Source organism: Streptomyces sp. AB3(2024) (assembly GCF_041862025.1).
In the GTDB taxonomy this organism is placed as follows: Bacteria; Actinomycetota; Actinomycetes; order Streptomycetales; family Streptomycetaceae; genus Streptomyces.
The window spans coordinates 1-54,960 of the sequence record NZ_JBGWAB010000042.1; the positions used below are offsets into that span (position 1 = coordinate 1).

At 74.0% G+C, this 54,960-nt stretch carries 52 protein-coding genes and 3 pseudogenes; 37 read left to right on the forward strand and 18 right to left on the reverse strand.

Annotated features, from left to right (window positions below):
- Positions 1-196 precede the first annotated feature (196 nt).
- Complete coding sequence (locus ACEPPI_RS18380; protein ID WP_373916299.1) at positions 197-919, reverse strand: hypothetical protein; 723 nt, start codon at positions 917-919, stop codon at positions 197-199.
- Positions 920-1,058: 139 nt separating this feature from the next.
- On the opposite strand from ACEPPI_RS18380, the gene ACEPPI_RS18385 reads away from it, so the two are divergent.
- Positions 1,059-1,844: an SDR family NAD(P)-dependent oxidoreductase gene (locus tag ACEPPI_RS18385; RefSeq protein WP_373916300.1), complete on the forward strand. Its 786-nt coding sequence runs from the start codon at positions 1,059-1,061 to the stop codon at positions 1,842-1,844.
- A 9-nt stretch (positions 1,845-1,853) separates the two neighbouring features.
- On the opposite strand, the gene ACEPPI_RS18390 is transcribed toward ACEPPI_RS18385, so the two are convergent.
- The gene (locus tag ACEPPI_RS18390; protein ID WP_373916301.1) at positions 1,854-2,456 is read right to left on the reverse strand and encodes a sigma-70 family RNA polymerase sigma factor; all 603 of its coding nucleotides are present in this window, start codon (positions 2,454-2,456) and stop codon (positions 1,854-1,856) included.
- 103 nt (positions 2,457-2,559) lie between these two features.
- On the opposite strand from ACEPPI_RS18390, the gene ACEPPI_RS18395 reads away from it, so the two are divergent.
- Together ACEPPI_RS18395 and ACEPPI_RS18400 are read left to right on the forward strand one after the other, a co-directional pair.
- Complete coding sequence (locus ACEPPI_RS18395; protein ID WP_373916302.1) at positions 2,560-3,516, forward strand: alpha/beta fold hydrolase; 957 nt, start codon at positions 2,560-2,562, stop codon at positions 3,514-3,516.
- 66 nt (positions 3,517-3,582) lie between these two features.
- A complete protein-coding gene (locus ACEPPI_RS18400) occupies positions 3,583-4,467 on the forward strand; it encodes a hypothetical protein (protein ID WP_373916303.1) in 885 nt (294 codons plus the stop codon).
- Positions 4,468-4,504: 37 nt separating this feature from the next.
- On the opposite strand, the gene ACEPPI_RS18405 is transcribed toward ACEPPI_RS18400, so the two are convergent.
- Positions 4,505-5,176, reverse strand: coding sequence for a TetR/AcrR family transcriptional regulator (locus ACEPPI_RS18405; RefSeq protein WP_373916304.1), 672 nt, complete (start codon positions 5,174-5,176; stop codon positions 4,505-4,507).
- A gap of 179 nt (positions 5,177-5,355) precedes the next feature.
- Between ACEPPI_RS18405 and ACEPPI_RS18410 the strand changes: the two genes are divergently transcribed.
- The 8 genes from ACEPPI_RS18410 to ACEPPI_RS18445 all read left to right on the forward strand — a co-directional run bounded on the left by ACEPPI_RS18410 (position 5,356) and on the right by ACEPPI_RS18445 (position 13,188).
- Entirely contained in the window at positions 5,356-6,342 is a 987-nt protein-coding gene (locus tag ACEPPI_RS18410) for an aldo/keto reductase (RefSeq protein ID WP_373916305.1), read from the forward strand.
- Positions 6,343-6,536: 194 nt separating this feature from the next.
- Positions 6,537-6,944, forward strand: a complete 408-nt coding sequence (locus tag ACEPPI_RS18415; protein WP_373916306.1) for a MazG-like family protein — start codon at positions 6,537-6,539, stop codon at positions 6,942-6,944.
- Positions 6,941-7,744 carry a PIG-L deacetylase family protein gene (locus tag ACEPPI_RS18420; RefSeq protein ID WP_373916307.1) on the forward strand — a complete coding sequence of 268 codons (804 nt, stop codon included), beginning with the start codon at positions 6,941-6,943 and terminating at the stop codon, positions 7,742-7,744. Before ACEPPI_RS18415 ends, ACEPPI_RS18420 begins: the two co-directional genes overlap by 4 nt.
- A gap of 71 nt (positions 7,745-7,815) precedes the next feature.
- Positions 7,816-8,388, forward strand: a complete 573-nt coding sequence (locus ACEPPI_RS18425) for a hypothetical protein (protein WP_373916308.1) — start codon at positions 7,816-7,818, stop codon at positions 8,386-8,388.
- Positions 8,385-10,445: an NAD-dependent DNA ligase LigA gene (gene ligA / locus ACEPPI_RS18430; protein WP_373916309.1), complete on the forward strand. Its 2,061-nt coding sequence runs from the start codon at positions 8,385-8,387 to the stop codon at positions 10,443-10,445. The genes ACEPPI_RS18425 and ligA overlap by 4 nt, the downstream gene beginning before the upstream one ends.
- 117 nt (positions 10,446-10,562) lie before the next feature.
- The gene (locus ACEPPI_RS18435; RefSeq protein ID WP_373916310.1) at positions 10,563-11,429 is read left to right on the forward strand and encodes a DMT family transporter; all 867 of its coding nucleotides are present in this window, start codon (positions 10,563-10,565) and stop codon (positions 11,427-11,429) included.
- 57 nt (positions 11,430-11,486) lie between these two features.
- Positions 11,487-11,933 carry a hypothetical protein gene (locus tag ACEPPI_RS18440; protein ID WP_373916311.1) on the forward strand — a complete coding sequence of 149 codons (447 nt, stop codon included), beginning with the start codon at positions 11,487-11,489 and terminating at the stop codon, positions 11,931-11,933.
- Between the two features lie 34 nt (positions 11,934-11,967).
- Entirely contained in the window at positions 11,968-13,188 is a 1,221-nt protein-coding gene (locus ACEPPI_RS18445) for a serine hydrolase domain-containing protein (protein WP_373916312.1), read from the forward strand.
- Positions 13,189-13,406: 218 nt separating this feature from the next.
- Here the strand turns inward: ACEPPI_RS18445 and ACEPPI_RS18450 are convergent, their stop codons facing one another.
- The 3 genes from ACEPPI_RS18450 to ACEPPI_RS18460 all read right to left on the reverse strand — a co-directional run bounded on the left by ACEPPI_RS18450 (position 13,407) and on the right by ACEPPI_RS18460 (position 16,271).
- Positions 13,407-14,195: a CAP domain-containing protein gene (locus tag ACEPPI_RS18450; RefSeq protein ID WP_373916313.1), complete on the reverse strand. Its 789-nt coding sequence runs from the start codon at positions 14,193-14,195 to the stop codon at positions 13,407-13,409.
- Positions 14,196-14,660: 465 nt separating this feature from the next.
- Positions 14,661-15,650, reverse strand: coding sequence for a hypothetical protein (locus ACEPPI_RS18455; RefSeq protein ID WP_373916314.1), 990 nt, complete (start codon positions 15,648-15,650; stop codon positions 14,661-14,663).
- A gap of 45 nt (positions 15,651-15,695) precedes the next feature.
- On the reverse strand, positions 15,696-16,271 hold the full coding sequence (locus ACEPPI_RS18460; protein ID WP_373916315.1) for a PadR family transcriptional regulator: 576 nt from the start codon (positions 16,269-16,271) through the stop codon (positions 15,696-15,698).
- Between the two features lie 194 nt (positions 16,272-16,465).
- Here ACEPPI_RS18460 and ACEPPI_RS18465 point away from each other — a divergent pair, with 194 nt between their 5' ends.
- The 4 genes and pseudogenes from ACEPPI_RS18465 to ACEPPI_RS18480 all read left to right on the forward strand — a co-directional run bounded on the left by ACEPPI_RS18465 (position 16,466) and on the right by ACEPPI_RS18480 (position 20,970).
- Positions 16,466-17,275, forward strand: coding sequence for an FAD-dependent monooxygenase (locus ACEPPI_RS18465; protein WP_373916316.1), 810 nt, complete (start codon positions 16,466-16,468; stop codon positions 17,273-17,275).
- Positions 17,275-18,072, forward strand: coding sequence for an FAD-dependent monooxygenase (locus tag ACEPPI_RS18470; RefSeq protein ID WP_373916347.1), 798 nt, complete (start codon positions 17,275-17,277; stop codon positions 18,070-18,072). Before ACEPPI_RS18465 ends, ACEPPI_RS18470 begins: the two co-directional genes overlap by 1 nt.
- 860 nt (positions 18,073-18,932) lie before the next feature.
- Positions 18,933-20,207: pseudogene (locus ACEPPI_RS18475) on the forward strand (calcium-binding protein); the annotation flags it as partial.
- A gap of 70 nt (positions 20,208-20,277) precedes the next feature.
- On the forward strand, positions 20,278-20,970 hold the full coding sequence (locus ACEPPI_RS18480) for a calcium-binding protein (protein WP_373916317.1): 693 nt from the start codon (positions 20,278-20,280) through the stop codon (positions 20,968-20,970).
- An 81-nt stretch (positions 20,971-21,051) separates the two neighbouring features.
- Here ACEPPI_RS18480 and ACEPPI_RS18485 read toward each other — a convergent pair whose 3' ends face one another.
- Entirely contained in the window at positions 21,052-23,775 is a 2,724-nt protein-coding gene (locus ACEPPI_RS18485; protein ID WP_373916318.1) for an exo-beta-D-glucosaminidase, read from the reverse strand.
- 238 nt (positions 23,776-24,013) lie between these two features.
- Here ACEPPI_RS18485 and ACEPPI_RS18490 point away from each other — a divergent pair, with 238 nt between their 5' ends.
- Positions 24,014-25,252, forward strand: a complete 1,239-nt coding sequence (locus ACEPPI_RS18490) for an SLC13 family permease (protein ID WP_373916348.1) — start codon at positions 24,014-24,016, stop codon at positions 25,250-25,252.
- A gap of 92 nt (positions 25,253-25,344) precedes the next feature.
- Here the strand turns inward: ACEPPI_RS18490 and surE are convergent, their stop codons facing one another.
- Complete coding sequence (gene surE / locus ACEPPI_RS18495) at positions 25,345-26,157, reverse strand: 5'/3'-nucleotidase SurE (RefSeq protein WP_373916319.1); 813 nt, start codon at positions 26,155-26,157, stop codon at positions 25,345-25,347.
- A 126-nt stretch (positions 26,158-26,283) separates the two neighbouring features.
- Here surE and ACEPPI_RS18500 point away from each other — a divergent pair, with 126 nt between their 5' ends.
- On the forward strand, positions 26,284-27,291 hold the full coding sequence (locus tag ACEPPI_RS18500; protein ID WP_373916320.1) for a LacI family DNA-binding transcriptional regulator: 1,008 nt from the start codon (positions 26,284-26,286) through the stop codon (positions 27,289-27,291).
- A 311-nt stretch (positions 27,292-27,602) separates the two neighbouring features.
- Positions 27,603-28,130 carry a CAP domain-containing protein gene (locus ACEPPI_RS18505; RefSeq protein ID WP_373916321.1) on the forward strand — a complete coding sequence of 176 codons (528 nt, stop codon included), beginning with the start codon at positions 27,603-27,605 and terminating at the stop codon, positions 28,128-28,130.
- A 144-nt stretch (positions 28,131-28,274) separates the two neighbouring features.
- On the opposite strand, the gene ACEPPI_RS18510 is transcribed toward ACEPPI_RS18505, so the two are convergent.
- Complete coding sequence (locus tag ACEPPI_RS18510; RefSeq protein WP_373916322.1) at positions 28,275-29,246, reverse strand: alpha/beta hydrolase fold domain-containing protein; 972 nt, start codon at positions 29,244-29,246, stop codon at positions 28,275-28,277.
- A gap of 214 nt (positions 29,247-29,460) precedes the next feature.
- Here ACEPPI_RS18510 and ACEPPI_RS18515 point away from each other — a divergent pair, with 214 nt between their 5' ends.
- Entirely contained in the window at positions 29,461-29,901 is a 441-nt protein-coding gene (locus ACEPPI_RS18515) for an ATP-binding protein (protein WP_373916323.1), read from the forward strand.
- Positions 29,902-29,989: 88 nt separating this feature from the next.
- Here the strand turns inward: ACEPPI_RS18515 and ACEPPI_RS18520 are convergent, their stop codons facing one another.
- Complete coding sequence (locus ACEPPI_RS18520; protein WP_373916324.1) at positions 29,990-30,625, reverse strand: TetR family transcriptional regulator; 636 nt, start codon at positions 30,623-30,625, stop codon at positions 29,990-29,992.
- Between the two features lie 76 nt (positions 30,626-30,701).
- On the opposite strand from ACEPPI_RS18520, the gene ACEPPI_RS18525 reads away from it, so the two are divergent.
- The 6 genes and pseudogenes from ACEPPI_RS18525 (at position 30,702) to ACEPPI_RS18550 (ending at position 38,602) form a co-directional block, all read left to right on the forward strand.
- Positions 30,702-31,394: an NAD(P)-dependent oxidoreductase gene (locus tag ACEPPI_RS18525; RefSeq protein WP_373916349.1), complete on the forward strand. Its 693-nt coding sequence runs from the start codon at positions 30,702-30,704 to the stop codon at positions 31,392-31,394.
- Positions 31,391-31,795 carry a pyridoxamine 5'-phosphate oxidase family protein gene (locus tag ACEPPI_RS18530; protein WP_373916325.1) on the forward strand — a complete coding sequence of 135 codons (405 nt, stop codon included), beginning with the start codon at positions 31,391-31,393 and terminating at the stop codon, positions 31,793-31,795. Before ACEPPI_RS18525 ends, ACEPPI_RS18530 begins: the two co-directional genes overlap by 4 nt.
- Positions 31,796-31,822: 27 nt before the next feature.
- A pseudogene (locus ACEPPI_RS18535) lies at positions 31,823-32,758 on the forward strand (haloalkane dehalogenase); the annotation flags it as partial.
- A gap of 390 nt (positions 32,759-33,148) precedes the next feature.
- Positions 33,149-34,546 (forward strand): SWIM zinc finger family protein, encoded by a 1,398-nt coding sequence (locus ACEPPI_RS18540; RefSeq protein ID WP_373916326.1) that lies wholly within the window; start codon positions 33,149-33,151, stop codon positions 34,544-34,546.
- A 73-nt stretch (positions 34,547-34,619) separates the two neighbouring features.
- The gene (locus tag ACEPPI_RS18545; protein WP_373916327.1) at positions 34,620-37,280 is read left to right on the forward strand and encodes a DUF6493 family protein; all 2,661 of its coding nucleotides are present in this window, start codon (positions 34,620-34,622) and stop codon (positions 37,278-37,280) included.
- A gap of 65 nt (positions 37,281-37,345) precedes the next feature.
- Complete coding sequence (locus ACEPPI_RS18550) at positions 37,346-38,602, forward strand: SUKH-4 family immunity protein (protein WP_373916328.1); 1,257 nt, start codon at positions 37,346-37,348, stop codon at positions 38,600-38,602.
- A gap of 127 nt (positions 38,603-38,729) precedes the next feature.
- Here the strand turns inward: ACEPPI_RS18550 and ACEPPI_RS18555 are convergent, their stop codons facing one another.
- Positions 38,730-39,158, reverse strand: coding sequence for a VOC family protein (locus ACEPPI_RS18555; protein WP_373916329.1), 429 nt, complete (start codon positions 39,156-39,158; stop codon positions 38,730-38,732).
- Positions 39,159-39,450: 292 nt separating this feature from the next.
- Between ACEPPI_RS18555 and ACEPPI_RS18560 the strand changes: the two genes are divergently transcribed.
- Together ACEPPI_RS18560 and ACEPPI_RS18565 are read left to right on the forward strand one after the other, a co-directional pair.
- Entirely contained in the window at positions 39,451-39,990 is a 540-nt protein-coding gene (locus ACEPPI_RS18560; protein ID WP_373916330.1) for a DoxX family protein, read from the forward strand.
- A 138-nt stretch (positions 39,991-40,128) separates the two neighbouring features.
- Entirely contained in the window at positions 40,129-41,349 is a 1,221-nt protein-coding gene (locus tag ACEPPI_RS18565; RefSeq protein ID WP_373916331.1) for a cytochrome P450, read from the forward strand.
- Here the strand turns inward: ACEPPI_RS18565 and ACEPPI_RS18570 are convergent.
- Complete coding sequence (locus ACEPPI_RS18570; protein WP_373916332.1) at positions 41,333-41,818, reverse strand: DUF2809 domain-containing protein; 486 nt, start codon at positions 41,816-41,818, stop codon at positions 41,333-41,335. The genes ACEPPI_RS18565 and ACEPPI_RS18570 overlap by 17 nt on opposite strands.
- 169 nt (positions 41,819-41,987) lie before the next feature.
- Here ACEPPI_RS18570 and ACEPPI_RS18575 point away from each other — a divergent pair, with 169 nt between their 5' ends.
- Positions 41,988-42,479 carry a hypothetical protein gene (locus ACEPPI_RS18575; RefSeq protein WP_373916333.1) on the forward strand — a complete coding sequence of 164 codons (492 nt, stop codon included), beginning with the start codon at positions 41,988-41,990 and terminating at the stop codon, positions 42,477-42,479.
- Between the two features lie 47 nt (positions 42,480-42,526).
- Here ACEPPI_RS18575 and ACEPPI_RS18580 read toward each other — a convergent pair whose 3' ends face one another.
- Entirely contained in the window at positions 42,527-42,739 is a 213-nt protein-coding gene (locus tag ACEPPI_RS18580) for a hypothetical protein (RefSeq protein WP_373916334.1), read from the reverse strand.
- A 327-nt stretch (positions 42,740-43,066) separates the two neighbouring features.
- Here ACEPPI_RS18580 and ACEPPI_RS18585 point away from each other — a divergent pair, with 327 nt between their 5' ends.
- Entirely contained in the window at positions 43,067-43,339 is a 273-nt protein-coding gene (locus ACEPPI_RS18585) for a hypothetical protein (protein WP_373916335.1), read from the forward strand.
- 63 nt (positions 43,340-43,402) lie between these two features.
- Here the strand turns inward: ACEPPI_RS18585 and ACEPPI_RS18590 are convergent, their stop codons facing one another.
- The 4 genes from ACEPPI_RS18590 to ACEPPI_RS18605 all read right to left on the reverse strand — a co-directional run bounded on the left by ACEPPI_RS18590 (position 43,403) and on the right by ACEPPI_RS18605 (position 48,590).
- The gene (locus tag ACEPPI_RS18590; protein ID WP_373916336.1) at positions 43,403-45,019 is read right to left on the reverse strand and encodes an alpha/beta fold hydrolase; all 1,617 of its coding nucleotides are present in this window, start codon (positions 45,017-45,019) and stop codon (positions 43,403-43,405) included.
- A gap of 12 nt (positions 45,020-45,031) precedes the next feature.
- Positions 45,032-46,639, reverse strand: coding sequence for an alpha/beta fold hydrolase (locus ACEPPI_RS18595; RefSeq protein ID WP_373916337.1), 1,608 nt, complete (start codon positions 46,637-46,639; stop codon positions 45,032-45,034).
- Positions 46,640-46,795: 156 nt separating this feature from the next.
- Positions 46,796-48,010 carry a serine hydrolase domain-containing protein gene (locus tag ACEPPI_RS18600; RefSeq protein ID WP_373916338.1) on the reverse strand — a complete coding sequence of 405 codons (1,215 nt, stop codon included), beginning with the start codon at positions 48,008-48,010 and terminating at the stop codon, positions 46,796-46,798.
- A 55-nt stretch (positions 48,011-48,065) separates the two neighbouring features.
- Entirely contained in the window at positions 48,066-48,590 is a 525-nt protein-coding gene (locus ACEPPI_RS18605) for a YbaK/EbsC family protein (RefSeq protein WP_373916339.1), read from the reverse strand.
- Positions 48,591-48,708: 118 nt separating this feature from the next.
- Between ACEPPI_RS18605 and ACEPPI_RS18610 the strand changes: the two genes are divergently transcribed.
- Positions 48,709-49,242 carry a helix-turn-helix domain-containing protein gene (locus tag ACEPPI_RS18610; RefSeq protein ID WP_373916340.1) on the forward strand — a complete coding sequence of 178 codons (534 nt, stop codon included), beginning with the start codon at positions 48,709-48,711 and terminating at the stop codon, positions 49,240-49,242.
- 68 nt (positions 49,243-49,310) lie between these two features.
- On the forward strand, positions 49,311-49,682 hold the full coding sequence (locus ACEPPI_RS18615) for a MerR family transcriptional regulator (RefSeq protein ID WP_373916350.1): 372 nt from the start codon (positions 49,311-49,313) through the stop codon (positions 49,680-49,682).
- Between the two features lie 46 nt (positions 49,683-49,728).
- Here ACEPPI_RS18615 and ACEPPI_RS18620 read toward each other — a convergent pair whose 3' ends face one another.
- Complete coding sequence (locus tag ACEPPI_RS18620) at positions 49,729-50,730, reverse strand: LuxR C-terminal-related transcriptional regulator (RefSeq protein ID WP_373916341.1); 1,002 nt, start codon at positions 50,728-50,730, stop codon at positions 49,729-49,731.
- Between the two features lie 198 nt (positions 50,731-50,928).
- On the opposite strand from ACEPPI_RS18620, the gene ACEPPI_RS18625 reads away from it, so the two are divergent.
- From ACEPPI_RS18625 to ACEPPI_RS18650, 6 genes and pseudogenes are all read left to right on the forward strand, one after another.
- Positions 50,929-51,486, forward strand: a complete 558-nt coding sequence (locus ACEPPI_RS18625; protein ID WP_373916342.1) for a hypothetical protein — start codon at positions 50,929-50,931, stop codon at positions 51,484-51,486.
- Positions 51,487-51,540: 54 nt separating this feature from the next.
- Positions 51,541-52,065: a hypothetical protein gene (locus tag ACEPPI_RS18630; RefSeq protein WP_373916343.1), complete on the forward strand. Its 525-nt coding sequence runs from the start codon at positions 51,541-51,543 to the stop codon at positions 52,063-52,065.
- Positions 52,065-53,255, forward strand: a complete 1,191-nt coding sequence (locus tag ACEPPI_RS18635; RefSeq protein ID WP_373916344.1) for an MAB_1171c family putative transporter — start codon at positions 52,065-52,067, stop codon at positions 53,253-53,255. The genes ACEPPI_RS18630 and ACEPPI_RS18635 overlap by 1 nt, the downstream gene beginning before the upstream one ends.
- Positions 53,256-53,494: 239 nt before the next feature.
- A complete protein-coding gene (locus tag ACEPPI_RS18640; RefSeq protein WP_373916345.1) occupies positions 53,495-53,680 on the forward strand; it encodes a hypothetical protein in 186 nt (61 codons plus the stop codon).
- 6 nt (positions 53,681-53,686) lie between these two features.
- Positions 53,687-53,965 carry a hypothetical protein gene (locus ACEPPI_RS18645; RefSeq protein WP_373916346.1) on the forward strand — a complete coding sequence of 93 codons (279 nt, stop codon included), beginning with the start codon at positions 53,687-53,689 and terminating at the stop codon, positions 53,963-53,965.
- A 264-nt stretch (positions 53,966-54,229) separates the two neighbouring features.
- A pseudogene (locus ACEPPI_RS18650) lies at positions 54,230-54,960 on the forward strand (hypothetical protein); the annotation flags it as partial.

The window sequence follows — 54,960 nt, forward strand, 5'->3', positions numbered from 1 at the left end:
GCGGGGGGGTGGGGGCGGGGGGGCCGTGGGGGGGGGGGTACATATCGCCCCCCCACCCCCCACACACCCCCCGGCCGGGGCCCCCCCCCGCCCCCCCCCCCCCCCCCCCGGCCGGTGCCGTGGCTTCGGCGTAGCGGCGTGCCGGACGGGCGCAGGCCGAAACAAGCTCACCGCACTGTGCACCCCCCGGCCCGGCTCAGGAGCCGGCGGCGGGCTGCAGGGCCGTCTTGACGAACTCCTTGGTGCGTTCGACCGCTTGCACCATGGAGAAGTGCTTTCCGCCCGGCGGGAAGTAGTCGATCGCGCCGACGGCGCCGTAGTCGGCCCAGTAGCAGGTCGTCATCGGGAAGCTGTCGGCGACGTTCTGCTGACACTTGATCACCGCGGCAGGGGTGCTGACCGCCGTCGGTTCGCCGACGAGCGGCCGTTCGCCTTTACCGGCGCCCAGGGACTCCTCGAAGACCTTGTCCAGGGTGGCCTTGGGGTCCGCCACCTTGTCGAACAGCTTCGTGCGGGCGATGAGGTCCGGCGCGGTGACCGTGATGGGGCCCTTGCTCAGTTGGATGCGGGGGAATCCGAAGCAGGAGATCCGGTCGCCGCCGCTCTTGTCCTCGCGGAGGGGGAGGTCGTCGGTCCCGGACAGGCGCACGTCCTTGCCGTTGCCGAAGCGGAAGCCGCCGTCACCCTTGTCACAGGTGAGCTGCTCCATCACGGGAAGACCGACGCGCGGGTACCGGGTCCCCTTGTCGGCCGCCAGCTCGCCGTCCGCCTGCTTGGGGAGGGAGGGGGAGGCCGCGTCGGGCGAGCCGGCAGCGGCCGGCTTGCCGCCGCCGCTCGGCGCCGTCTCCCCGCTCGCACCGCACCCCACGGCGAGCATGCCCAGTGTGGTGACACCCGCGACCGCAACCCACTTGTTCATGTTTTCCCGCCCCGGTATTCCTGAATGATCAACGCAAGCCTAAGGGTTCGAGGCGGAGGCCTCTGCGCCCGGAGCGGAGTCGGGCCGGGCGAGCGGGCTCCCGGTTCGGGGCGTGCGGGGGGTGGGTAGGGAGCCCGGCATGCGACGTTTCGAGGGGTACGGCGTACTGGTCACGGGTGCGGGGCGCGGCATCGGTGAGGCCGCCGCCCGACGGCTGGCCGGGGAGGGTGCGCGGGTGCTGGTCACCGACCTGGACGGGGAGCGGGCCGAGAAGGCGGCGGCCGGCATCCGGGAGCGCGGGGGCGCCGCCGAGTCGCTGGGCTGCGACGTGGGCGACCGCGCCGCGGTCGAGGCGGCCGTCGCCCACGCGGTCCGCCGCTTCGGCACGCTCGACGTGCTGGTCAACAACGCCCACTCCTGCCACCCGGACACCCCCCTCTTCGAGGACGGGACCGACGAGACCTGGGCACGGGACCTGGACGTCACCCTCACCGGCGCCTACCGCTGCGCCCGCGCCGCCCTCCCGCACCTCGCGGCGGCAACCGGCCGCCGGGGTGCGATCGTCAGCATCGGCTCGGTCAACGGCGAGCAGGACTTCGGCAACCACGCCTACAGCGCGGCCAAGGCGGGCCTCGCCGGACTGACCCGTACGCTCGCCGGCCACGCGGCGCCCCGGGGCGTCCGCGTGAACCTGGTCGCCCCCGGCACGGTCCACACCGACGGCTGGGCGGGGCGCGAGGCCGGGCTGGAGGCCGCCGCCGGGCACTATCCGCTGGGCAGGGTCGGCCTGCCCGACGACATCGCGGCTGCCGTGGCCTTCCTGGCGTCCCGCGACGCCGCCTGGATCACCGGTGTGACCCTCCCCGTCGACGGGGGCATCCTCATCAGCCAGTCCGGTCTGCGGGGCGCCCTGCGCGGGGAGTGACCGCCCGGGTCAGGCCGTACCCCCGAGCCGGTCGCGCTGGATGCGGTGCGCCAGCGCACGCCGGACGGAGGCCGGCCCCGTGGCGGCCGCCGGGGGCCCGGCGGGGACGTCGAGGCCGCGGCTGATCTCGTCGTACGCCTCCCGGTAGCCGTCGGGCAGCTCGGCCCGGCGCAGCCGCAGGTCCTCCTCGACCAGCCGCCGCAGCTCGTCCACCGTCCGCGGGGTGAAGTGCTTGCGGCCGCGGGCGAACGCGTCGACGTGACGGGTGCAGCGGGCGGTGGCGCCGAGGGTCTCGGAGATCTCCTCGGCCAGGCCCCACAGGCGTCCTTCGAGCCAGGGCGCGTCGTGCTGGCGGAGGGAGAGTTGCATCGGGGTCGGCGTGGGGTCCTCCGCCCTGTACTTCACCACCTGCTTGGAAACGGCCGGCTGGCTCATGTCCGTGAGCCGGGCGATCCGCTCCTGGGTCCAGCCCAGCCCCACCAACACCTTGATCATCTCGGAGCGGAGCCTGCGCATCTCCTCGCCCGCCCGGATGACCTCGTTCATGTCGGCGAGGATCCGCCCCGCCTGCTCCTCGCTCAGTGCCCCGGAGGGGTCCGTGGTGCCTGTCATGGCTCGGTTATACACCGGGGGAGGCATTGACCATAACCAGGTTTTACATCCCGGTTGTACAACCTGGTTGTACAACCGGGTTCTGGGTGGCAGGATCCACGCCATGCCCACTTACCCCGCACCCGACGGAACCCTGCTCGCCTACCGCACGATCGGCGACGGCGACCCCCTGCTCTGCCTCCCCGGCGGCCCCGCGGACTCCCGCTACCTCGGCGACCTCGGAGGTCTGGCCCGCCACCGCCGGCTGATCCTGCCGGACCTGCGCGGCACCGGCCGGTCCGCCGTCCCCGAAGACACCGCCTCCTACCGGTGCGACCGCCTGGTCGACGACGTGGAGGCCCTGCGCGCACACCTCGGGCTCGCCCGGACCGATCTGCTGGCCCACTCCGGCGGGGCGAACCTCGCGGCGCGGTACGTGGCCCGGTACCCGGAGCGGACCGGCAGGCTCGCCCTCATCGGCCCCGGCGCCCGAGCCGTCGGCATCGACGTCAGCGGTGCGACGCGGCGCGAGCTCGCACTGCTGCGGAAGGACGAGCCGTGGTTTCCCGAGGCCTTCGCCGCGCTGGAGGCGGTCTCCAGGGGCGTCGGCGGAGCGGCCGACCGGGCGGCCCTCGCCCCCTTCTTCTGCGGCCGGTGGGACACCGCGGCGCGCGAGCACCACGAGGCCGGGCAGCCGCGCAACCCGGACGCGGTCGCCCACTTCGGCGCCGACGGCGCGTTCGACCCCGAGGCCACCCGGACGGCGCTCGGCACCTTCGCGGGCCCGGTCCTGCTCCTCGCCGGGGAGTTCGACCTGAACAGCCCGCCCACGATGGTCGCCGGATTCGCGGAGCTCTTCCCCGACGCCACGCTCGTCGTCCAGCCCGGAGCGGGCCACTACCCGTGGATCGACGACCCCGCCCGCTTCGTGGCGACCGTGGCGGAGTTCCTCGACGCGGGTGCGGCGGTGACGGCGGCGGACGCCCCGGTGCGGACGCCGACCGTACGGCCCCACGCGCGCGGTGGGGCCGTACGCCGTACGGCGCGGCGGCGATCCCGGGCAGACGCCGCTCGGATGTGACGATCCGGAAGGCGGACGCGGCCGCCCGTCCGGAGGGGGCGGCCGGGGGCGGCTACCATCGCGGGCATGGCGGACCCCGAACAGAGCGGCCGAGCACAGGACACGTCCTCCGCGTCTCCCGCGCCCTGGCGCGTGGGCGTCGTCGAGTACCGGCAGGCCACCGGCCTCCCGCCGTACGAGCGCCACCGCGCGGGGAAGGCCCGGCCGCTCGCCTCGCGGGACGGCCTGCGCATCCACGGCACGGTCGGCCGGGTGACCTGCGTCGACGGGTCGGGCCTCACCCGTTGGACCCACCGCTGCGCCGGCCTGCCCAACGCCGCCCACGTCAGCGGGGACCGGGTCCTGGTCACCACGGACTCCCTCGACTACACCCCCTGGGGCCACCTCGGCCCGGCCCTCCTCCTCGACCTGGTGGACGGCACCCGGATCGCCGAACTGCGCGGCAAGCGCGGCGCCGCCCTCGGCGGCGGCCGCTTCCTGCTCGGCCTGGAGGGGTACGACGCCTTCGACACCCGGCAGTACGACCGCGACGCCGCACTCGTCGACTCCTGGCGCAGCTACGGCCATTACGTCATCGGCACCGGCATCCGCGTCGTCGAGACCGACCGGAGCCTTCCGACCGGCAGCCGTGTCGTCCGCCTGCTGCCCGGCGGCGTCATCGAACGCGGCCCCCGCCTGACCGGAGCGTCGGCCGCGCGGCCCGTGGTCCTGGAGGACGGCACCATCCTCGTCCTCGACGCGGGGGTGCTGCGGGCCGTGGACCGTCGGCTCGGTGCCACCGTGCTCGCGGAGCTCCTGCCCGCCACCGCCGACGAGGACCCTCGCCGGACGGTGTCCCTGCGCCGCGAGGGCGGGAACGTCACCGCGGTCATCGCCGAGCCGCGGCCCGGTCACCCGAGCCGGTACACCGTCCACACCTGGACGATCGCCCTCCACCCGCCCCACGGCTGAGGCCGGCCGGCCGGGGACCCGCGGCGGCGGGACCCCGTCAACGGCGGGCCAGGAGGCCGTCCACCAGGGCGTCCAGCCCGTCCCGGTAGGTGTCCTCGGCGGTCAGCGGGGCCCACCGGTCCGCGAGCTCGGCCAGCCGCGGCAGCTCGTCCGGAGCGAGGCCGGCGAAGACCCGCTCCCGGTGCGTCGTACGGTCGTCGTCCGCACGCCGCCGCTCCGCCGCGGCCCGGACCACGATCTCCCCGGCGGTGTAGTACCAGATCGCGCGGTAGCCGTGCACGGCCCGTTCGGGGGTCAGCCCACATGCGACCAGCCCGTCGACGATCTGCTCGACGAACCACAGCGCGGAGGCGGACATCAGGTCGTCGGCCGTCAGCACCTCCACGATCCAGGGGCAGGCGGCGAGCGCCCCGTGCACGGCGACCGCGGCGACGACGACCCGCTCGCGGGGGTCGGCGGACAACGTCCCGGGCCGGCGCAGCGTCCGGGCGGCGTGGTCGTCCAGCAGCAGGAGGAGCAGTTCCTCCTTGTTGCGGACGTGGTGGTACAGCGCCATCGGGGTACTGCCGATCTCGGTGGCCAACCGCCGCATCGTCAGCCGGTCCACCCCCTCGGCGGTGACGATCCGCCGGGCCGTCCCGATGACCTCCTCACGGGAGATGCGGGGAGGCCGGCCGAGGGTCTTGCGTGGTACGGACGGTTGCGACATGGACCCATCATCCCCTGGCCCTCGACAGGGGCGGGCCCTGGCCCTGCCTGCCGTACACCGAAGTCGGCGCTCTCGGCGAAGGCGGCCCTGGCGGAGAGGGCGTCGAAGTCGGTTGACATGGAGCGCACTCCAACACCTAGCGTCCTGAGCAGACGAACTCGATCTCAGGAGGCATCACCATGACCGACCTTCCCACCCGGTACCTGGGCGAACTGGCCGTCTCCGCACAGGGGCTGGGGTGCATGGGCATGAGCCACGGTTACGGCGCGTCGGACGACGCGCAGTCGATCGCCACCCTGCACCGTGCCCTCGATCTCGGGGTGACCCTCCTGGACACCTCCGACTTCTACGGCGCCGGGCACAACGAGGAGTTGATCGGCCGGGCCGTGGCGGGACGCCGCGACGAGGTGGTGCTGGCCACCAAGTTCGGCTTCGCCAACCGCCTGGGCGAGCCCACCCTGGTCCGCGGTGACGCCGCCCACGTCCGGCAGGCGTGCGAGGCGTCGCTGCGCCGCCTCGGGGTCGACCACATCGACCTCTACTACCAGCACCGGGTCGACCCGCAGGTGCCGATCGAGGAGACGGTCGGTGCGATGGCCGAGCTGGTCCGGGAGGGCAAGGTCCGCCACCTCGGGCTGTCCGAGGCCGGCGCGCAGACCATCCGGCGGGCCCACGCGGTGCACCCGATCGCCGCCCTGCAGAGCGAGTGGTCGCTGTGGACCCGCGACCTGGAGGCGGAGATCGCACCGGTCTGCCGCGAACTCGGCATCGGCCTGGTCCCGTTCTCCCCGCTCGGGCGCGGCTTCCTGACCGGGCAGTACCAGTCGGTCGAGGGGCTGTCCGAGAACGATGTGCGGCGCACGCAGCCGCGCTTCGCCGACGGCAACCTCGAACGCAACCTCGCGATCGTCGCGAAGCTGAACGAGCTGGCCGCGGCCAAGGGGGTCACCACCGGCCAGCTCGCCCTGGCCTGGGTGCAGGGCCGGGGCGACGACGTGGTGCCGATCCCCGGCACCCGGCGGCAGCGCTACCTGGAGGAGAACCTCGCCGCACTGGCCGTGGAACTGTCTCCCGAGGACCTGGCCGCCATCGAGGCCGCCGCGTCGCCGGACCGGATCGCCGGCACTCGCTACGACGCGACCAGCCTCACCTTCGTCAACCACTGAGCCCCCACCGCCGACCGGCCCGCGCGCCCCAGGCGCCGCCACGCCGGTCGGCCGTGTCCGCGCGAACGTGTGAGTTCGATGGCGTCCGGGTGCGCAGGGGCCGTCCCACAGGCCAGACTCGTCATTGCCGACCCGCCTCCGGCGGACCGAACCGCCCTTCCCCGGAAGGCCGTTGCTCCTGAAAGGAGCCATACGTGAGCGAGATCCCCGTGACCGGGACAGGTACACAGGACCTCTGGCCCGTCATCGAGCGGCTCGCCGTGTCCTTCGCGCGCCGCGACGACGAGCGGGGGGTGTCCGCGGAGGAGCAATGGACACTCCAGGTCCTCAAGATCGGCGAGGAGTTCGGGGAGGCGGCGCAGGCCGTGATCGGAGCCCGCGGCACCAACCCGAGGAAGGGGTACAGCCACGGCTGGCCGGACGTCCAGGCGGAGGTCGCGGACACCGCCATCACCGCCCTGGTCACGCTCGCCCGGATGCGGCCGGACGACGCGGCCGAATACCTCGCGCGTCAACTCGCCGCGAAGTCGGCCACGTTCCTGCCCGGCCGGCAGCAGCCGCCGTCGCCCGGCGACCGGACGGAGCCGGAAGCGCACCGGTGACCGGCCGCAGGTCCCGCTCCCGCCCCGGAGGAACCACGTCCGTACCGAGCCTGCTCGCAGTCTTCGCCCACCCCGACGACGAGTCCCTCCTCGCGGGCGGCGTGCTCGCCCGCCACGCCGCCGCGGGCGCGCGTACGGCCGTCGTCACCACGACCTGGGCGCCGGACAGCCACCGTGCGCCCGAACTCGCCGATGCCCTGCGCATCCTCGGCGCCGGTGGGCCGCGGATGCTGGGGTACGCCGACGCACGCGTGCCCGGGTCGGCACCCGGCCGGGCGCGGTTGCTCGACGCGCCGCAGGACGAGGTGGTGGCGCGGCTCGTGCGCCATGTGCGCGAGGTCCGGCCCGATGTCGTCGTCACCCATGACGGGTACGGCCAGCTGACCGGCCACCCCGACCACGTCCGCACCCACCGGGCGACCCTGACGGCCGTGCACGCCGCCGGCCTGGAGCACCTCCACCCCGAGGCGGGGGAGCCCTGGCTGCCCAGCGCCGTCTATCTGGCCACGCACCCCCACTCGGGCGCCGGCGAGCTCGGCGCACTCCTGCGGAGCGTGGGGAAGACCGTACGCAGCGTTCCCGACGAGCACGTCACGGCGACGGTCGACGTACGTCCGTGGCTGGAGCGGAAGTGGTCCGCCATCACCGCGCACCGGAGCGAAGCGGAACGTGAACGCCCGCTGCCGGGAATCCTCTCCCGCCTCCCCGCCGAAACCCGGGACCGGATCCTCGCCACGGAGTGGTACACCCGGCTCGCCGTCCGTCCCACACCGGGCGACGACGACGCCCTGACCGCCTGACGCCCTGACCGCCTGACGACCGGGCAGCTCTCGACCCTCCTTCGGGTCAGGCGGCGGACTACGCTGTGCGCATGCCGCCCCGCCACCGGACGCGTCCCGCCGAGGAGCTGCTCCACACCGTCGAGGACCTTCACGAGCTGCGCTTCCCCCGGCAGGAGGAGCGGGCGGGGGACCGATGGGGCGGGCCCGGGTACCACCTGGTCGTGTTGGTGGAGAGCCAGGACTTCTGGGAGGACCGCGACACCGGGCTCGTCGAGGAGGCCGAGGCGGGCGTGGAGGCCGACCGCGCCGCCCTGGCCGAGCTCCTCACCCGGCGCTGGGGCGCCCCGGCCACGGTCGACCTCGGCGCCCGTCCGGGCTTCGCCGGTACCGGTACCGGTACGCACACCGATCCCGATTTCGACGCCGAGGAGCCGGAGCCGATCGGGTTCCTCTCCGGGGTGACCTCCACCCTCCAGGTGTGGCTGCCGGGCGGGTCCGAGCGCTGGGTCGGCCTGGCCGTCGGCCAGGCCGATGCCGAGTGGCCGCTGCAGCTGCTCGCCGCGTTCGCAGAGGCGTCCGCACTGCCGAGACGATCCCCGCCCGATGACCGGCCGCCGGCCGGGGGCCGTTGTCAGACCCGTGGTGCAGGATCAAGGACATGAAGAGCCTTTACGCCGATGAGGCGCTGTCCAGCATGTCCGGCCGCGACGACTACGAAGCCGCTCTCGGCCGCCTGCGCGAGGCGTCGCGGGCGTACTACGGGGACGGTGACAGCCCCGTCGACGATGCCACCTACGACCGGCTCCGCCTCGCCGTGCTGGCCTGGGAGCGGGCGCACCCCGACGAGGTCGCCCCGGATTCCCCGACCGCTCTGGTCGGGGACGGTGCCGCCCCGGCCGGCGACGTCGCGCACACCACCCGGCTGCTCAGCCTCGACAACGTCTTCGACCCGGCCGGCCTCACGGCCTGGGGCGTCTCCCTGCAGCGCCGCCTCGGCCACGAGCCGGCCGGCGGGTTCACCGTCGAGCCGAAGATGGACGGCGCGGCCGTCGCCGCCCGCTACCGCGCCGGCCGTCTGGAACGGATCGTCACCCGGGGCAACGGCACCCACGGCGAGGACGTCAGCCACGTCATCGGCACCATCGAGGGCCTGCCCGAGCACCTGCCCGTGCCGCTCACCTTCGAGGTGCGCGGCGAAGTCCTCTTCACCCAGCAGCAGTTCGAGACGGCGAACGAGGTGCGCGCCGCGCACGGCGCGCAGGTCTTCGCGAACCCGCGCAACGGCACGGCCGGCACCCTGCGCGCCAAGGACCGCCCGTACCGGCTCGCGATGACCTTCTGGGCGTACGGGGCGGTCGAGCTGGACGGCTGTGCCTTCGCACCCGCCGGCGCCACGCACGCCGAGGTCCTGGCCGCCGTCGCCGAGGCCGGGGTGCAGACCACCGCCGCCACGCCCGCCGGGCTGCACGTCGTCGCCACCCTGACCGAGGCGCAGCGGAAGGTCGACGAGATGGCCGCGCTGCGTCCCGTCCTCCCGTTCGGCATCGACGGGGTCGTGATCAAGGCGAACGACGCGGCCGAGCAGGCCGCGGCCGGTTTCGGCAGCCGGTTCCCGCACTGGGCGACGGCCTTCAAACTCCCGGCCGTCGAGCGGCAGACCGTACTGAGGGACGTGGTCTGGGACGTGGGCCGCACCGGCGTCCTCGCCCCGACGGCCATCCTCGAACCGGTGGACATCGACGGATCCACCGTCACCCGCGCCACCCTGCACAACCCGGCCGACATCCGCCGCCGCGACCTCCACCTCGGGGACACCGTGACGGTCTACAAGGCCGGCGACATCATCCCCCGAGTCCAGGCCCCGGTGACCGGCCTCCGTCCCGCCGGGGCGCGCGAGGTGCCGCTGCCCACGGCCTGCCCGAACTGCGCGGGCGAGATCAACAAGGACCAGGAGCGGTGGCGCTGCGCCAAGGGCACGGCCTGCGCGCTGCCCGCCCTGATCGAGTACGCGGCCGGACGCGACATGCTCGACATAGACGGCCTCGGCAAGACGTACGTCAAGGCTTTGATCGACTCCGGTGACGTCGCCGACGTCGCCGACCTCTTCACCCTCACCGAGGAGCAGCTCACCGTCGCCTCCGGCAGCGCCAAGCGCGGGGCCAGACTCGCCGAGCAGATCGAGGCCGCCAAGTCCCGCCCACTGAGCCGCGTCTTCTGCGCCCTGGGCGTGCTCGGCACCGGGCGGAGCATGTCCCGGCGCATCGCCGCGCACTTCGAGAGCATGGATGCGATCCGCGCGGCCGACGCCGCCGCCCTGCAGGAAGTCGACGGCATCGGCGGGGAGAAGGCCCCGGTCATCGTCGAACAGGTCGCCCTGCTGGCATCCGTCATCGACAAGCTGGCCGAAGCCGGCGTGAACATGAAGGAGCCGCGGGAAGCGCGCCCCGTCGCGGAGGGCCCCCTGGCCGGGCGCACCGTCGTCGTCACCGGCAAGATGAGCGGACCGCTGGAGACACTGGGACGCTCGGAGATGAACGCCCTGATCGAGAGGGCCGGCGGCAAGGCGGGCAGCAGCGTCAATTCCAAGACCGCCTACCTGGTCTGCGCCCCGTCCCCGAGCGGGAAGCCGAGCTCGAAGGCGGTCAAGGCCGGGGAACTGGGCGTCACCGTCCTCACCCCGGAGGCCTTCGCCGAGCTCGTCGCGGACCACCTGGCCTGACACGGGCCGTGCGGGCCGCCCCCGTCCGCGGACCCGGACGGGGGAATGGGCGCCGCCGGGCGCGTACCGTGCGGTGTCATGGCGCCGCGCCGCGACGGGTGCGGTGAGGATCGGGGCATGGGCTTCGTACTGCCGGTCCTCTTCGCGCTGTTCGCGGCGTTCAGCAACGCCCTCGCGACGGTCCTCCAGCGGAGGGCCTCGCCCACGGTGCCGCAGAGCGACGGCTTCCGCTTCGGGCTCGTCCTCGATCTGCTGCGCCGCCCCGTGTGGATCGGCGGGTTCCTCGCGGTGATCGCGGCCGGCGTGGGCCAGGCCGCGGCGCTGGCGACGGGCGCGCTGTCCCTCGTACAGCCGCTGTTCGTGCTGGAGCTGCCGCTCGCCCTGCTGATCGCCTCGCTGGTCGGGCGCAACCGGCTGCCGGGGGTGCTGTGGCTCGCCGTGGCCGCGGTGGTGGCGGGGCTGGGGACCGTACCGGTGGCCGCCTCGCCGACGGGCAACCGCACGCACGTTCCGCTCGACCGGTGGGTGATGGCACTGCCGGCGTGCACCGCGGCGGTGGCCGTGCTCGCGGCGGCCGGACTGCGGCGGCGACCGGGCCGGATGCGGGCCGGATGCCTCGGCGCGGCCACCGCCGTCTGCTACGCCCTCACGGCGGCCCTCATGAAGTCGGCGGTGCACGCACTGAGCGAGGGCGGCGTCGGGGCGTTCCTGACGACCTGGGAGACCTACGGCTTCGCCGCGAGCGGCATCTGCGCCGTGCTGCTCCTCGAACACGCCATGCAGGGCGGGCCGCTGGTCGCCTCGCAGCCCGCCCTGACCCTCGGCGACGCGGGCGTCAGCGTCGCGCTGGGGGTGCTGCTGTACGAGGAGCACCTGCGCACCCATTGGTGGCTGGTTCCCCAGCTGCTGGGTCTGGCCCTGATCTGCGCGGGGGTGCTCGCCCTGGCCCGGTCGGGGGCGGGGGAGGAGCCCGGCGCGCCGTGAAGCCGGGTGGGGCGCCGCCCGGACCGGCCGGGTCGGGCCGCGTCCCGCGGGAGCCCGGTGGAGGGCGACCAGTCGACGAGACCGGCGGGCACCGCCCCCGGGGTCTCTTCACCCCCCACCCGGGGCCGCCTGGTGGCCTTCGTCCTGCTGGTCGCGGGCGGGGTGCTCACGGCAGTCGTGCCGCCGTTCGTCCCTCCGGACGATGCCGGACGTCGCGCTGCCCGAGGGCCGGCTCGGGCTGCTCGCCGAGCCCTCACCCGCGAGCGGCAGAACCTGCTCGCGGTGATGTCCACCCTGGGCGAGGAGTCCCTCGTCCTCGACAAGGGGCGCATCGTGGAGACGGGCACCCACACCAGCCTCCTCCACGGGCGCGGCCGCTACGCCGCGCTCGTCCACGCGGGCCCGCCGACGGAGGGGAACCGGCGGAGGGGAATCCCGCCTTTCGCGCCGACGGTCGTCCGCGGCCCACCGCGCGGGCGGGGTGGCGCGGCCCTACGGTGGTGATGTCGTTCCGCTCCCGGCGGCAGGAGGCCGCGCCGTGAAGCCGATCCCCGTCGGGCTGCGCCGGGCCTGTGTGGCCGTCGCCGCCGCAGGTGTGCTCATCGCCCCGGTCGCCGCGGGTTCCGCGTACGGGGCGCCCGCGCCGACCCGCGCGGCCCCCTCCCCGCCGGCGGACACCGGCTTCCCGAAGCTCACCCCGGCCGTCGCGGCGAAGCTCGACGCCGCCATCCTCAGGACCCTGCGCGAAACCAAGGTCCCGGGCGTGATCGTCGGCCTGTGGGCGCCGGGCAAGGGCAGCTACGTGAAGGCCTTCGGCGTGGCCGACAAAGCGACGTCCGCCCCCATGACGCCCGACCTCAGGTTCCGCATCGGCAGCGAGACCAAGACGTTCACGGTCACGGCCCTGCTGCGGCTCGTCGACCGGAAGAAGGTCGGCCTGGACGACCCCATCGGGCGGTACGTCGCCGGCGTGCCGAACGGTGACCGCATCACCCTGCGCCAGCTCGCGGGCATGCGCAGCGGGCTCTTCAACTACAGCGAGGACCCCGCCTTCGACAAGGCGCTCACCACTGACCCCGACCGCCCCTTCACCCCGCAGGAGTTGCTCGGGTACTCCTTCAAGCACCCGGTGCGGTTCGCCCCGGACGCCCGGTTCGAGTACTCCAACACCAACCTGGTCCTGCTCGGACTGGTGGTGGAGAAGATCACCGGCCGCCCGATCGGCGAGGTCATCGCCCAGGACGTGCTGAAGCCCGCGGGGCTGCGCCACACCCTCTTCCCCACCGGCGCGGAGTTCCCGAGGCCGCACGCACGCGGCTACACGAACCAGACCGCCAGTGGGAAGATCGAGGACTCCACCGACTGGAACCCCTCCTGGGCCTGGTCGGCCGGAGCGATGATCTCCGACCTCCAGGACCTGCGCAGCTGGGCGAAGACCGTCGCCACGGGCACCCTGCTGACGCGCGCCACCCAGGCCGAACGCCTCAAGACCCGACCCATCGGCATTCCCGGCGCCGGCTACGGCCTGGGCATCTTCGACGTCCAGGGCTGGATCGGCCACAACGGGTCGATTCCCGGGTACGAGACGCTGACCGTCTACCTGCCGCAGGAGAAGGCGACGATGGTCGTGCTGATGAACACCGACGTCACGGTCGGCGGCCAGGAACCCAGCACCCTCTTCGGCGAGGCGATCACGAGCGTCGTCACCCCCGGCCACGTCTACCCGGGTCACAAGCCGTCCGTGTCCACGGGCCGCTGACCGGCCGGTGCGCGGGACCGGAACCGTGCGCTATGCTGATCTTGTTCTCGCGGCCGTGGAAACGCAGTGGCGGGACCGGCGTTGGTGGTCCAAGGAAAGACATCCCACTTCCCGTGGGGGAATGCAGGTGCAAGGCCTGCCCAGCGCTCGACCGAAAGGCCCCGGCCTCCTCAGGGAGGCCGGGGCCTTCGTTGCGTTCGCCGAGATGGCGGAGCGGGTCAGCGGGCCGCGCCGAAGTCCTGCGTCCAGTACTGGCCCGGCTGCGCGAGGCCGACCCCGATCTCCTTGTAGGAGCAGTCGAGGATGTTCCGCTTGTGGCCCGGGCTGTTCATCCAGCCCTCCATGACCTTCGCGGCCGTGGGGTAGCCGTAGGCGACGTTCTCGCCGTACGTGCTCCACACGTATCCGGCACGGGTGATGCGCCCGCCCGGATCGGAGCCGTCGGAGCCGGTGTGGGACATGGTGGCGTGGGCGGCCATGTCGGCACTGTGGTCCTGCGCTGCCTTGGTGAGCTGGGCGTTGACGGTGACCGCGGGACACCCGACTGCCGCACGCTCCTTGTTGACGAGCGCGACGACCTCGGCCACGGGGCCGGAGGGCGCCGCGGAGGCCTCGGGGGTCGCGGGGGCTGCGGGGGCCGCGGTCTCGGCCGGCTGCTGCGCGGGCTGCTGCGCGGGCTGAGGTGCCTGCGGCTGCTCCGCGGCCGGCGCGTTTTCGTCCGCGGGTTCCACCGGCGGCTCGGAGGCCGGCTCGGCGACCGGCTCGGCGGGGGCTGCGGGGGCGGCCGCCTCGACCGGCGCTTCCACGGGCGGCTGTGAACCGGGGCCCCCGAAGGTGGGTGCGTCGCCCCAGGGCCGGCCGTCGTGCCCGGCGGCGCCGGCCGGCGCGGGGCCGGAGCCCTGCGGGCCCAGGCACGCCATGGCGGCAGAGGGGACGCCCACGAGGGCGAGGGCCCCGAGGGTGACGATTATCTTCCGATGGTGCGTCTTCTTACGGTGCTTCCGCATGCCTGACCTCACTCGGTGATCGCGAAGCTTCCGGCGCCGGACCGCGAGGACGCCGGAGGAGCCGCCATTCTTAGAAACCCGGCAGCGGCCTGGCAAGCCGTGCCCGCCGCACCGGCGGGGGACGCGAGGGCGCGGCTTGAATCGTCCGGAAGATCGTGCATGTCCTCGCCGCAGCCGGTCGGGCACGCATCTGACGCGGCACTAGGACCCCTCGCCACCAGCCGCGTTGCCCCGGACGAGACGGGAGGCCCTGATTCCGTTTCTGGTGGAGGCCGGAATGTCCACGTGAAATAGGTACAAAAGATGAAATGTCGACGAGGGTACGGCCGCTGCCGGCCCATCCGGGCCGCCGGGTGGGGCGTGACGCATGTCACGCGTTCGCAAAGGAACCGGAACGCCGCGGCGCCCGGTGGCCCGGCGCCCCCGTGTCACCGGCCCCAGAGGCCGCCGGGGACGCCGGGGCCGTCAGACGCTGAGCCGTTCCACCAGCCTGCGCATGGTCTCGAAGGCGGGCTTGGGGGTGTAGTCGTCGGTGGTGAGTCCGAACCGGTGGAAGAGGCCCGGGTCGGCGCTGTCGGCGTCGCGGAGCGCGAAGTGGGTGTACCCGCCGAGGCCGAGTTCCCCCGCGCGCGCCGCGACGACGCCGAGCAGGGTCTCCACGACCTCGGCCTGGCGGCGCGCAGGCCGGTCCGGGCCGGTGGGCCAGCCGTGCTCGGTGATGTGCAGGGGCAGGTGCCCCAGGCCGGCCGGGGTGAGCACCGCGTCACGGTGGTGCCGTAGCAGCCCTTCGACGGCGGAGGCGAGGTCGGCTGCGGCCACGGGCCGGAAGACGTCGGGGAAGAAGTCCAGTCCCACGTAGTCGAGGTCGGCGACGAAGCGGGCGCCGCCGAGGTCGGTCAGGTCGCCGACGAAGGAGGTGTCCGGCCCGAAGAGCGGGGTGGTGTTGAAACCGATGAGCAGGTGGGTGAGTCCGAGCGCGCGGGCCTGCGCCCCGGCTTCGGACACTCCGCGCACGATCGCCTCGCGCACGCGCGGGTAGTAGCCGTCCAGCAGTGGGTTGGACGTGACGTTCGGTTCCTCCGTCACCTGGAGCGTGCGCGTGACCGCGCCGTACTGGACGACCAGTTCCCGCAGGAAGGCGCAGTAGCCGTCCACGTCCCCGGAGGAGGACCTGTACTGGGCCACCAGGTCGAGCCGCCGGCCCCGGACCGCGTACCGCCCGGCGTCGGCCGGTGTCGCCGTCGGGTGCGGGCCGCCGAGCCGGGTGGCGTCGTCGAAGCCCACGTACGCGCGCACGAGGAACGGGCGGTCCGCCCGGCCCTGAAGCCGGTCGAGGGCCGCGGTCACCCGGGCGGGGTCGTCGGGCGGACCGGTGGTCAGGCCGCCGCTGTCGTCGCCGGTGAGTCCGCCGGGGTAGATCCCGAAGAGTAATCCTCCGGGCGTTGTCGCTGTCATGTCGTCGCTTTCCCTTCGTCGTTATGTCCGGTCCCGGTCCCGGCTTCAGCCGGCCGGTGGCCAGGTCAGCGCACCGGTGCCGATGTCGTCGAGGACGGCGTCGATCCACGCCGTCTCGGCCCGTGCGAGGCAGAGCGCGTACTCGGCCTCGATGACGAACAGCCGGGGCGCGCCGGCCGCAAGGGCCTCGGCGAGACGGCTCTCGTCCGCCGCCGTGCGCTCCCGGAGGCGCTCGACGCGCTCGGTCAGCGCCTCGGCGGCGCCGTCGGGTCCCAGGGCGCCCAGGTGGGTGACGGCTCCGAGGAAGCGGGAGAACTCCCGCTTCGGGTTGCGGATCTGGGAGTCCAGCCGCCGTACGAGTTCCTCGCGGCCCGCCCCCGTCAGCTCGTAGACGGTCCGCTCGGGCCGGTTGCCCGAGCGCTGCCGGCCCCGGTCGGTCACCCAGCCGGCCTCGGCCATCGAGGCGACCGTGTTGTAGAGGGTGCCGCGCGTGATCGCCGCGGCATGGCTGTCGCTGCGTTCCCGCAGCTCGGACAGCATCTGGTAGGGGTGTGCGGCCCGTTCCAGGAGGAGGCCCAGCACGGCCAGCACGATCGGGTTGTCCAGGGCTCGACGAGGCATGGTCGAAATCTAACAGTCCAAATAGACTATTGGCGACGGGAGGAGGAATCTTCGCTCGGGGCGAAGGGCGGGCGCGGCGCGGCCGGACGGCGCGGGTGGAGGTGCTTGATGGTCGCGACGGTCCCAGGCCGGGGCGGCGCGCAGCAGGGTCGCGCGGTGCCCCGGCTGCCCGAGGCGAGCAGGAGGAGCCCGACATGTCCGTGGCAGACACCGAGGTCGACGTCCTGATCGTCGGGGGCGGGCCGGTCGGGCTCACCGCGCGAGCGCTGCTGGAGCGCTGGGGCGTGGCCACCCTGCTGGTCGAGAAACGCCGGGCCCTGTCGCCGTTTCCCCGCTCCCGGCTGGTCAACGCGCGCTCGATGGAGATCTACCGTCAGCTCGGCCTCGCCGACGGGATCGCGTCCCGCGCCTTCGGGCCGGAGTTCGGCCACATCCGATTCCGCGACACCCTCTGCGGGGGAGATTTCGCCGAGGCGCCGGTGGCCGGGGTCAACGCGGCGATCCCGGAGAGCCCGGTGATCGGCGTGGTCACCTCGCAGGACCGGCTGGAGCCCCTCCTGCTCGCCGCCGCCGAGGCGCTGGTGCGGTTCGGAGCCGAGCTCGTCGGCCTGGCCGAAGGGCCGCGGGACGTCGTGGCCACGCTGGTCGACCACGGACGCGACGGGGCGCGCACGCGCGTCCGCGCCCGCTACGTGCTGGCCGCCGACGGAGCCAATTCCTCCGTACGACGACGGCTGGGGATCGGGACCACCGGCCCCGGCGCGCTGGGAGACTTCACCACCGTCGTCTTCGACGCCGACCTCGGCCGATGGTGCGCCGGCCGGCCGGCGTCTACTTCACCGCGCACGGCTCCTTCGCCCCGCTGTACCCCGAAGGGGGCTGGGCCTGGTTCGGGCCCACCCCCGAGGACCCGGCGGACGTCGACTGGCCCGCTCTCCTCGCGGGCGCCCTCGGCCCCGGCGACGGCGTACGCGCCGACGTGCTGCGGGTCCAGCACTGGGTGATGAACGCCTTCGTCGCCGAACGCCTGCGCAGCGGCCGGATCCTGCTGGCGGGCGACGCCGCCCACGCCGTCCCCGTCTTCGGGGGTCTGGGCATGAACACCGGCCTCGCCGACGTGCACAACCTGTGCTGGAAGCTGGCCGGCGTCCTGCGGGGCTGGGCCGGCCCCGGCCTGCTGGACACCTACGAGCCCGAACGGCTACCGGTGGCCGGGCGGACGCTCCGCCGGACGGTGGCCAACACCCGACGCGCGCTCGACGTACAGGGGCGGCGCCGCGAGCGGTGTGCGTCCGGTGGGCCGGCGGTGCGGCCCGAAGAGGTCGAACTGCCGTGGTCGGAGGGGTTCTTCGCCCAGCTCGGTCTCGTACTCGGTGTCGCCTACCGCTCCGGCGCCGTGCTCGGGGGCGCCGGCACGGCTCCCGACGCGGGCGACGTGGCGACCCGGGACACGGACGGCGCGGACGGCGCGGACACGCACTACGTCCCCACCGCCGAGCCGGGCCACCGCATGCCGCACATCTGGCTCACCCGCGAGCGCTCCACGCTCGACGCCTTCGGCCCGTGGTTCACCCTGATCACCGCGGACCCCGCCCTCTGGGCGCGCCAGAGCGCCCCGTCCTGGCCGTTGCGGATCGAACCGCTCAGGGGCGAGCACGCGGAGCGCTGCGGCCTCGCCCCGCACGGAGCGCTGCTCGTCCGCCCCGACGGCCACATCGGCGCCCGCTGGCGGGGGCGCCCGCCGGCCGCCTCCAGCCTCCACGACGCGCTCACCACGATCACCTCCGCGCCCCGCCCCTGACGGCCCGTACGCACCCCCCGTCAGCCCCGGCGGAACCAGCGGCGCACACCGGACGGGCCGGGGCCGGCCGCGGGCGGGCTCTGCGCGGGGACGGGGGAGGGCACCGCCGCGGCGAAGGGCGGAAGCGTCTTGAAGCCGTCGTGCAGGGTCACGGTCGCCATGACGCGGTGCAGTGCGGCCCGGACCAGGGTGAGCGGGTGGTCGGGGAACTCCGCGTCCCACTCCTCGTGGTCACCCACGTGGTACGGCAGTCCTCCCTCGACGCCGGGCCCGTACGGATGCGGGGCGAAGTACCGCTCCGGACCCGTACGGGCCAGGACGACGGACTCACGGACCCCGGTCGTCGCGCCCTCACCGGCCTGGACCTTCACCGTGGCGCTGCACGTGGCCCGCGGCACCGTCCACGAGCCGAGGAACACCTGCCCGTGGCCGTTCGGCCGCCGGACCTTCACGAGCTGACGGACGGCGGGGACGGAGTCCACCTCGCCCACCACGGCCTCGATCAGGCCCGCGCCGGCCGCGGCGACGGACCGGGCGAGCCCGTGGCGGAGCCGGCCGGGGTCGTCGAGAGGGGCGGGCAGGTCCGGGGCGAGGCCGAAGAAGTGGACCGACAGGACGAGGCCCCGAGCGTCGGTCCACACCCCCGGCTCCTGCTCGGTGAATCCGGTGAGTTCGAGGTGGGTGATCGGTGTCATGCCGATCATCATCGCCGAGTGCACCCCGCGCGCTCCTCCGCCGGGGTGGTTCCCGGCGCTCCGGTGGGCGTGGTGCGGCACGTTCCGCGGGGTGCGGGCCGGGCCCGGCACGAAGCTGTGCGCTGCTTCCCGTACGACGCGCGAGGACCGGAGGTCCGTACCCCCATGACCCACGCACACCCCACACCGGCGCAGCCGCGCCGCAGACCCGGTGGGAGGGCCGGGCTGCCGGCCGCGCTCGGCCTGGTACTCGTACTCCTGCTGCCCGGCACCGCGCTGGCCGCCCCTGGAGACCTGGACCCCGCCTTCGGCCCCGGCGGGCGGGTGACGACCGTCTTCCCCGGGTTCGCGGAAGGCCACGACGTCGCACGGCAGGCCGACGGCAAACTGGTCGTGGCGGGCCTCAGCGAGGGCGGCTTCGCCCTCGCCCGCTACAACACCAACGGCAGCCCGGACACCACCTTCGACGGTGACGGCCGGGTGACCAGCGACTTCGGCGGTGGCGCGCACGTGGCCAACGCGGTGGCGGTGCAGCCCTCGGACGGGAAGATCGTCGTGGCGGGCACCACCGAAGTGCCCGGGGAGGGCGGCGGCTGCTGCTTCTTCTCCGTGGCCCGCTACAACACCGACGGCAGCCTGGACGGCGGCTTCGGCGACGGCGGCCTCGTACGGGTCGACGAGTTCGGCGGGTCCGCGGACGGCGCGGACGTGGCGGTACAGCCCGACGGCAGGATCATCGCCGCGGGCAAGGGCGCCGGTGGCGGTTTCGCGCTGGTACGCCTGACCAGCGGCGGAAGCCTCGACCCGAGCCTCGGCGGGGACGGAGCGGTGGTGGCGGGCTTCACCCCGGCCTCGCCCCAGGACGCCGGGGGCACCGCCCGCGGCATGGCCCTCCAGTCGGACGGCAAGGTCCTCGTGGTCGGCTACGTGGGCAACACCGCCTTCGACATCGGCGTCGCCCGCTACAACGCCAACGGCACCCTCGACACCACCTTCAGCGGCGACGGCATGGTCACAGCGGACTTCGGCGGCACCGAGTTCGGCAACGCCGTGGCGGTGCAGCCGGACGGGAAGGTCGTCGCCGCGGGTGACGGCGGCGCGGGCGTCGCCCTGCTGCGCTACAACGCCGACGGCAGCGCCGACACCGGATTCGGGACCGGCGGGCGCCGCTCCGTCGCCTTCCCCGGTGACGGCGGGGGCGCGTCCGCCCTGGCACTCCAGCCGAACGGCAAGATCGTCATCGCGGGGCAGGCCGACGACCCCAACAGCTCCGAGGCCAACGACTTCGGCCTGGCCCGCTTCAACACCAACGGCACCGTGGACACCGGCTTCGGCGGAGACGGCTTCGTGGTCACCGGCTTCGGGGACTTCGACGCGGCCCGCGGGGTGCTCGTACAGCCGGACGGGAAGATCGTCGCAGCGGGCCACACGGCCGGCTCCGCCTTCGCCCTCGCCCGCTACGAGGGCGGCGACGGCACACCCCCCCCCGCCGCCGGGCGCCGACCTCGCGGTGACGAGGACCGCAGCGACCACCGTCAGCATCGGAGACCGTGCCTCGTACACGGTACGGGTCTCCAACTCGGCGTCCTCCACCGCCACCGCGACCGGCGTCAGCCTGTCCGACACGCTCTCCGGGGCCGGTGTGACCCTCACCTCGGCCACCACCTCCCAGGGCACCTGCACGACCACGGCGACCGCGGCCACCTGCGCCCTCGGCAGCCTGGCCCCGGGTGCGAGCGCGACGGTCACGGTCACGGCCGAACCGCGGGCCACCGGCACGCTCACCGGCACGGCCAGGGTCACCGCCACCCAGCCGGACCCGGCCGCCGGCGACAACACGGCCAACTCCACCACCTCGGTGAACAACGCACACGGCTGCACAATCATCGGCACCAGCGGAGCCGACACCCTGAACGGCGGCTACTTCAACGACGTGATCTGCACGCTCGGCGGCAACGACACCGTGCGCGCGAGCTACGGCAACGACACCGTCTACGGCGGCTACGGCAACGACAACATCGACGGCGGCTACGGCGACGACACCCTCGACGGCGGACCCGGCACCGACATCCTGACCGGCTCCTACGGCAACGACCGCCTCACCACCACCGACGGCGTCGCGGGCAACGACACCGCCAACGGCGGCAGCGGCACCGACACCTGCACCACCGACTCCGGAGACATCCGCATCAGCTGCCCCTGACGCGGGGCCCCGATCCACCCGTCGTGCCGTCGCCGCCCCCGCAGCGACGGCACGCGCGCGTCCCGTCCCGTACCGTCGCGGTCAGCCGGCCGGGACCGTCACCGTCGGGGTGTTCCACCCGGAGACCCGCAGCCGCGGCGCGGCTCCGCGCAGATCGCCCGTCCGGTAGGCGGCCGTCAGCGTCGCCGACTCACCCGGCCACAGGCTGATCTGGTTGTCGCTCCACCGCACGGGCAGCACGGGCGCGCCCCCGGCGCCCACCAGATGGACGTCGGTGAGCAGGGCCGGTGCGTTCCCCGTGCCCGCGTGGCGCACGGTCACCGTCGTCGTGGACGTCCCGGAACCGTCGTCCCGCGTGGTCGAAGCCGTCGCGGAGACGGCCGTCCGCGCCATCGTGTTCAGCCCCGTCAGATCGGCGTAGGAGGTGGTGGGCGTGTGATACCAGTCGGTTTCCGCGTAGTCGAGCACGTCCGCCTCGGTGGACAGCCAGTAGACGTTGCGGCTCACCTCCCGCCCGCTGCGGTCGGTGAGCAGCAGCCGCGCCAGGTAGGTGGTGGACAGGCCCGGGACCGAGGCGGGGACGGTCAGCGCGGTCTTGCTCGCGCCGTCGCCCGCGACGTCGAGCCCGGTCACCGTCCGGTCGTACGCCGGCTCGCCGTCCGTGCCGAAGAGCGTGACCCGAGCCGTCAGCCCGGAGGCCCCGGACGTCCGGTTGTTGACGACGGTCACCGCGCGGTCGTCGTAGCCGTACTGGACGTGCAGGGGCTCGTTCGCCTTCTTCGCCCCGAAGTAGGCGCCGCCCTGGTCGAGGTAGCGGTCCACCAACTGCCAGTGCAGCGAGGTCCAGCCGCTGTTGAACATCCAGTACACGACGCCGGTGGACGGTTCGGAGGCGTCCTTGGCATTGCGGGCGTACGCCTCGAACTGCGCGCGCACGTTCTCGTACTGCGCCAGCTGGGCCTTGCGTACGTAGTCCTCCAGGCCGGTGGGGGGACCGTAGCGGTTGGACAGCGCGTCGTCGTACAGCCGCAGCGTCGAGAAGGTCGCCGAGGGGGAGCGGTGGTACTGGGCGGCGGACGGATCCTTCCAGAGGGTTTCCAGCTCGGCCGGCGACATCATGCGGCGCAGCGTGTCGAGGGTCGGGACGTCCGGGCCGGCGCTGGTCTCGGAGTTGAAGCCGGTGGCCCCGCCCTCCCGCTTGTCGTACCAGTACGAGGGCGGGACCCAGTCGTACGGGCCGGTCATCTTCATCCCGGAGTTCCCGCTGATCGGCGCGGAGGCGTTGGAGGCCGCGGGGATCACCGGGGCCGTCCAGTCGGCGGCCTTCAGAGCGTCGAGGTAACCCTGCTCGATGGTCCGGTTCGGCGCGAAGTCGCTGCCGATCAGGAAGGAGGCGACGCTGGGGTGGTGGCGGAGCCGGGCGGCTTCGGCGGCCATGGAGGCCTTGGCCACCGGGTAGTCGGCGGCCTCCCACCGCTCGCCGGCCTCGGTGCCGTTGACCTCCCCCTCCCACTTGCCGCAGCACTCCCAGCCGGGAAGCGTCAGGATCCCGTACCGGTCGGCGAGGTCGAAGAACTCGTCGGGCTCGATGTGCCCTTCCAGGCGCAGGGTGTTCAGGCCGAGGTCGAGGGCGTACCGCAGCCGGTCCTCGACGTACGCCGGGTCCCAGCGCAGGAACTCGTCGGGGGACCAGCCGCCCCCCTTGATCAACAGCGGGCGGCCGTTGACCTCGTACTGCCGGGCGCCGTCGGCGTTCAGCGGGGCCCGCACCTCACGGATCCCGAAGGACTGGTGCGCGGTGTCGGAGGGTGTGCCGTCCACGGTCGCGGTCAGGTCGAGCGTGTACATCGGCTGCCCGCCCATCGCGGCGGGCCACCACACGCGGGGCGCGCGCAGCCGGAGCGCGGGGTGGTCGGCGGGGGAGAAGACCACGGTCCTGGTCTCGTGGGGCTTGAGGGTGACGCTGCGGCTGACGGCGGCCGGACCGGCGGTACCGGACACCGTGGTGGTGACGGTGGCCGGCGAGTCGTTGCGCACCCGGGCCTTGACGGTCAGGTCGGCGGAGGACATCGACGGCAGGGCCAGGGAGGTCACCACGTGCGCGTCGCCCAGGGCGACCGGCCCGCCGCGGCGGACCGTCACGTCCCGGGCCAGGCCCATGTTCCCGTCGGGCGGCGGCTGCAGCCAGTCGAGCCAGCCCGTCGTGAGCCGCTTGCGCGGATCGTTGGGCTGGACCCGGAAGGCGACGGTGTTGGTGCCCGCCGTGATCAGGTCGGTGACGTCGAGTTCGTGCCGGGTGTACGCGCCCGCGACCGTGGCCGCCGGGGAGACGAGGCGGCCGTTGACGAAGACGTCGGCGGCGGAGACGACCCCGCTGAAGTCCAGGTACGTACGGACGGCCGGTTCGGTGACGACGAAGTCGGACCGGTACCACCAGGGCACGGCGAAGTCCGCGGCCGGGACCCGCTTCAGGTTGGTGGAGTAGAAGGGGTCGGGGTGGACACCGGCCGCGAGCAGGGCCGCGAGCACGGTGGAGCGGGAGCCGGCCGGATACCAGCCGGCCGTCCGATAGCCCGGCCTGGAGACGGCGGCCCCGGGGTCCGCGACCTCGGCCGTCGACCGGATCGCGTACCCGGACAGGACGGTCCGGCTGCCCGGCACCGAGCCGACCCGGGTCGCCGCGGGCCCGGGGGCGGGCCGCGGAGCGTGCGGCACACGGGACGTGCCGGCGGTGAGGGTCAGGAACAGGGCGACGACGGCCAGCGTGGCGGTCCGTCCGCGCAGGAGGGTGCGGCGGTGGAACAAGGGGGTCCTCCCGCGGGGGACGGGGCCGGGATTCCGCGCGGTGCCGAGTCTGCCACGGCCGGGCCCGCGGACCGCGGCGACAGCCCGTGGGCGTGCCCGCGAGCACGGCGGCACCCCGAGGGTGGTCCGGGGTCCGCGCCGATGGTGGCATCCTGATGTGCGGTTTCGTGGCCGCTGTCCGGCCGGGTTGGTCCTCGTCGGCCGGGAGTGCGCGCTGAACACCGTCATAGCCGAGTCGCTGTCGCTCGCCCTGCTGCTGGGCGTGCTGGCCTTCGCCGTCATACGGCCGCGCGGGCTGCCCGAGGCCACCGCCGCCGTACCGGCCGCCGCGGCGCTGATCGGGCTCGGGGTGGTCTCCCCGCAGGCCGCGTGGGAGCAGACCCGCGAGCTGCTGCCGGTGGTCGGCTTCCTGGCGGTGATCCTGGCGCTCGCCCGGCTCTGCGCCGACGAAGGACTGTTCCGGGCGGCCGGTGACGCGGTGGCCCGCAGGTGCGGGAGGAGTCCGAAGACCCTGCTGGGCGGGGTGTTCGCGGTCGCCGCGGTGATCACCGCCGCACTGAGCCTGGACGCGACCGTGGTGCTGCTGACCCCGGTCGTGTTCGCGACGGCCGCCCGCATCGGCGCCCGGCCCCGGCCGCACGTGTACGCGACCGCGCACCTGGCGAACTCCGCCTCCCTGCTCCTGCCCGTCTCCAACCTGACCAACCTGCTGGCCTTCACCGCCAGCGGCCTGTCCTTCACCCGGTTCGCCGCCCTGATGACGCTGCCCTGGCTGGCCGCGATCGTCGTCGAGTACGGAGTGCTGCGCCGCTTCTTCCGGGCCGACCTGGCCGCCGTGCCTGCCGGGCGGACGGGCACCGGGGAGGACGCCGCGCCGGTGCCCCGGTTCACGGTGGTGGTCCTCGCGCTGACGCTGGCGGGATTCGCGCTGGCCTCCTTCGCGGGGGCCGGGCCCGTCTGGGCCGCCCTCGCGGGCACCCTCGTCCTGGCGGGCCGCGCGCTGGCCCGGCGCCGCACGACACCGCGCCGGCTCGTCGCCTCCGCCGCACCGGCGTTCTGCCTGTTCGTCCTGGCCCTGGGCGTCGTCGTACGGGCCGTGGTCGACCGCGGCCTCGGCGACGCCCTCGCCACGGTCCTTCCCACGGGCGATTCCCTCCCCGCCCTGCTGGCCACGGCCGCGGTCGCCGCGCTCCTGGCGAACCTGATCAACAACCTGCCGGCCGTCCTGGCCCTGCTCCCGCTGGCCGCCCCGGCCGGCCCCGGCCCCGTCCTCGCCGTACTGATCGGCGTGAACATCGGCCCCAACCTGACCTACGTCGGCTCGCTCGCCACCCTGCTGTGGCGGCGCATCCTCCACGATCACGACGACCGGGTGGCCCTCGGCGAGTTCAGCCGCCTCGGACTGCTGACCACTCCGGCGGCGCTCGCGGCCGCGGTGACCGCGCTCTGGGCCGGCCTGAGCGTGATCGGCCCCTGAGCCCGGCCGGGTCCGTCAGACCGTACGGCGGCGGACCACCGTCCGTGTGCACGCACGCGCGGCGGTGCGGTGGTGCGGTGGTGCGGCGGTCGTCAGGGCCGGAGGCCGGCGATCAGAGCCGAGGCCACGGCGTGTTCGAGGGGCCCGGTGTTCCCGGTGGCGCGCATCGGGCTGACCGCGACCCGGCCGGCGCTGACGGCCTCCACGTCTCCGCCCCTCACCCCCGGGCGGAGACCGGGTCTCACGTCCACGTTCCAGGTGCCGTCGCCCGAGTCGGTGAAGTCCGCCGAGAGGATCGGCTGCGGGTCCTGGAACGTGACGGCCACACCGCGGGCCGCTCCCCTGCCGTCGGGACCGGCCACGGGGTGGTTCACGTTCAGGCCGACACCCTCGGGCAGCAGCGGCCCGGACCCGGCGCGCGACCGCAGCCGGTCGATCAGTCTGGCGGCGAAGTCGACCGTGGGGTCCATCGCGTTGACGGTGGTGACCGGATCGGGCACCGAGACGCCGCCGGTGCTCAACGCGATCGCGGGTACACCGGACTCCAGTGCCGTGACCGCGCCGCCGACCGTACCGGAGTGGGTGGCCAGACCGGCCACGTTCGGGCCGTGGTTGGTACCGGACACCACCAGGTCGGGGGCGCGTCCCCCGAACACCTCGGAGAGGCCGAAGGCCACCGAGTCGCCCGGAGTGCCGTCGACGGCCCACACCTTCGGTTCGGGGTGCTCCACCCGGATCGAGGGGGCACTCGTCGTCTTCGTGCCCGTGCCGCTCTGGTTGGTGAGCGGGGCGACGATGGTGACGTCGTGCCCGGCGGCGGTCAGCCGCGCGAACGCCTTGCGGATGCCGGGCGCGTCGTAGCCGTCGTCGTTGGTGAGCAGGATCCGCAGCGGGGGAGCGGTCACGGGTGCGGGCCGCGGTGAGGGCGCGGCCCGGGGAGGGGCGGAATCAGCCGCCGCGCCTCGTCTTGACTCGTGTAACCTCGGCCGTAGGCAGGCACGAACCGAGCACGAGGAACGTCGAGCGACGTCATGGCCGAAGAAACCCCCGTCCCCGCCCCGATCACCAGCGCCGACGTGGCCAGGCTCGCAGGGGTGTCGCGCGCCACCGTCTCCTTCGTCCTCAACGGCACCCAGGGCCACCGGGTCAGCGAACCCACGCGCGCCCGGGTCCTGGACGCGGCCCGCCGGCTCGGGTACGTCCCGCACGCCGCCGCCCGGTCCCTGCGCGCCGGACGCAGCAACCTCGTCCTCCTGCCGGCATCGGTCTCCGCGATCGGCCGCCTCGTGAGCGAATGGGTCGACGACCTGTACGGCGAACTCGACCGCCACGGCTACACGGCGGTCCTGCACGCCGGCCGGTTCACCGACCCGGTCGACGCCGCGCGGGCCTGGGCCGAACTGCGCCCGGCGGCGGTCATCGCCCTCGACGGCGACCGGCTCACCGGCCGGGCGGCCGACCTGCTGCGCCGCGCCGGGGTCCGCGGGGTACTGGCCTTCGCCTCGGGTCCCGTGCCCGGCGTCCACACCGTCGGCTTCGACCACGCCCGCATCGGAGCCACCGCCGCCGAGCACCTCATCGCCCGCGGCCGGACCCGGATCGGGGTCGTCCTGCCCCGCGAGCGGGGCCTCGCCACCTTCGCCCGGCCGCGCCTGGCGGGGGTCGAGTCGGTCGCCGCCCGCCACCCGGCCACCGTCACCCCGGTGGAACTGGCCTACACCCGGGAGTCCGCGACCGGGCTCGCCCGGCGCTGGAGGAGCCTGGACCTGGACTCCGTCTTCGCCTACAACGACGAGTACGCCGCGCTGCTCCTGCACGCGCTCCGGGCCGAGGGCGTCACGGTGCCCGACGAGGTGGCGATGGTGGGCTCGGACGACCTTGTCCTCTCCGGGCTCCAGGAGCCGGCGCTCACCACGATCCGCCTGCAACTGCCCACTCCGGCCCGGATCGCGGACGCCGTGCACGAGCTGATCGAGACCGGTGCGACCGGGCCCGTCCCGGCGACGGAGGCCGTCCTCGTGCACCGCCGGTCCTCCTGAGTTCCTGCCCCCTGCCCCCTGCCCCCTGCCTGCTGACCTTTTGACCTGCGTGCCTCCCGCCCGCCCGGTCTCCCGTTTCCCGCCGTCCGGCCTCTCGGCCGGCGCGGGCTCCGGACGGCGGGGCCGTGCCCCCGGCCGTAGGGTGGAACTGCCAGGAGGAGGCGCCGTAGCGGCATCGCCCCGCGGCAGTGCGCGTCCCCCCAGCGGGGCTGCGCGCGCCCGCCCCGCTCCGCGGCCGCCCGAGAGCGGCCGCCGCCGGAGGCCGGGGGCCGTCGGCGGCTCCCCACGACCCCCTACGAAGGGGAATGTCCATGTGCAGCAAGAACAGCCGGATCCGCCGCGTGTGCGCCGTCGCCTGTACGGCCCCGCTGCTGGTGCTCGGCGGTGCCCTCACCGCGAGTGCCTCCCCGGCGGCGACGGCGGTGACTCCGGCCGCCGTCACCCGCGCCGTGCAGCAGTCCTCCGCGAGCGAGATCCTCTCCCTGGTCAACGCCGAACGGGCCAAGGAGGGTTGTGAACCCCTCAAGGAAGACGCGCGACTCATGCGGGCCGCCCAGGCGCACGCCGACGACATGGCCGCGAACCACCTCACCGCGCACACCGGCTCCGACGGTTCCAGTGACCTGCAGCGGATGGAACGGGCCGGATACTCACCCGCCGGGCCCTCCTCCGAGAACGTCTCCGGACCGGGCCACCACTCCTCGAAGTCCCACGTCGACGGCTGGATGGCCAGCAGTCGAGGGCACCGCGCCGCCATTTTGAACTGCACCTACAAGGAGACCGGGATCGGGACGAGCGGCGAGTACGCCGTCCAGCTGTTCGCCGTCCAGTCGCGGTAGCGGCGCCATCCGTCGTACCCCGCGCCCGTCATGGCCGCCGCCGGTGCGCCGACCGGGGCGCCTGCGGCCGCCCCCCGGCGGTCGCGGGCGGCTCCCGGTCGGCGCACCGGCGGCGGGGCCGGGTCCGGCCGGGTGCGAGAAGGCTCAGGTCCCCGCCGCCTCCAGGTGGCGGGCCAGGAACGCCACGCTCTCCGCGACGATCGCCGGGACGTCCCGGGAGCCGAGGAAGATGTGGTCGGCGCCCTCGACGGGGCGCAGGACGGCCTCGCCACCCGCTTGGGCCAGGGCGCGGGCGAGCGCCTCGCTCTGGCTGAACGGGACCAGGCCGTCACGAGTCCCGTGGACCAGCAGGAACGGCGGCGGCTTCGGGCCCGCCGCGTACGTCAGCGGGCTCGCGGCCCGTGCCAGTGCCGGTCGCTCCGCCTCGGTGCCGCCCAGGAGGGCGGCGTACGGGTCGGGGAACCCGGTGCCGGCCACCTGCGCGGGCACGGGGTGCCCGGTGAGGGCGACGAGGTCGCAGACGCCGTACCAGTCGACGACGGCCCACACCCCGGTGTCTCCCTTGCCGACTCCGTGTGTGCCCTCCAGGGCCTCGGCGTCCGCGGTGCCGGGGCCGACGAGGCCCGCCAGCGCCGCCAGGTGGCCGCCCGCGGACTCGCCCCACACGGCCAGCCGGTCCGGGTCGATGCCGAGGGCTCCGGCGAAGTGGCGGACGTAGCGGATCGCGGCCTTCACGTCGTGGAGTTGCGCGGGGAAGGGGGCTTCGAGGCTGTGCCGGTAGTCGATGGAGACGAGTGCGAGCCCGGCGTCCAGGACCGAGCCGTGCAACAGGGCGGCGGGCACGGTCGGCGGCGGGTAGCGGCGGTCGCCGTCCAGCCAGCCGCCGCCGTGGATCCAGACGACCGCCGGGAACGGTCCCGGGCCGGCGGGGACCCGGACGTCGAGGAGGCGGGGGCGGTAGCCGGGCGTGGTGGCGTAGGTGATCCCGTCGAAGCGGCGCACGCCGTGCTCGTCCGTCACGGCCGGCACCGGGGGCCGGTAGGGCGGGGGAGGCCAGGTCAGGTCGGCCGGGTCGGGCTCCGCCGGGTAGGGCTCGGCCGGGTGCGATCGGGTCATCTCGGCCCTTCTGTCGGCCCCGGGCGCTGCGGCGTTTTGTCCGAAATGCTTGCGCGTGGGGCCTGGGGGAGGTAGCGTGTTACACGTGTAATCACGACTCTAGCGGCGCGTTTCCCCCGGCGACAAGCCCCCCGGCCGTCCGGTCATCGGAACGGTTACACGAGCCACCCACCCCCGGGACGGCTCCGTCGCGCATCCCCTCTGGGAGCACCCCATGCTCACCGCAGCCACCCGCCCCGCGTCCGTCGGGACCTTCGTCCACTCGGTCGCCGCGCCCACCGCCGCGAGCGTTCCGCTGGTCCGCGGCCGGGTCCGCGCCGTGCTCGAAGGGTGGCGGATAGCCGCCGACCTCGCCGACACCCTGCTGCTGGCCGTCAGTGAGCTCGTGGGCAACGTCGTCCGGCACGCCGCCGGAGAGACCGGGCGGATGTACGTCCGCCTCGCCTGCGACCGCGGATGGCTGCGTCTGGAGGTCGCGGACGGTGCAACCGCCCTGCCGCGGCTGCCCGGACCCGCCGCCGCGGTCACCCGGGACGCCGAAGGCGGGCGCGGACTGCTGCTCGTCCAGCGGCTGGCCGCCGAGGCGGGCGGCGAACTCGCGGTAACCGCCGACGAGTTCGGCAAATCGGTGCGGGTGCGCGTCCCCGCCGCCTGAACCGGGACGCCCCGCCGATCAGGGCCCGCCGATCGACGCCTGCCCATGAGGGCCCGCCCATCAGCGCCCCCCGATCGGCGCCCGTCGGTCAGCGCGCCCCGACGGCCCGTCCCGGTGCGGGGCGCGGGGTGCGGCCCCGGGGCACCGGGGACAGTGCCGCGCGCAGCGCCGGGACGAGGGCATGGCGGGCTTCCGCGGGGGTGAGCGCCGCCGGGGTGGGGAGGGGGTTGAGATAGCGGGTGTAGACGAGACCGCCGAGGATCGTCACCACGGCCGTCGCCCGTGCCGTCGCGTCCCGGCCGCCGAGGAATTCAACGAGCCGGGCCAGCAGCTCGTGTTCCAGGTACTCGCGGATCGCCTCGGCCGCCTCGTCGCCCCGGGCGGTGAGCCGGCGGAAGCCGTCGTCCTCCCACAGGCCCGTCACCGCGTCGATCAGGCGGTCGGGGAGGGTGGCCGGGTCTCCGCCGAGGACGTCGTCCACCGTCAGCGCGGTGGCGCACTGGAACTGCATCACGTCCGCGAACAGGCCCTTCTTCGAGCCGAAGTGGTACGAGATCAGGGCCGGGTCGACCCCGGCGGCCCCGGCCACCGCGCGCAGGGTGGTGCCGCGGTAGCCGTGCTCCAGGAACAGCGAACGGGCCGACGCGACGATGGACTCGCGGGTCGGCGGATTTCCCCGGGGGCGGCCCCGGGGGCGGGTGGGGGCGGCGGCGTCGTTATTCATCAGCGTTGAGCCTGCGTTTCGTGATCGGCACAGTCAAGGGCGTTCCACCGACCACACGAAGGGACTCCCCGACATGATGCGCATCGCGGTATTCGGCGCGAACGGTCCGACCGGCCGCCACCTCACCGACCAGGCCCTCGCCGCAGGCCACGAGGTCGTCGCCGTGACCCGCCGTCCCGGCTCCCTCCCCGCACGGCCCGGTCTCACCGTGGCCGTCGCCGACGCCACCGACCCGGTGGCGGTGGGCGCCGCGATCGACGGGACGGACGCCGTGCTCTCCGCGCTGGGTACACGCCCCGGCGGCGGGACCGTCACCACGTACTCGGCGAGCGCCACCGCGATCACCTCGGCCATGGCCCGCCGCGGCGTCCGGCGCCTGCTGGCCGTCACATCCAGCGTCGCCGACCCGAACTGGCGCCCCACCGGCGCGCACTTCTTCAACCACGTCTTCGACCCGCTGGTGAACCGACGGCTCGCCCGCCCGGTGCACGAGGACATGCGCCGCATGGAGGCCGTAGTCCGGGAGACCGGCCTCGACTGGACCCTCGTCCGTCCCTCCGGCCTCTTCGAGCACCCCGCCGTCACCGACTACCGCACGGCCGAGAGCAGCGCGGACGGCGTGTTCACCGCCCGTACCGACCTCGCCGCGAGCATGCTGCGCGAACTGGGGGAGCGGCGCTACGTCCGTACGGCCATGGGCGTCATCACCACGGCCGTGAAGCCGAACGTCGCCAAGCTGGTCTGGAACGAGGGCGTGAAGAAGAAGTGAGCCACCCGGCCGTCCGACTCCCCTTCGGGGCAGCCGAGTTCCTCAACCGTCCCGATCCGGGCGTCCTCACCACCCTCCGCGCCGACGGCACCCCGCACGCCGCCCCCGTCCGCTTCACCTTCGACGCCGCCGACGGCCTCGCCCGGGTGACCACCCGGGCGGGGGCGCGCAAGGCCCGGAACGTGCTGGCGGGCGGTGCGGCGGCCCGGGTCGCGCTCTGCCAGGCGGACGGCTTCCGCTGGGTCACCCTGGAGGGCCGGGCCCGCGTCACCGACGACCCCGGGCGGCTGGCCGAAGCGGTGCGGCGCTACACCGACCGCTACCGCACACCGCCGCCCGCCCCGCCGGACCTGGTCGTCGTGGAGATCGCCGTCGACGGCCTCCTCAGCCTCAACCTCTGACGTCCCCCGAACAGAAAACGGACCCGCACCACGATGCCCACCCTCCCCGTCCTCGGATCCACCCTCCACTACCGCGAGTCCGGCGACCCCGACGGGCTGCCGTTCGTCTTCCTCCACGGCAACCCCACCTCCTCCCACCTGTGGCGCAACGTCCTGCCCGGTGTCGCCGCGCCCGGCCGCCGCCTGCTGGCCCCCGACCTCATCGGCATGGGCGAATCGGGCAAGCCCGACCTCGCCTACTCCTTCGACGACCACGCCCGTCACCTCGACGCCTGGTTCGACGCCCTCGGCATCGACGAGGCGGTGCTCATCGGCCACGACTGGGGTGGTGCCCTCGCCTTCGACCGCGCCGCCCGCCTTCCCGGTACCGTCCTCGGCCTCGCCTTCACCGAGACGATCGTCAAGCCGCTGGTCGGCGACGAGTTCCCGGCCGCCGGACGGCAGCTGTTCACCCTCCTGCGCACCCCCGGGGTGGGCGAGCGGATGATCCTGGAGGAGTCGCTGTTCATCGAGGGGCTCCCGGACACCCTCGCCACCCCGCTCGCCCCCGCCGACCTCGACGTCTACCGTCGGCCCTTCCCCACACCGCACAGCCGCCGACCGGTCCTGGCATGGACGCGGATGATGCCGCTGGACGGCGAGCCCGCCGACGTCGTGGCCCGCGTCGAGCGCTACGGGTCCTGGCTGGCCTCCAGCCCCCACGTCCCGAAGCTGCTCGCCGCGTTCGAGCCGGGCCCGGGCGCGATGACCGACCCGGGGGCGGTGGCCTGGTGCGAGGAGAACATCGCAGGTCTGGAGACGTCCCACCACGGGCCCGCCGGCCATCATTCCCCCGAGGACCGGCCCGGGGAACTGGCCGCGGCCATCAGCTCCTGGGCCGACCGCCACGGGCTGGCACGACCCCGGCCCGCGTCCGTGGAACCGGTCGGCCACCCCCGCGGTCATGGCGCCCCGGCCGCGTGACACCCCCTTGCGCCGGTCCGGCGGGCCTGCCGCGATGCCGTGAACAACGTGCAGGCCGACGTCACGCCCGCCACCCCCGACCGCCGCGACCGCCCGACTGCCCCGACCGACCGACCGACCGACCGACCGCACGGACCGGGCGGGCCCTGGAGGGAGCCCGAACGGCCCGCCCAACTGCCCCCGGCCGTGGTGGAACCGGCCATCGCCCCGCTCCGCGCGGACTGGCCTCCGGCGCCCGCCGAAGCCGCCACGCGGACTGCTCTCTGAAGGCGAAGTCACTTACGGTCAAAGGCTGTTGGTAGCCGGAATCAGCCCCTTCCGCTAGCGCGCGGACGCCGTCCGCCCCCGTGCGCACGGGTGTTGTCAGTGGCTCCGCCTAGCGTTCCGGACATGACGCGAACCGCACACACCTTCGCCTACGCCCGCCCCTCCGCGCTGACCTCCGCCGGGACGGGCCAGGCCCTCGGGCTGGAGACGGCGGGGGGTCTGACCCCGGCCGGGGCCGAGGCGCACCCCCGCTTCTTCACCGGGTTCCTGAGCGCCCCCCAGGCGGCCGCGCGGGCCCTGCTCGCCGTCGCGGACGTGGCCGCCGCCCGCTACCACCGGCGCACCCTGCGCGCCTCGCTGGACCCGGTGGTCACGGGGAACGGCGACCGGCTGCGCTTCGAATCCTTCTCCGGATGCTGCGGGGTCTACGCCCGCCTCGACGTACTGCCCGAAGGCCTGCGCGGCGCCGAAACCGGCCACGGCACCACCAACGTCGACGTCAACAACCCGCTGCGCGAGGCACTGTCCCGCCTCACCGGAGACGACCCGCTGCACCTGCGCGTCGGGCCCGACGAGATGGCGGTGACCACCCTCGACGGTCCGGTCGTGGAGAAGAAGGTGCCGCTGCCCGACCGCTGGCTGCGCGGTTTCGCCGAGTCCCAGGCCATCACCACCGGCTTCGACCTGCGCGCCGAACTGACCGCCACCGAGACGGCCCGCTTCCTGCGTTCCCTCCCGCGCAACCCCGGAGGCGCCACCGCCTCCGGAGCCGCCCTGTGGGTCGTGCCCGCGGGCCGTACGCTGCGCCCCACCACCCGGCCGGTGCCGGGCGCGGTCTGCCTGGCGGGGCCCGAACGCCTCGCCGCGCTCCAGCGGGTGCTGCGGCACGCCACCGGCCTGCGCGTATACGGACCCGCGGCGCACGGCGCCGAACCCACCGCCTCCGCCTGGGAACTGGGCCTGCCGGGCATGCGGCTCACCCTGACCCTCTCCCCGGAGCCCGACCGCGGATTCTCCGGGGAGGGCGGAGTCCTGGAGGCCCTCGCCACCGACACGGCGGCCGAGGACGCCGAACTGATCTCCGTACTGCTGGCCTGGGAACCCCGTATCGATCCGGCCGACCTCGCCGACCAGTCGGGGCTTCCCGTGGAACGGGTACGGGCCGCCCTCACCCGACTCGGCACGGCGGGCCGGGTCGGCTACGACATCGCCGAAGCCGCCTACTTCCACCGCGAACTGCCCTACGACGCCCGCCGCGCCGAGCGCCACAACCCCCGGCTGGTCGCCGCCCGCGCACTCCTGGAGGCGGGCGCCGTCACCCTGGACCCTCCCCACGGAGCCGTCGTGGCCTCCGGTGAACGCCGCTACCGGGTACGCGAGTCCGGCGGAGCGCTCAGCTGCACCTGCCAGTGGTGGGCCGACTACCGGGGTCGCCGCGGCCCCTGCAAGCACGCCCTCGCCACCCGGATGGCCCTGCGCGCCGCCACGCCCGCGCCCTCCGCGTCCGGCGCCTCCGCCTGAGCCGCCTCCGCCTGAGCGGCCACCGCCTTCACCCTCCCCCGCCCCCCTCCCCCGCCCCGACCGGAGCCGCACGATGAACACCACCCACGACGACGTCCTCGCGACCGTCCGCGGGGGCCGCACCGCCGAACTTCCCGCACTCCTGGAGCCGCTGGACCGCGACCGGCGCAAGGCCCTGCTCGCCGGGCTGAAGGAACTGCGCGGCGAACTGCGTGCTTCCGGCTGGGAGCGCTGGCAGGAACGGAACCTGATGAGCCCCGCCCTGCTCGTGGCCGGAGCCGGCTGCACCACCGGCGCGGCGGCCACCGCCGCCTGGCTCGGCGCGCGCGACCTGCGCCGCTGGCAGCAGCTCCCCACCGACCTCCTCCTCGACGTACTGGCGGGGCGGGACCCCCAATGGCTCGGCGACCTCGCCCACCGGCTGGCCGCCCGGTCCGCCACCGCCGAACAGGACTACCCGCTGATCAGCGAACTCGTCCGGCTCGCCGGGTGCCCGATGCCCACGACCGACGGCTGCGTGGAGGGCTGGGCGGCCGCCTTGGGCGCGTCCCGCACCCCGCTCCCGACCGCCCTGCGCGGCGACCCGCACTTCACCACGCTCCTCCCGCGCCTCTTCGAGACCGCCGAACCGGTCCGCGCCCTCGTCGGGCGCTGCGACCCGCACGACCCCCACCACTGGCCCGGCGCGCTGGCCGCCCTCGCCGCCGGTGGACACGTGGACCGGGCCGCCCTCCTGGACGGATGCACCGCCCGCCTGCTGCGCGGCGGCAAACCCGCCCAGCTGAAGCCCTACCAGGCGATCCTGCAGGCCCTGAGCCCGACCGACGCCGAGGAAGGCGAGCGCGCCGCCGACTGGATCGCGCTCACCGCGGACGCCCCGTCACCCGTGGCCGGGCAGGCCCAGCAGACACTGGCCCGGCTCGCGGCGGCGGGCCGCCTCACCCCCCGTCTGCTCGCCGAGATGTCGGCCGCCGCCCTCTTCCGCCCCGAGAAGAAGCTCGTCCGCGCCCAACTGGTACTCCTCGGCAAGGAACTGCGCCGGGACCCGTCCGCGGCCCCCGAACTCCTCCCGGTACTCGGCGACGCCTTCGGGCACCCGGACACCGACATCCAGGAACGGGCCCTGAACCTGGCCGCCGCCCACCTCACCGACGACCCCGCGCTGCGGGCCGAACTCGCCGACCGGGCCACGCTGCTGAGCCCGGCCCACCGGGGCCGGGCGGCGGACCTCTTCGGAGCGTCCGCCACCGCGGCCGAGGACACCGAGCCCTACCGGGAGATCCTGCCGCCGCCCCCGACACCGGTCCCGATCGCCCCCACACCGGAAACGGTCGCGGAGACCGTGGAACTCGTCGCCGCGCTGGTCAACTCCCGTACCGTCGAAGTCGACGAGTTCGAACGCGCCCTGGACGGCCTGGTCCGCCACTCCCACCGGGACCGAGCCGCCCTCGCCGAGGCGCTGGGGCCCGCCATGGCCGGTCGCTGGTGGTTCGACCCCGAGCAGTCCCGCTACCACACCAGCTCGGTGCGGGAGCCCGGCCTGGAAGACGTCGCCGCCGCCGTCCTGGGCGCGCGGCCGGTAGGCGAGGGGCACCGGGCATTCGTGAGCCGGCCCAGCGACTGCCACCACACCGGGCTCCGCCACGCCCACCACGCGCGCCTGACCGAGACCGCACGGCGGATCACGGACCGGCCGTTGCCCTTCCTCCTCGCCACGCCCACCGAGCGGAGCGGCTCCCTGGACCCCGAGGTCCTCGTCGCGCGCCTCGCCGAGTACCGCCGCCTCGGGGAGGACCCCGCCCCGGCAGACTTCGCGCAGGCCCTGCTGCGGGTCCGCCGCGACCCGGCCGCCGTCTCCGCGGCGGCCGCCCTGGGCACGCCGGAGGGGGACCGGCTGGCCGCCTGGCTGGGCCCGGACGGCGAGGGCGCACCCGTCACCCGCCGCGTCGCGCCGGCCATGGGGTACAGGTACACCGAAGAGCCCGAGCGGATCGTCCTGGACACCGGGGCGCGTCCGGCGGTACTGCGGGACTTCCCGAACCCGTTCCGCGAACTGGCCCGGCCGCGCGACGCCTCCGAGCGCTGCTGGGACTCGTGGGACGACATCGCGCTGAGCGCCGTCCTGCCCGAGGACAGGGAGACCCTGGCGGCGTGGTGGCTCCCGGCCGTCACGGCCTGCGCGGTCCACGGAGGACGCGGCGGGGCGGCGGTACTGCCCCGGCTCGCCGCCGCCGGCGGACCCGCCGGCCCGGCTCTGCACCTCGTGATCGCCGTCGGACTCGGGGCCCGGCACCCCGAGGACCGGCTGACCGCCGTGGACGCGCTGCTCACCCTCGCCGCCCGCGGCGAACTGGACACCGTACGCCTGGGCACGGACCTGGCCGAGCTGCTCGGCCTGGGCACGGTCAAGCCGGGCCGGCTCGCGGACTCGCTGCGCACGGCCGCCGCGACGGGTGCCCACGCGACCACGTGGGCCGTACTGGCCGCCGCACTGCCCGCGTTGCTGACCGGTGGCGGCAGCGGCAGCGGCACGGGCGTCGGTACGGGTGAGCTGCTCGCGTTGGCCGCCGACTGCGTCGAGCAGTCCGGAGCCGCCTCACCCGAACCGGCCGGCCTCGCCGCCGCGGCAACCGGCACCGGCCGCTCCCGGCTGGTCACCCAGTCCGTCCGCCTGCACGACGCCCTGCGCCGCAACCGGCACGCGGCCGAAGCCCGGGTGGTGGCGCAGCCGTGAACCCGTGGACGCCACCGACCGCTCCCGCGGTCGGTGGCGTCCGTGCGGGTTGGCACCATGTCCGCATGCCTCATGATGATCTCGACACACTGTTCGCCTCCCCTTCGGCCCTGCTGACGGCCGGACCCGAAGCCCTCCGGGACCTGCCCGACACGGGAGGGGGAGCGGGCCGTGAGGTGTACTCCCAGGCCGTCGCGGTGCTCGGCGACGCCGAGGTGTCACGGGCGGAGTTCGCCTCGTGGCTGCACTTCGCCGCGAAGGTACTGGGCCATGACGACCATGCCGCGCTGGTCGCCGGCGCCGAGCCGGACATGCCGTGGCGCACCGTCTGGGCCTGGTGGCGGCCGGTGGGCGCCTACCGGGCCCGGCCCAACCTGAGCGGGGACGCCAACGTAGAGGTCCACGAGGGGCCGGACGGCCGGGTCCTGCTCAAGCTCTGGGCAGCGCTGGCCGGCGAGCGCTGGCTGGATCCGGCCACCGGTGAGGAGGTCCCGGCACCGGCCGGCGGGGAGTTCACCGAGCGGCCGTTCGACGCTCCGGTCGAGGACGGTCCGGTCCTCTTCGACCCGGACGGGGACGACCATGGCCTCCACTGCCTCGACACCTGGGAGGAACCCGTCCCGTTGGGCGGGGGCCGGATCCTGCTGGTCGAGCCGCGTGGCCTCGTCGTCATCGAGCGGAACGCCGCCGCGGAGGCCGGCCGGCCGGCCACCGACTGCGACGCCGTGTCCTGGGGTACGGGCGGACCGTGGTTCGAGGGACCGACGCCCGCGCGGGCGCCGCTGGACACGGCCCGCCTGGAGGCGGCGTTCGGCTCGGACGGGGTGCTGCGCCTGCCCCGGGCGCACCAGCCGCCGACGCTGGCCCACGCCCCCACGCGGGATCTGATCGCCGAGGCGGGCCTTCCGGTGTTCTGGGCGGCGGGGGTGACCTCGTTCGCCCTGGGGTGGACCGCCGAGGGGGCCCGGCGGCAGGATCCCGAGGAGAACGGCCTGCTGTGGCTGGGCACCTTCGACCTCGGGCACGCGGACCGCGGCCGGGTGTTCGTCCACCCGGACACGGGCGCGGTGTGGATGGTCCGCAACGCAGAGGGGCCCTTCCCCTTCGCCCGGGACACCGAGACCTTCGTACGGCTGCTGGAGGCCGTGTACCGCTTCATGGGAGCGTGCTGGAACCCGCACCCGGGGGAGGACGGCATCGGGGACTTCCTGCGCGAGGCGTCCGCCCTGGATCCGGTCACCGCGGACTCCGACACGCCCGGCGGATGGGTATGGGGGCACCTGTTCGCATCCATCACCGAGCTGAGCGTGTGGGGCTACTGACCCCGGCGACGGCCGGACGGGGCCCGGGTATCGCACGCGGGCCCCGTTCCCCGCACCTCGGAGACGGCCGCCTCTCCGACAGGGGCCAGAAGGGGGCGACTCCCGGACTCCCCGGCTCGCGGGACGCTCAGTCGACGCAGAACTCGTTGCCCTCGACGTCCTGCATCACGATGCACGAGTCGTCACCGCCGTCGTACAACAACCGCACGCGCACCGCGCCGAGCGCGATCAGGCGTGTGCACTCGGCTTCGAGCGTGGCGAGGCGCTCTTCGCCCACGAGCCCGGTGCCGACCCTCACGTCGAGGTGCACCCGGTTCTTGGCGGCCTTGCCCTCGGGAACGCGCTGGAAGTACAGCCGCGGGCCCACCCCCGAGGGGTCGCCGCAGGCACACCACGAACCCCGGTCCTCAGGAGACCGGGACCCTTCGTAATCGTCCCAGGTGGCGAACCCGCTCGGGGGAGCTATGACGTAACCCAGCACCTCGCACCAGAAGCGGGCGACGCGCTCGGGTTCCGCGCAGTCGAAGGTGACCTGGAACTGCTTGATCGATGACATCGGCGCACCATAGCAGTGGGGGCTCCGCCGCCCATCTCCCGGTGGGGATCCACCTGTTGGCGTCGGTCAACGGGTGCGCGCACGCGCGGCAGCCCCGGGGAGCGACCGCGTTTTTGCCGACGCGCGCATCCGCCTACCGGGCATTTCGGCTCGGTTTTCGCCACGCTGGGCGCAGCCGATTCCACCGGAGGGCTTCCCGCCCCGCGCTTCCGGTCGACGGCTCCCGGATCGTCCCGCCAGGGTTTGCCCTTCCTTCCGCACGCCCCCTACGGAAAGCACCACGATGGCCACGATGCGATTCCCCTCCGCCCGCCGCACCACGATCGGCCGCACCACGACCGGCAGCACCACCCCCTACGACGTCGGCCTGCCCGTACTGCGCCTCGTGCTCGGCACGATCATGGCCGTCCACGGGACCCAGAAACTGGCCGGCTGGTTCGACGGCCCGGGCCTGGGACCCACCGGCCGCTTCTTCGAGCAGGCCGGCTACCCGGCGGGTGAGACCATGGCGGCGATCGCCGGTCTGACCGAGACACTGGGCGGGCTGGGCCTGATCCTCGGCCTCCTCACCCCCTTGTCCGCCGCTGCGATCGTCGGCGTGATGATCAATGCCGTCACCGTCAAATGGACCGGGGCCGTGATCGGCCTGGAGGGCGTCGAGTTCGAGGCCCTGATCATCGCCGCTGCCGTCACCCTCGCTCTCACGGGCCCGGGCCGCTACGCCCTCGACCGCTTCCTGCCCGTGCTCCGCGACCACCGGCCGGTCTACGGAGTCCTGGCCCTCGGCCTGGCGGTGGTCCTGGCGGCCGGCGTGCTGCTGATGCGGAACTGATCCGGACCCCGGACCCCGGACCCCCGATGCCTCCGGTCGGCACGATCGGACCGGACAAGACCGAAAACCGGCATTCGGGGAATCCGGGATGTATATCCTCGCTCTCCACAACGCGGGCGACGTACTCCTGGAGGCAACATGAGTGAGCGGCCGGTCCTTCTGCCCTACACCGATCCGGCCTTCGTCGCGGACCCCTTCCCCCTGTACGCGAAACTGCGCGAGGACGGCCCCGTACGCCACGTCCTCATCGCGGGTGGCTTGGAGGCCTGGCTCGTCACCCGCTACGAGGACGCGCTCGCCGCACTGTCCGACCACCGCCTCAGCAGCGACGTGCGCGACGCCGCCGACACCCGCCTCCTGCAGCAGCTCCCGGAAACGGAACGCGAGTCGATGCTGAGCAACATGCTCCGCAGCGACCCGCCCGACCACACCCGGCTGCGCCGGCTGGTCTCCAAGGCGTTCACGGCCCGCCGTGTCGCCGCGATGCGGACCCGGATCCAGGCCGTCACCGACCGCCTGCTCGACGCGATCTCCGAGACCGGCCGGGCCGATCTCATCGCGGACTTCGCGCTCCCGCTGCCCGTCACGGTGATCAGCGAACTGCTCGGCGTGCCGGTCGACGACCACCACGACTTCCAGCGATGGACCGACCGCATGATCAGGCGGGGCCCGGAGCTGCCGGATCCGGCCGTCGTGAACGAGGCCTGGCAGCACATGCGCGCCTACGTCACCGAGCTCATCCGCGCCAAACGACAGGACCCCGGAGACGACCTGCTCGGCGCCCTCGTCGTCGCCCGGGACGAGGAACAGCGGCTGTCCGAGGACGAGCTGATCGCCATGGTCTTCCTGCTCCTGGTCGCCGGGTACATCACCACCGTCAACCTGATCGGCGGCGGCATCGCCATGCTGCTCGCCCACCCCGACCAACTCGACCTGCTGCGCTCCGACCCGGGACTGCTGCCCGGCGCGATCGAGGAGTTCCTCCGCTACGACGGCCCCGTCAACCCCGGCATCGCCCGTTTCGCGCGCGAGGACACGGAGATCGCGGGAGTGACCGTCCCGCGCGGCGCGACCGTGCTGATCGGCTCGGCCGTCGCCGACCGCGACCCGGCACGCTTCCCCGCCCCCGAACGACTGGACATCACCCGGCAGGACAACGCCCACCTCGCCTTCGGACACGGCATCCATTACTGCCTGGGCGCGCCCCTGGCCCGCCTGGAGGGCCAGATCGCCATCGGGACCGCCCTGCGCCGGCTTCCCGGACTCGCCCTCGCCGTGACGCCGGACGAACTCCCGTGGCGGCCGGGCGGCCTGCGCGGGCCCGAGGCACTGCCGGTGACCTTCACCCCCGGCGGCTGAGGGGGGTGCGCCCGGCGCCGGCCCGGTCGGCCCGTCCGGCGCTGCGGCGGCGCGGTCGCCACGCCGAGTACACGAGGCAGCCCGCCGCCGCGCCGGCCGCGTACCAGAACAGATCGGGTGCGTTGAAGGTGGACCCGAGTACCAGGCGGGCGATGGCGCTGCGCGGTGCGAGCTCCGCCGGCAAGGGACTGAGCTGCAGGAACTCGACCGCCCAGCTGACGGCCAGTGCCGTCGCCGCAGCCCGCAGGGGGGTCAGCCGCGGTGCCACCACGACGACCAGGGCGAGGACCAGGACGGTGTAGAGCGCGTCCCCGCCGTACTTGGCCACGCTCCCCGCCGCCACGGCCCTGAGCCCCAGCCCCGCGCCGACGGTCACCACCGCGGCCCCGGCGGCCACGAGACGCGTCCGTACGGTGGCGGCCGGAACCGGAGCCGGGGTGTGTTCGCGGGGCGCGGGGATGAGGTCCATGCGGGTCATCCTGCCGGACGCCCGCCGACCGGAGCCCCGCCGACCGGGCGCGTCCACACCGGGCCGAGGAGGATTCCGGACGGCGGTGTAGTCCGTACCGGGGGTGGAGTCCGGTGCGCAGGGCGTGTACCGCCCGCCCGGGCGGGCATCGCTGCCACTCTCGTCACCCATGGACGTCAGCACCTTCTACGCCCTCTTCTCCGCCACCTGCTTCACCCTGGTCGGCCTGTGGTGGAACGTGGTGCAGGGGCACCCGGAATGGATGCGCGAACCCGCCCTGCGCAGGATCGTGGGAGGGATCTACCTGTCCTTCCTGCTGCCCGCCCTGATGGGACTCTTCGCCCAGGTCGGCGGCACGGAACAGCCACAGATCTGGCGGGTGGCCTTCATCGCCCTCGCCGTGGTCGGCTGCGTGTGCACCCTGAGGCTGCTCACCCGCGCCGGTGCCCGCGGCGACCACTTCGTCACCTGGCAGCAGGCCGGTGCCGGCCTGCTCTACCTGCTGATCGCCGTCGTCGGCGCCTTCCCCGAACTCGCCGGCCACATCGGCCTGCGCCCCATCCAGGCCGAGGCCCTCATGCTGATCGCGCTGATCGTCCTGGGCCACGCCCTCGTCTGGCGCTTCATGGCGGGGGAGGGCCGCCCGGCGCAACGATCGTGACCGGTGGCCCGAGGGGCCGACGGGCCGGGCCCCGCCCCGACGGTGCGTCAGCTCTCGCGGGCCATGACGCGCCGGGCCGCCTCGGCCTCGGCCGCGGGCGGAGACAGTTCGTCGAGGGTGTCGAGCTCGTCGTCCGACTCCAGCTCCTGTTCCCACGCCGCCGCGAGGCGTTCCTGCTCCTCGTGCGGTCTGCCTGCGACGGCCTCCCGGTGCTGCGGGTCCAGAGCCGCGAGGAACCGTCCGAGCGCGTCCTTCGCCATGGCGTACTCCTTCTCGGTGGGGGAGGGGCGGCGCCGACCGCGGTGCCGCGCCCGGCCCAGGATGGCGAACCCGGCCGGTCCCGGCCGCCCGACACGGCACGCCACCACCCGAATGCCTGCCGGGCAGGGGTGCGAAGGTCCAGCGGGTGCGCACGCCATGAGGCTGCTCTAGCGTCGAAGGAGGGGAGGGAAAGCCTGCCGAGCCGGTCCGGTGCGGGGCCCGGGCCCCGCGGGCGGGGGCCCTCCGCCCGCTCGGCGCCGATTACCCGCCGATCCGGCACACCCGTGTGCCGGGCCGCGCGACGACCCGGAGAGCAGGTACGTCCCATGCGCACGTCGATCCGTATCGCAAGTGTCCTCACCGGCCTGACCCTCGCACTCGGTGGCGCCTCCTTCATCGCCCCCGCCGCCCACGCGGACGTCACGGCCTGCATCAACCAGGTCGAGCGGGAGCTGCACGGCGGCGAGGCCCCGGACTCCGTCCGGATGGCGTGTTACGTCGGGTTGACCGGCGACCACGCGCAGTGCGTCAGCGGCCTCACCGCGGGCGGCGTGACGAACGGCACCGCGGCGAGCGCCTGCAAGGTGGCGCCCGAGTAGGCGGCCCCCGACCCGAATCCCCCGTGGGGCTCCGGCGTTCGCGGGAGGGGGCCGCCGGGGCGGTCAGGTTCGCGGGCCCGTGTCGAAGGTGGGCGGCTCGACGCCGCTGACACACCCGGTCTTCGCGGCCGTCGGGTCGTTGAGGAACGAGAGGGTGATCTCCTGCGCGCACGGGGACGCCGCGAAGGTCACGTGGGCGACGTACGGGACGGTGACGACCGTGGCCCGGCTCAACGTACGGGCGGCGTACTCCCCGCTGCGCGCCCCGGTCTGAGCGTCGAACCCGCCCGACAGGACGAGGGTGGGGATGGCGCTGCGCGTCACGTCGCGGACCGAGCGCGGTGCGGCGGGAACCTTCCAGGCGTCGCAGTCGGCGTGGAGGAAGGTGAGCTGGGGAGCGTTGACCAGGACCGAGCGGGGGAAGGACGGGAACGCCGCCCGTCCGGCCCGCAGGGTGTCGGCCTCGCTCTCGAAGGGCACCCACTCCCGGCAGAACACCCCGTACGCCAGCCCGTGCGCGACCCGCCCGATCGCCTGGGGACTGAACTTGGCGCCCGCCCACTGCTCTGCGATCCGCCGCGGGTTGCCGTGGGCCAGCTCGTCGAGGGAGAGGGGTACGCCGGCCGCCACGTGGGTGGCGGAGGTCATCCAGTTGACCAGCGTCCCGCCGTCCAGCACGACCTTCACCGGCTGCGTACGGCCCGGCACCTTGACGGTGGTGGTGACGGGCTTGGCTTCGAGCCGGCGGACCAGGTGGTCGAAGGTGGCCGACAGGTTCGGGTAGCGACGGGCGCACGCGGGCTGCCGTGCGCACGCCTGGAACAGGCCGTCGAAGCCCTGGCGGGCGCTGCTCCAGGTCAGGGCGGATCCGGCGGTGGACGGCGGCAGGACGCCGTCGATGCCGACGGACCGGATCCCCTCGGGGTGGTCACGCAGGTAGATGAGGGCCAGGTCGGTGCCGTAGGAGATGCCGAACACGTTCCACCGCGGCACACCCAGCGCGAGGCGCAGGTCCGCGTAGTCGGTGGCGCTCTCGGTGCTGTCGTAGGCGCTGAGTTCGGCCCCGCGGCCGATCAGCTGCTCGCGGCAGGTGCGCGTGGCGTCGACGTGCAGGCGCTGCGTGGACGGGGCGTCGTAGACCAGGCCGACCGAGCGGGCGGCGAACTCGTCGATGTTGGGGCAGGTCAGCATCGGGTCGGCCGAGTACGTGCCGCGCTGCGACATGAGGATGAGGTCGCGGTCGCGGTTGAGCCCGCCGTCGACCGCCAACGGGGCCTCCCCGACGGCGTCGTCGCCGGGGCCGCCGGCGAACCACACCACCGGGTCCGGCTTCGGCCGCTCCGTGACCGCGGGCACGACGGCGACACCCAGGCTGATCTTCCGGCCCCCGGGCTCCGCGCGGTTCTCGGGCACGGTGAGCGTCCCGCAACGGGCGCCCTTGAGGGCGGGGACCGGTTCCGGGGTCTTCGGGCAGGGACCCGGCTCGTAGTGGGCGTCGCCGACCGTGCGCGGGGTCGTGCCGATCGCCGTACCGGCGCCCGGACTCGGGCTCCCGCCGACGGCGCCGCGGGCGGGAGCCGCCACGAGGCCGGTGACGAGGATGCCGGTCGCCAGCCCGGCCGGCACGGCACGCAGGCGCCTTCCCGTGCGACGGCGGCGGGGCGCTTCGGTGGGTCCCATCAGGCCTCCCGGTCACTTCGGGGCAATCGTGAACGGCTTCGGTGCGAGGTCGGCCACGCACCCGGTGTCGGGCGCGGTGGGGCGGGCGAAGAACGAGGCCAGCACGCGCTGCGCGCACGGCGACTGGGCAACGACGAAGTGCCCGATCCCGGGGGTCCGCACGGCGGTCGAGCGCGACAGGTCACCTGCGGTGCGCGCGCCCCAACTCGCCCCGGTCTTCGTGTCGAACGTCCCCGAGACGACGAGCGCCGGCACCGCGCTGACGGTGGCCACGCGCTGGGCGGCGGTCCGGTCGGGAACGTTCCAGACGCGGCACACCTCCTGCTGGAAGGGGAGTTGCGGAGCCTGTGCCAGTACGGTGTCCGGCATGCCGGGGAAGGCCTTGCGTCCCGCGTCCAGCACCTGGGACTCCGTGTACCCCGGCACCCACTCGCCGCAGGCCACCGACTCCGTCAGGCCGTGCGCGGTCCGGCCGACGGCGGGGTACGCGTCGGCCGCGCGGGCCCGCGCGAAGCGTTGCGGATTTCCGCGGGCGAGTTCGTCGAGGGCCGCCGGGAGGTCGGCGGGCCGGACGCCGTTGCCGACGATCAGGTTCACCAGCGCCCCGCCGTCGAGGACGATCTTCACGGGCTCGCCGCCGCTCGGCGGAGCGGCGTGGAGCGTCAGGGGGTGCGCCTCCAGCTTGCGGACCTGCTCCGTGAGGGTACGGGCCACGTCGGGATATCGGTCGTTGCAGCGGGGCTCCGCGCGGCAGGCGTCGAGCACGGCGTCGGTGCCCTCCCGGGCGCTGCTCCACGTCCACGGCAGGTTCACCGTCTGCGGAGGGGTGACGGAGTCCAGCGCCACCGAGCGGATTCCCTGCGGGTGTTCGCGCAGGTAGGTGAGCGCGAGGTCGCTGCCGTAGGAGTAGGAGTAGACGTTCCACCGGCGGACGCCCAGTGCCGTGCTCAGGTCGGCGAAGTCGGCCGCGTTCTCGCCGGTGTTGTAGGCGCCGAGGTCGGTGCCGTCGGCGGCGAGGCGGTCACGGCACTCCTTCGCCGCGCTCACCAGGAGCCGCCGCGCCGACGGGTCGTCGTAGCGCAGGCCCACGGCCCGGGCGGAGGCCCGGTCGGTCTCCGGGCAGGCGAGGTTCGGCTGCGAGTGGAGGTTCCCGCGCTGGGCCATCACGATCAGGTCGCGGTCACGGTTGACCCCGGCGTCGACGAGGAGGGAGATGTCGTCGAACGCGTCCCCTCCCGGACCGCCGGCCATGTACACGATCGGGTCCTGGGCGGGCTTCGAGGAGGCGGCGGGAACGACCGCGACGGCCAGCCGGATGGTGCGCCCGGCGGGTCGCGAACGGTTCTCGGGGACTTCCAGGAAACCGCACTTCGCGCCGTCCAGCGCGGCGACGGGCTCGGACGTCCTGGGGCACGGACCGGGCACGAACCGCGCGGCGGGGGCCGCGGCCCGGGACGTGGCCCGCGACGTGGCGCCGACCGGTGTCGTACCGCCGGCGCCCGCCAGGAGGACCAGGGCGGCCACGGCCACCGTGTTCACCGAGGTGGACACGGCGGAGTGCGGGTCTTTGAGGCGCTGGGGAGGGGTGGTGCCCTTCGGGCTGATCCTGTGATGTGCCATGTGATCGCGTCCTCCGCCGACATCCACGGCTGCCCGACCGGCAGGGCCGCGGATCGGGCGGATCGCACACAGTGGACGATACCGGCTGCCTCGAACGGGCGCACACGGGCCGGTGGAACGCCAGGTGGGGGTTGGCGCCGGGGCTCGTGCGGGCGGTCACGGCATGCTGAGGGCCTGCCCGGGGGCCAGCACCGCGGAGATGCGCTCGGCGATGGTCTGCGCCGAGTTCCCCTCGGGGCTCTCGGGGCCCTTCGTCACGGACACGGAGATCGCCAGTCCGCGCGCCGGCAGATAGGCCTGGATGGCCGCGTAGCCCGAGAACGACGGGTTCGTCAGGATCCAGCCGTCGACGACGATCACGCCCAGGCCGAAGTGCCGGGCCGCGGTGTTGGTCAGCAGGCAGACGCTCGGCGGGCAGGAGGGCGTCGCGTGGCCCAGGCCGACGGTCCCCGGGTCGAGCTGCGTCCGGAAGGACCCCGCGGACAGCAGCTCCCCGGTCCCGACGGCACGCGCGGACCGGTCGAGGTCGCAGATGTCCTGCGTCAGCACCGCGCCGCGAGCCGTGGTCCACGAGGGGTTCCAGAAGGTGGATTCCTCGTAGGTGCCGCGCTCGGAGGTGAAGGCGTGCAGGACGGGGTCCGGGATCTGCGGTGTGTACTGGTTGGAGGTCTGGTCCAGCCCGAGCGGCCGCATCACGTGCCGGGCGAGCAGGCGGTCCAGCGGGAGCCCGCCGATCTTCTCCAGCGCGGCGCCGAGGATCGCGAAATTGGCGTGCGAGTAGTTCCAGTTGGTCCCCGGCCGGTAGAGGAGGGGCTGCTTCGTCGCGATCGCGATGACCTCCGCCGGTGTCCACCGGCGGAACGGGTGGGCCTTGATCTCGGCGAGGAAGGCGGGGTCGGTCACGTAGTCGTGCAGTCCGGAGGTGGAACTGCCGAGCATCCGCAGGGTGATCTCCGAGCCGTGCGGTACGTCGGGCAGCCAGCGGGACACCGGGTCGTCGAGCGAGGCCTTGCCCTCCTCGACGAGCTGGAGCAGGACGATGCCCATGTAGACGATGGCGACGGACCCCGTACGGAAGTGCATCGACGGTTCGGCCGGTACGCCCGTCATCGACTGCCCGAGAGCGGTGGTGAGCACCTCCCGGCCGCCGGAGGAGACCCGCAGCACCACGGAGTTCAGCCCGAACTCCCGCTGGGCCTGCCGGGCCGTCGCGAGCACCTTCTGCGCGTCGCCCCGGGCCGGGCCGGGCGATGCGGTGCACGCCGCCGGTGGTGCGGGCGCGGCGGCCGCCGGGCCCGTGGCGGCCCCGGCCGGCAGGGCCGTGCCCAGCAGGCCGGCGACGCACAGCAGCACCGTACGGGTCCGCCTCATCCCCTCAGTATGGGCGGCCCCTTGGGACGGCGCGCGCGGTGCGCGGAGGCCGCGGTCAGGCCGGCTCGGCGGCCGTCCGCGGGCCGACCGGGAGCAGGCGGCCGCCGGTGAGCCGCAGCAACTCCTCGGCGGTGGTGGGGAACACCGTGTGCGGGGTCCCCGCGGCCGCCCAGATCCGGGCGTGGCCGGTGAGCGCCTCGTCGACGACGGTGGGCAGGGTCCGGGGGTGTCCGAGGGGGGCGACGCCTCCGATGGCCTGCCCGGTGGCCTCGCGGACCTGCTCGGCGGTGGCGCGGCGCAGTTCGGGGCGCCCCCAGCGGGCGGCGAGGGCGGTGGTGTCGACCCGGTGCCGCCCACTGGTGAGGACGAGGACGGGCTCGTCCCCCGAGAGGAACACCAGGCTGTTGGCGATGGCGCCGATGTCGCACCCCAGGGCCTCGGCGGCCTCGGCGGCCGTGCGGGCGGAGCGGTCGAGCAGGCGCACCCGACCGGGGACGCCGGCCTCGGCGAGGGCGCGGGCCACCTGCGCGGACCGGGCGGGCAGGGCGGGCAGGGCGGGGGTGGGGTGCTCGGGCTGCAAGGGGCGCTCCTTCGACGGGATGTTCCGCATACAGAACGTTCTGTATGCGGAACGATAGGATGTGGCGCGGAAGCCGGGCAAGCGGATTGAGCGGGGCTCAGGGGGAGGGAGGCGTCGTATGGATCTGGCGGCCGAGGTGGGCGCCCGGGTACGGGCGCTGCGGACGGAGCGCGGAATGTCGCTGTCGGAGCTGGCCCGCAGGTCGGGGGTCGGCAAGGGCACGCTCTCGGAGCTGGAGGGCGGACGCCGCAACCCCACGCTGGAAACGCTCTACGCCCTCACGACCGCCCTGGAGCTCCCGCTCGGCGCGGCGCTGCACACGACAGGACTGCCCGCGGAGCTGTCGGGCTCGGCGGTGGGCGCGGTCCTCACCGAGCGGTTCGAGGACGCCGCGGCGGTCACGGAGACCTACCGGATCCGCATCCGCGCCGGAGCGGTGCAGGAGTCCACCGGACATACCACCGGGGCGACGGAGCGCATCGTCGTCCTGGGGGGAACGGCCTACGTGGGCGAGCTCGCGGGGCCGCCCCGGCGGGTCGGGCCGGGCGGACACGCCGGCTGGGTGGCCGACGTACCGCACCTGTACCGCGCGGCGGAGGAGGACGTGGACGCGCTCCTCGTGGTCCGCTACCCCCGCCGGGCCGTCCCGTAGCGACTGGTGGCGGCATGGTAGAAGTTGAGGTCGATGGCAGGTTCGAGTCGCGCCGTTCGGGGTGGGGAATGCGGATCGGTGAGCTGGCACGGCGCAGCGGGGTGAGCGAGCGTTCCCTGCGCTACTACGAGACGCAGGAACTGCTGCGCGCGGAGCGCACCCCCGGCGGCCACCGGGACTACGGCGAGTGGGCGGTCGACCGCGTCGTCCGCATCCAGACCCTCTACGCCGCGGGCCTGAACAGCAAGAAGATCGCACAGCTGCTGCCCTGCATGCGGGACACGGACGGCCGCCCGAGCGAGGTCGCCACCCCGCAGCTCGTCGACGAGCTCACCGCGGAGCGCGACCGGATCAACCGCCTCATCGCCGACTTGGTCCGCTCCCGCGACGTCCTGGACGAAGTGATCGACACGGCCTCGCCCGGCGGAGACGGCGCGTAGAGGGGGCCGAACGCAGAGGTGGCGGTGCGTCGAGGTGGTGGTGTGGCTACTGTAGCCAGCCGCGCTGGGCGGCCTTCAGCCCCGCCTCGAAGCGGCTCGATGCTTCGAGGCGTTCCATCAGCCCCGCCATCTGCCGGCGTACGCTGCGCGCCGAGATGCCGAGCCTCCGGCCCGCGACCTCGTCGGTGAGGCCGGAGGCGAGGAGCCTGAGCACCTCCCGTTCGGACGCCGTGAGACCGGTCTCGGAGTCCTTGGAGCGGTCGGCGCCGAGCGGGACGGCGGACTGCCACGTCTGCTCGAACAGCGCGACCAGCGAGGCGACGACCCCCGGCTCGCGGATGCACAGCGCGCCGCGCTTCGTGTCGGCCGGATCGATCGGGACGACGGCGACCCGCCGGTCGAAGACCAGCATCCGCGGAGGGAGCGTCGGACAGGTGCGCACCGCGCCGCCCCGCTCGTTCATCCACCGCGCGTAGGTGAGGGTCGCGGGGTCGTGGCGCGCACTGTCCTGGTAGAGCGTCAGGAGGGCGATGCCCTTGGCCATCGCGGAGTCGTCCAGCGGTCTGGACGCGTCGAGGCTGGCCTGGGACTGGGCTCCGCCCGGCATCACCGAGAGGCACTCCTCGGACATCTCCCGCGCTAGGATCTCCAGCCTCACCTGGATGGCATCGAGGCCGACCAGACGCTCCGTGGACGTCGCCGTGGCCGCGGCCGGGGCGTCCGGCCGCAGGTCGGCGTACTCGGCGATCGCCTGCGCCGCCGCCGCCTTGCTCAGTTCGAGCTCCCGGTGGCGGCGCAGCAGCTCGTCCTCCTGCCGGCGCAGGAGCATGTCCAGGCCGATCTCCGGGCTGACGGGACGCATGGCGCCGTGCACGTCCCGGGAAGCGCGGAGAAGCCGGAGCTCGGTGAGCTTGTCCAGGGCGTCGTGGACGGTGCACTCGGACACGCCCAGTTGCCCGGCGAGTTCCTGGACGCTGCCCTCCGGATGGGAGAGCAGTGCTCGGTACACACCCTCGGTCACGCGGTCCAGCCCGAGCAAGTCCAGCATCCGTCAGCCCCCCAGCCCACACGGCGATTAAAATCGCCGCCAGCATAAGGTTCGCTCCGTCGCCGATCAAGTGGGATCCCCGGCGTCCACCCGCGGGGGTTCGAGTGATACCAGGTTGAAGCCGCAACGATTCGGCGAGTAAAATCGCTGCCTCGTGTGAGGGGTATCTTGATTGCCGACTGATCGGAGCTGGCCGGGATGAACGCAGAAGAAGCCGGCGGCCACCCGCCGCACCCGCCTTCGCCGCCCGACCGTGCCCGCAGGATCTCCGAGAGGCTCGACGGATTGATGGCCCGCGAGGCCGCCCGGACGGGGGGGAAGGCTCCCGCGTACCGGGAGCTGGCCGACCGGATCAACCGGATCGCCGGACGCGGCGTCATCTCCAGGGACACGATCCGCAACCTGCACCAGGCCAGCACGCAGAAGGGGCAGTCCCCCAACCCTACGGTCGAGACGCTGGACTGGCTGGGCCTCGCCTTCGGCATCCGTTCCGGGGCGACCTACTTCCTGGACGACGGCAGGGCCGCCGCCGTGGACGAGCAACTGCTGGCCCTGGACAAGCTGGCCGGCGTCCACGCGGCCGTGGGGAACGCCGGTGTCGTCGGCCTCGCGCAGCGCGCCTCGGGGCTGTCCGACAACAGCCTCCACATGCTGGTCGCCCTCGCCGACCGGCTGAGCGCGCTGGAGGCGGAGGTGGCGGCCGGGGAGTCGGGTGCCCCGTCGGCGCCCAAGGCCGGTCCCGGGGAACGGTGTTAGTAGGGTAGGCAGCGCACCGACCGCTGACCATTGACCGAAGGATCCGCTGCCGCCATGCCCGTACCGCGCGGTCTGCGCAAGCGCTGCGAAGGCATCCTGGCCGGGATCGAGCTGCCCGATCCCTTCACGGTCGACTCCTTCAGGGACGCGCTGGCCCGCCATCGCGGGCGCCCGATCGTGATGGAACCCCTTCCCGACCTCGGTTCCGAGGCACCGTGCGGGGCGTGGATCGCGCTGCCCAGCGTGGACGTCGTCTTCTACGAACGCAGGACCAGTCCCGCCCACCAGGACCTGATCAAACTGCACGAGCTCGGCCACGTCCTCTGCGGCCACACCCAGAACGTCGATCTGGCCCGGCTCGCAGGGGCCTTCACCGACCTGACCCCCGAGCTGGTCGCCCACACCCTCGGCAAGGCCCGCAGCAACTTCGACACCGTCGAGGAGCAGGAGGCCGAGATGATCGCCGTGCTCCTCGCCGACCTGGCCGGCGCCGACCGCATCGGCACCCCGTCCTCGCGCCGCCTGGTCGGCAGCCTCGCCCACCCGATCCGCCGCCTGCGCTCCTGGCGAGGAGATTGATGCATCCGGTCTACGTGTTCACCCTGCCCGCGCTGCTGTGGGCGCTGGTGATCTGGCGTGCGCCCTCGGCCTTCAACGGCACCCGTCCGTCACGGCTGTTGTGGGGCTTCCTCGTCGGGCTCGCCGTCACGCTTACGACCCGGTCGCCGGCCGTGGAGCACCTCATACGCCTCTCCACCGGATCGCCCGATCTGTCCGTCCTGGTCAAACACCTCGCCGGCCTGGCATCGAACCACTTCATCCTGGAGTACGTGATCACGGTTCACGGCCGCGGACCACGGCGGGTGTCGACCGCACGTCTGCGGATCGCCACGGCGCTCACGGCCGCACTCGCCCTCACCGCCGTGTTCGTCCTCCTCTTCGAGCACGACCCCGACGGCCCGGCGAGCCGCGTGACCGACGCCCACCTCGGCGACTGGCCGGTGCTCCTGTACGAGGGCATCGTCTACGCCTACCTCGGCACCTCCAGCGCCCTGTCGGCCGGGCTCTTCTGGTCGAACCGGCGCAGCGTGCCCCGGGGAGTCCTGCGTTCGGGGGTCGTGTGCCTGGCCAGCGGCTGTGCGCTGACCTTCGTCTACACCCTCTACCGGGTGGTCTTCCTCGCCCGCCAGGACAGCCACCCCGAGGTCCCGGGGCCGGGGACCCCCGACCCCGTCTCCGAGACCCTGCCGGTGATCATCATCCTGCTCCTCGTCGCCGGACTCGTCCTGCCGCCGCTGAGGAGGCTCGGCTGCTACGTCCACGACCAGTACGCGCTGTGGCGGCTGCACCCCCTGTGGTCGGACCTGCTCGACGCCGTACCCATGGTGGCGTTCGGTCCGTGCGTGGGGCGCACGCGCGACCTGTTCATCCTCGGTGACCGGACGCTCGACGTGGCCCACAGGGCCTTCGAGATCCGCGACGCCTGCCTCGTACTGCGCGACCGCGGCACGACGGCCCGAACCGAAGTCCCGTCGAACGGGCCTGACGACGCACCACCACCAATGACCGATGCCGAATCCGAAGCGGCCTGGCTGTTCTCGGCACTCCAGGAATCCCCTGGCACCGGCCCCGTCGGCGCGCCGCCGCCCCCGTCGAACGCCAGGACCCCCAGTGAGGAGACCGAGTGGCTCCTCAAGGTCGCCGCCGCCTACGGACAGCTGTCACGCGGCCGGGCCGCGGCGCCGACAGGAGCCGGAACCGAGGCGTAGCGGCAGCGCGCGAAGGCGCGGGCCCCCACCTGCGGACCCGGCCGTGAGGGGCCGCATCCTGATCCGGCCAGGCCGCATGCTGACGGGCCGATCGCCTTCCCGGGGAGCGCCACCGTCGGCAGGATAGTGATCACCGGAACGGCAGGGACACCAAGTCCCGGCCGGGGCCGCAAGCCCCCCGGACCGACCGCCAGGTCGAGATCCTCCTGACCGACACGCCACCAGTTTGGGGTACAGCCATGTCCAAGACCGCCCGCCTGCTCACCGCAGCCTTCATCGCCTCCGTCCTGTCCGGCCTGGCTGTGCCCCTCGCTTCGACCGCCTACGCCGCGACGGGCCCGGGCGGCATCGGATGGGACGTGACCCAGGCACACGGATCGGTGTCCACGGCCGGAACGCCGGACAACGGCATCGGCTGGGACTGACCCGAGATGGTGCCCGTCCACCTCACCCTGATGCCGACGGGAGCGACAAAGCCCACCCGGGGCCACGCCCACACCGTGGTGGACATGCTGTGGGCCCACGCCACATCCGAATGCGCCCTGGAACACATCTGCGCCCGGCCGAACCAGGCCGGCATCGGGGTCGTCCTCTTCATCCGCGCCACCGGCGCCGACACGGCGCAGGCCAAGGCCCGGCGTCTGATGGCCGACGTGCTCGCCGTGGGAGGCACCGGCATCGACGGATACTCCGTCACGCTCCACCGCTGACCGATACCGGCCGCACCGCCCCGCCGGCCCGCGCCACCCGCCGCGCCACCACACTGACCGGCCGTCCATCGCACCGCTGAAACGCGGCTCCGACGGCCGAGCGCGCCGCCCGGTCGAGCCCGACCGCTCAGCGGAACGACCGTCGTGCTCACCACGACAGCCGGCCGTCACCCAAAAACATTCCACACCAGTCCATTCGGGCTGCCCAGACACCGAAAGACGAGCTCCTTCATGTCTCGAATATCCCGTCCTGCCCTCCGCTCTATGGCTGTCCTCGTCGCCGCGGGCATCAGCTGCGCCGTGTTCGCCGTCGCACCGGCCCAGGCAACCTCGACGCCCCTGGACCACCACGACAAGGGGGGCGCCGGCCAGGGGCAGACCGCGACGGCCAAGGGGTCCAACGGACCTGCGGCCGGCGCGCCGTCCTCCAGCGCGGCCTCGGCCACGATCACCCGCTCCGAGGCCGTCGCCCGCGCCGAGAGCTGGGTCGGCAAGGGACTCAAGTACAGCTGGGACAACACCTACCAGGGCTACCGCACGGACTGCTCCGGCTACGTCTCGATGGGCTGGAAGCTCGGAACCCCCGGCCTGGACACCACGCGCTTCGTACCGAGCGGCGCCGCGTCCTGGCTCGGCGGCAAGGGCGACCTCAAGCCGGGAGACGCACTCCTGAACGACGCGGCCGGCGCGAGTGGCCACATCGTGATGTTCGACCGCTGGACCGACTCCAGCCAGACCTCCTACATGGGTTACGAGTTCACCGGGTCCGGCGTCCACCACCGCGTCATCCCCTACCCCTACTTCTCGGGCTACGGCACCTTCAGGCCGGCCCGCAGCAACAGCATCGTCGATGACGCGACCCCCACACCGACGACCGCGACGACGGTGGGTGTGTACCGTCCGGGGGAGTCGTGGTTCTACGTGTCGGACCGGGGCGGGAACCTGTCGGGGAAGGCCGCGTTCGGTGCTCAGGGCGATATGCCTTTGACGGGTGA

Coding starts and splice junctions, on each gene's coding strand:
- ACEPPI_RS18500 (WP_373916320.1), top strand. CDS start 26,284: ATGGCCGAAGAAACCCCCGTCCCCGCCCCGATCACCAGCGCCGACGTG.
- ACEPPI_RS18595 (WP_373916337.1), bottom strand. CDS start 46,639: ATGGCACATCACAGGATCAGCCCGAAGGGCACCACCCCTCCCCAGCGC.
- ACEPPI_RS18575 (WP_373916333.1), top strand. CDS start 41,988: ATGGACGTCAGCACCTTCTACGCCCTCTTCTCCGCCACCTGCTTCACC.
- ACEPPI_RS18645 (WP_373916346.1), top strand. CDS start 53,687: ATGGTGCCCGTCCACCTCACCCTGATGCCGACGGGAGCGACAAAGCCC.
- ACEPPI_RS18505 (WP_373916321.1), top strand. CDS start 27,603: ATGTGCAGCAAGAACAGCCGGATCCGCCGCGTGTGCGCCGTCGCCTGT.
- ACEPPI_RS18410 (WP_373916305.1), top strand. CDS start 5,356: ATGACCGACCTTCCCACCCGGTACCTGGGCGAACTGGCCGTCTCCGCA.
- ACEPPI_RS18425 (WP_373916308.1), top strand. CDS start 7,816: ATGCCGCCCCGCCACCGGACGCGTCCCGCCGAGGAGCTGCTCCACACC.
- ACEPPI_RS18540 (WP_373916326.1), top strand. CDS start 33,149: ATGACGCGAACCGCACACACCTTCGCCTACGCCCGCCCCTCCGCGCTG.
- ACEPPI_RS18585 (WP_373916335.1), top strand. CDS start 43,067: ATGCGCACGTCGATCCGTATCGCAAGTGTCCTCACCGGCCTGACCCTC.
- ACEPPI_RS18520 (WP_373916324.1), bottom strand. CDS start 30,625: ATGAATAACGACGCCGCCGCCCCCACCCGCCCCCGGGGCCGCCCCCGG.
- ACEPPI_RS18550 (WP_373916328.1), top strand. CDS start 37,346: ATGCCTCATGATGATCTCGACACACTGTTCGCCTCCCCTTCGGCCCTG.
- ACEPPI_RS18405 (WP_373916304.1), bottom strand. CDS start 5,176: ATGTCGCAACCGTCCGTACCACGCAAGACCCTCGGCCGGCCTCCCCGC.
- ACEPPI_RS18515 (WP_373916323.1), top strand. CDS start 29,461: ATGCTCACCGCAGCCACCCGCCCCGCGTCCGTCGGGACCTTCGTCCAC.
- ACEPPI_RS18640 (WP_373916345.1), top strand. CDS start 53,495: ATGTCCAAGACCGCCCGCCTGCTCACCGCAGCCTTCATCGCCTCCGTC.
- ACEPPI_RS18510 (WP_373916322.1), bottom strand. CDS start 29,246: ATGACCCGATCGCACCCGGCCGAGCCCTACCCGGCGGAGCCCGACCCG.
- ACEPPI_RS18470 (WP_373916347.1), top strand. CDS start 17,275: ATGAACGCCTTCGTCGCCGAACGCCTGCGCAGCGGCCGGATCCTGCTG.
- ACEPPI_RS18455 (WP_373916314.1), bottom strand. CDS start 15,650: ATGACAGCGACAACGCCCGGAGGATTACTCTTCGGGATCTACCCCGGC.
- ACEPPI_RS18570 (WP_373916332.1), bottom strand. CDS start 41,818: ATGGACCTCATCCCCGCGCCCCGCGAACACACCCCGGCTCCGGTTCCG.
- ACEPPI_RS18525 (WP_373916349.1), top strand. CDS start 30,702: ATGCGCATCGCGGTATTCGGCGCGAACGGTCCGACCGGCCGCCACCTC.
- ACEPPI_RS18560 (WP_373916330.1), top strand. CDS start 39,451: ATGCGATTCCCCTCCGCCCGCCGCACCACGATCGGCCGCACCACGACC.
- ACEPPI_RS18620 (WP_373916341.1), bottom strand. CDS start 50,730: ATGCTGGACTTGCTCGGGCTGGACCGCGTGACCGAGGGTGTGTACCGA.
- ACEPPI_RS18385 (WP_373916300.1), top strand. CDS start 1,059: ATGCGACGTTTCGAGGGGTACGGCGTACTGGTCACGGGTGCGGGGCGC.
- ACEPPI_RS18580 (WP_373916334.1), bottom strand. CDS start 42,739: ATGGCGAAGGACGCGCTCGGACGGTTCCTCGCGGCTCTGGACCCGCAG.
- ACEPPI_RS18460 (WP_373916315.1), bottom strand. CDS start 16,271: ATGCCTCGTCGAGCCCTGGACAACCCGATCGTGCTGGCCGTGCTGGGC.
- ACEPPI_RS18630 (WP_373916343.1), top strand. CDS start 51,541: ATGCCCGTACCGCGCGGTCTGCGCAAGCGCTGCGAAGGCATCCTGGCC.
- ACEPPI_RS18615 (WP_373916350.1), top strand. CDS start 49,311: ATGCGGATCGGTGAGCTGGCACGGCGCAGCGGGGTGAGCGAGCGTTCC.
- ACEPPI_RS18545 (WP_373916327.1), top strand. CDS start 34,620: ATGAACACCACCCACGACGACGTCCTCGCGACCGTCCGCGGGGGCCGC.
- ACEPPI_RS18435 (WP_373916310.1), top strand. CDS start 10,563: ATGGGCTTCGTACTGCCGGTCCTCTTCGCGCTGTTCGCGGCGTTCAGC.
- ACEPPI_RS18450 (WP_373916313.1), bottom strand. CDS start 14,195: ATGCGGAAGCACCGTAAGAAGACGCACCATCGGAAGATAATCGTCACC.
- ACEPPI_RS18400 (WP_373916303.1), top strand. CDS start 3,583: ATGGCGGACCCCGAACAGAGCGGCCGAGCACAGGACACGTCCTCCGCG.
- ACEPPI_RS18635 (WP_373916344.1), top strand. CDS start 52,065: ATGCATCCGGTCTACGTGTTCACCCTGCCCGCGCTGCTGTGGGCGCTG.
- ligA (WP_373916309.1), top strand. CDS start 8,385: ATGAAGAGCCTTTACGCCGATGAGGCGCTGTCCAGCATGTCCGGCCGC.
- ACEPPI_RS18555 (WP_373916329.1), bottom strand. CDS start 39,158: ATGTCATCGATCAAGCAGTTCCAGGTCACCTTCGACTGCGCGGAACCC.
- ACEPPI_RS18610 (WP_373916340.1), top strand. CDS start 48,709: ATGGATCTGGCGGCCGAGGTGGGCGCCCGGGTACGGGCGCTGCGGACG.
- ACEPPI_RS18600 (WP_373916338.1), bottom strand. CDS start 48,010: ATGAGGCGGACCCGTACGGTGCTGCTGTGCGTCGCCGGCCTGCTGGGC.
- ACEPPI_RS18625 (WP_373916342.1), top strand. CDS start 50,929: ATGAACGCAGAAGAAGCCGGCGGCCACCCGCCGCACCCGCCTTCGCCG.
- ACEPPI_RS18380 (WP_373916299.1), bottom strand. CDS start 919: ATGAACAAGTGGGTTGCGGTCGCGGGTGTCACCACACTGGGCATGCTC.
- ACEPPI_RS18565 (WP_373916331.1), top strand. CDS start 40,129: ATGAGTGAGCGGCCGGTCCTTCTGCCCTACACCGATCCGGCCTTCGTC.
- ACEPPI_RS18390 (WP_373916301.1), bottom strand. CDS start 2,456: ATGACAGGCACCACGGACCCCTCCGGGGCACTGAGCGAGGAGCAGGCG.
- ACEPPI_RS18590 (WP_373916336.1), bottom strand. CDS start 45,019: ATGGGACCCACCGAAGCGCCCCGCCGCCGTCGCACGGGAAGGCGCCTG.
- ACEPPI_RS18465 (WP_373916316.1), top strand. CDS start 16,466: ATGTCCGTGGCAGACACCGAGGTCGACGTCCTGATCGTCGGGGGCGGG.
- ACEPPI_RS18395 (WP_373916302.1), top strand. CDS start 2,560: ATGCCCACTTACCCCGCACCCGACGGAACCCTGCTCGCCTACCGCACG.